This is a genomic window from Flavobacterium xizangense (assembly GCF_054075145.1).
Window position 1 is genome coordinate 1 of sequence record NZ_JBSIPG010000013.1, and the last position, 57671, is coordinate 57671.

Sequence of the window (57671 nt, forward strand, 5' to 3'; positions counted from 1 at the left end):
CGATAGGAGCGGAAATCCTTTTTGTGGCGGGGTTCGCCGCAAAAAGATTGGAGCGGATAGCGGGAAACAGCTACTTAATATTACAATAACTAAATCCCAAATTCAGTTTTTTACTCTTATATATATTATAGTATGAAATAATTTCCTCCTTATATATATGTATAGAAAAAACAAAACCGTTAGATTTTAAAATCTAACGGTTTTAATTACATATATTATAATAGATGATTAGGCTACCTTTCTATTGATTCGCAGGAGCTTTTGCTTTTTCTTCCCACTTATTCATTAAATCATTATAATTAATTGGATTTGCTGCTTTTTGATTTACTAATCTTCCTGATTCAAAAGCACGCTGAAGAATTGTTTCAATTAAATAATCTTCATTGACTTCATAAGGATTGTATTCTGCTTTTAGACTTATATCAAATAAATTAGCTGTGGTATTTGAAACAAATGCTTTGAATCCGCTTTTAAGAGTTTTTATTAAATCATATGTTGTGATTCCAGTTTGGCGGTGAACCAATTTTACTAAAATCTGACCTTGCTTTCGCGAAAGTTTTTTAAGTCGGTCTTCAAATTCATTGTTAAGATAGTCTTCAACGATTTTGAAATATTTCTTTTTTTCACGGTTTGAATTCAAACGCGCCATTCCTTTATTTAATGCCGTCAATCTATCTGCTGCCAATTTTGCATACGGATAGACTTTGTAAACTCTGTTTTGAAGAATCAAAAATTGCTTTTGTGCTTCAGGATCGAGCTTTTCTTTTGTAATGATTATCTCGGGCAGTTCTATAGTATCACCTAAAATAGAATCTTTCTCTGTTAAAGTATAGCCCATTTGCTGATTCTCTTTTGGCGTAACCTGAGCACGGCTTGAAAGTGAAAACAAAATAAAGAATAAAAGAATGCTGGTAAATCTCATTGAGTCATAATTTAAATGTAAAATTATATATTTATACACAACTCTAATACCAAATTTATAATTTAGCAAAAAAATATTTTTATGAGTTCAAATTCTATCTTAAAAGATACTTCAATTGCTTTCCTTGAAAGCTATCTAAATAACGCGTCACCTACTGGATATGAAAGCGAGGGACAAAAACTTTGGATGCAATATTTAAAGCCATATGTTGATACTTTTATTACTGATACTTACGGAACTGCTGTTGGCGTTATCAATCCGGACGCTCCTTTTAAAGTTGTAATTGAAGGCCATGCCGATGAAATTTCCTGGTACGTTAATTATATTACAGATGATGGATTAATATATGTAATAAGAAATGGTGGTTCTGATCATCAAATTGCTCCTTCAAAACGAGTTGACATTCATACTAAAAAAGGAATTGTAAAAGGTGTTTTTGGCTGGCCAGCTATTCATACTCGTTTACGTGATAAAGAAGAGACTCCTAAATTAAGCAATATTTTTATTGATTTAGGTTGCGAAACTAAAGAACAAGTTGAAGCGCTTGGCGTTCATGTAGGATGTGTTATTACTTATCCTGATGAATTTATGATTTTGAATGAGAATAAATTTGTTTGTCGCGCAATAGACAACAGAATGGGCGGTTTTATGATTGCGGAAGTTGCAAGACTTCTCCATGAAAACAAAAAAACACTTCCTTTTGGGTTATATATCGTTAATTCTGTTCAGGAAGAAATTGGTTTGCGTGGTGCCGAAATGATTGCACATACTATAAAACCAAATGTTGCTATTATAACTGATGTTTGCCATGACACAAACACACCAATGATTGACAAAAAAATCGAAGGTGATCTTAAAATGGGGAACGGACCTGTAATTGCTTACTCGCCTGCTGTTCAAAACAAGCTTCGTGATTTGATTGTTGATACGGCTGAAGAAAATAAAATTCCGTTTCAGCGCAACGCTACTTCAAGCGCGACAGGAACAGATACTGATGCTTTTGCTTATAGCAATGGTGGTGTGCCATCGGCATTGATTTCGTTACCTTTACGATATATGCATACTACAGTTGAAATGGTACATAAAGAGGATGTCGAAAATGTAATTCAGCTGATTTATGAAACATTATTGAAAATTGAAAACAACGAAACATTTTCTTATTTTAAATAAAAACGAGATATAAAACATAAATTAGGCTGTTTTAAAACGGCCTAATTTATAAATAGGTTATATATGAAAATTTTATTACTCGAAGACGACTTTACTTTATCGAAAGAAATCTCTGCATTTTTTTCTTCGAAAGGCTTTGAGTGCATTTCATATTATGATGGCGCGTTATTGTTGAAAAAATACGTTCCTTATGAATATGATTTAATCATTCTTGATATTAATGTTCCAGGCACAAATGGCATCGATGTTTGTAAAGGTATTCGTGAAAATGACAAAAAAACACCAATAATTATGCTGACAGCCTTCAGTGAAATTGATGACAAACTTGCTTCTTTTGACAACGGCGCCGATGACTACTTGGTGAAACCTTTCCATTTTGAAGAATTGTTTGCCCGAATTTCTTCTTTATTAAGACGAAAAGAAATTCCACAGCAAATCGAGAAAAAGATAATTATAGAAGATTTGGAAATTTTGGAAGAAGAAATGAAAGTATTCCGCTCGGGTGAAGAAATTAAACTTACTCCAAAAGAGTTCAAATTAATTATGATTTTGGCTCATGCCAAAGGAAAAGTCCTTTCAAAACAATTTATTGCCGAAAAACTCTGGGATTATCATATTGAAACCAATCAAAATACGATTGAAGTCTATATTAATTTTCTTCGAAAAAAAATCGATAAAGACCACGAAACAAAACTTATTCGAACCAAAGTCGGCTATGGCTATTATTTAAGCAATCAGGAATGACATTAAAAAACAGAATATCACTTTTGGTAAGTTTGCTGTTTACAATACTTTTTGGACTGGCTTCAACAGTGATATTTGTTTTGTATTCTAATTTTAGAAAAGAAGAATTCCGTGATCGTTTAGAAATTAAAGCGCTTTCGAACATAAAACTTCTCGTAAATGTAAAAGAAGTTGATGATCAGCTTTTGAAAATTATCGATCAAAATTCAATCAACAAATTGTATGATGAAAAGACTTTGGTTTTTGATTCTCATTTCAAACTAATTTATAGCAGTATTGATGACGCAAAAATAAATTGGTCAATTGAAGATCTAAAATATCTGAAAAAACATAAAACCTTTTTTAAACAACAAGGCGATTATGAAGTTTATGGCGTTTTTTATGATACTAAAGACAAAGATTTTTATGCTTTAATTTCGGCTACAGATGATTATGGAAAACGAAAGCTTATTTTTCTTCGCTATACTTTAGTCGTATCTTATATCTTTTTTACTTGTATTTGTTGGGTTTTGACATCCTTCATGGTAAAAAAAGCCATGAATCCGTTGCATGTATTTCATCAAAAAATAAAAAACATAAACGAGAATAATCTTGATACGCGCGTAGAATCAAAAAGCAACAAAAATGAAATTGATTTGATTGCAAACGAATTCAATTTCATGATGGATAGAATTGAGATTTCATATCAAAAACAAAAAGAATTTACTGCTCACGCATCGCACGAATTGCGAACGCCTTTATCCAGAATCACTTCGCAGATTGAAAATGTTGTTACAGATCCTGCCACCTCTGAGAAAGGAAAGTCATTTTTAAAAACCATTTTAACAGACGTAAACCAATTAACAGAATTAATTAATTCTTTATTAATTCTGTCAAAAATTGACAATAAAAACCACGAAAACACAGAAGGGCAACGCATGGACGAAATCTTATTTTCGGCCATAGAAAATTTAAATAAAAGCTTTCCTGATTTCGTAATTCTTTTTGAAATGGAAGAAAGCGATGATCTGGATTCTGTTTTAGAAGTAAAAGGAAATAAAAATCTTTTAGAAATTGCGCTGGGTAATATTCTCAAAAACGCTTGTGTGTACTCTGATGACAAGCAAGCCAAAGTAAAAATCAGCGTACAGAATAATCATCTTGTAATTTCAATTTCGAATAATGGAAAGACTTTAGGCGAAGATGAGCAAAAAAATCTTTTCCAGCCTTTTATGCGAGGTAAAAATGCAAAAGGAACTTCAGGTTTTGGGCTTGGTCTGCGTATTGTTCAGCGAATACTTTCTTTACACAACACAAGCATAACTTACAGTGTTCCAAACGATAATGTAAATTTATTTCAACTTTTCTTTCATTAATATTCTTTTTTAAGGTATTTTTAAGGTAGATTTTAAGGCTTCTTAAAGTCTGCCGATAGCATATTTGTACAACTTAAAATTGATACAATGAAAAAAGCATATGCATTTTTTCTGCTTGTTCTTTTAAATCAAGCAGTAATGGCTCAAAAAACAATCACTCTTCAAGATTGTGAAAGTCAATTTCTTAAAAATAATCTTTTTTTGCTGGCCTCTCAATATAATATTGATGCTTCGAAAGCGCTGACGATTCAGGCGAAAATTTGGGATAATCCAGCTTTAACTGCAGAATTAAATGCTTACAATCCAGATGCAAACAAATATTTTGACATTGGTAAGGAAGGTCAAAAATCCTTTGGTATTGAGCAACTGATTTATTTAGGCGGAAAAAAACGCAATGAAGTCAAATTGGCACAAACCAACGAGCAACTAGCTGAATTACAATTTAATGATCTTTTGAGGACTTTAAAACTTCAATTGCGCAAAAGCTTTTACACAGTTTACTACAACACAAAAAGTCTTGAAACGACAGACCAGCAACTTGCCCATATTGAAGATTTGATTAACTCCTACTCTATTCAGGCACAAAAAGGAAATGTTCCTTTAAAAGATGTTGTTCGTTTGCAATCGTTGTATCTCAATTTTAAAAATGAACGAATGGAAGTCGTAAATGACAATATTGAAGAACAAGGAAATTTGAGATTACTACTGAATTCAACCGAAAATATAGTTCCAGAAGTTTCAAAAGACGAATTCAGCAAATATTTGAAAACAATACCTTTCGATTTAAAATCTTTAGAAGATCTAGCCATTGCCAACAGACCTGATTATTTGGCCAAGCAAAAAGAAATTGATGCAAATGAACTGAATGTAAAATGGCAAAAATCACTTTCGATTCCAGATCTAACTTTAGGTGCAAATTATGATCAGCGAGGAGGAGCTTTTAATAAGGAAGCAAATGTTACACTTGGTATTCCGCTTCCGCTTTGGAACAAAAACAAAGGAAATATCAAATATGCTCAAACCATTTTAGAACAGTCTAAAGTTGAAAAACAAAACTTTGATCTGAAATTGCAAACAGAAATTACTTCGGCCTGGAATAAATGGGATGAATCACGTAAAAATTATTCGGTAATAAAACCAACCGTGAATGCCGACTTTGAAGCAGTTTATAACGGAATGCTGACCAACTTCCAAAAACGAAATGTGAGTTTGTTAGAATTTACAGATTTTATGGAAAGTTACAATCAGGCTACAATTCTAGTAAATGAATTAAAGAAAAAGCTGGCACTTTCTGGCGAAGAACTAAATAGTACGATCAACAAAGACTTATTTTAAAAAAATACACAGATGAAACATAAACTAATTATAGGAATTGCAATCTTGAGCTTATCTCTTGCAAGCTGCAAAAAAGAGGTAGAAAATCCACAGACTAATTCGTCTTTTGCATTAAGTGATTCAATGCTAAAAACAACTACAACCGCTGTCGCGCAAACACAACCCGTAACAAACGAATTGAATTTTTACGGAAAAATTACCGCTGACAATAACAAAATGATTGATGTCTATCCTTTAGTGGGCGGAAACGTGATCAAAGTAAATGTTGAACTTGGAGACTATGTACGTAAAGGACAAGTTTTAGCAACCATAAGAAGTACAGATATAGCTGATTTTGAAAAACAATCATTAGATGCAAAAAGCGATTTACTAGTAGCAAAAAACAATTTAAAAGTTGCCCAGGAATTATTTGACGGAAAATTAAATTCGGAAAGCGACGTGCTTCAGGCCAAATCTGAAGTGACTAAAGCACAGTCTCAATTAAGCAAAATTCAGGAAACCTATAAAATCTACAATATAAAAGCGGGTTCCATATACGAAGTGACAGCGCCAATAAGCGGCTTTATCATTCAAAAAAGTATTAATCAAGATATGCTTTTGAGAAACGACCGTTCTGAAAACATTTTTGATATTGCAGAAATAAGCGAAGTTTGGGCAATGGCTAACATCAATGAAGTGGATATCAATAAAGTAAAATTAGGAATTGATGCTGATGTAACGACTTTAAGTTATCCTGATAAAGTTTTTAAAGGAAAAGTCGATAAAATTTTCAACGTAATTGATCCTGAAACTAAAGCAATGCAAGCCCGAATTAAACTTCAAAATTCAAATTATTTATTAAAACCTGATATGAATGCCAACATAAAATTATGTTTCAAAGAAAATAATTCGATGATTGCGATTCCGAGTGATGCCATTGTTTTTGATAAAAGCAAAAACTTCGTAATGATTTTTAAAGATCGTCATAATATAGAAACTAGACAAGTTGACGTTTACAGAGTCGTTGGAAAAACAACTTACATTTCAAGTGGTTTGAAAGAAAATGAAAAAGTTATAACCAACAATCAGTTATTTATTTACCGAGCTTTAAACGAATAAAAAAATGAACAAATTCATTAGAAATATAATTGCTTTCTCACTTAAGAATAAAGCATTCACCTTTTTTTGGGTAGGATTATTGGCAGTTGCAGGATTCATTTCTTTCAAAAATATGCCTATCGACGCCTTTCCGGATGTTACGAATACTCAGATTATCATCATTACACAATGGAACGGAAAAAGTGCCGAAGAAGTAGAGCGATTTGTAACTTCTCCGATCGAGATTTCGATGAACTCGGTTCAGAAAAAGACGAGCGTTCGCAGTATCACAATGTTTGGATTATCTGTAATTAAAATCATTTTTGATGATGGTGTCGACGATACTTTTGCACGTTTACAGGTAAATAATTTATTAAAAAATGTTTCGCTTCCTGATGATGTGGAGCCGGATGTTCAACCTCCTTATGGTCCAACTGGAGAAATATTCAGATATATTGTAAAAAGCGACAGCAGAGACAGCCGCGAATTATTGACTTACCAAAACTGGGTTATTGACAAACAGCTTCGTGCAGTTCCAGGTGTAGCAGATTTGAACGTTTTTGGAGGTCAGACAAAAACATATGAAGTTGGAGTTGATCCAATTAAATTGGCTAAATACAACATTACACCCTTACAGGTTTATAATGCTGTAAATGGCGGAAACTTAAATGTTGGTGGAGATATTATTGAAAAAAATGGACAAGCATTTGTTGTTCGTGGTGTCGGGCTTTTAAAATCTATTTCGGATATTGAAAACATTATTGTTGATGATGCCGGAGGAAATCCGATTTTGGTAAAAAATGTAGCGAATGTTTATGAAAGCGCAATGCCAAGGGTTGGTCAAACCGGAATTGGAAAAAACGATGATGCAGTTGAAGGAATTGTCGTAATGCGAAAAGGTGAAAACGCGCAGGAAACACTGGCTTTAATCAAAGATAAAATAAGGGACTTAAATGATAATATCCTTCCGGAAGACATTAAAATTGAAACGTTTTATGATCGTGATAATTTAATGAATTTCACTACCGAAACAGTAATGCATAATTTATTCGAAGGAATTATTCTGGTTACCTGCGTCGTATTCTTATTCATGGCCGATTGGCGAACAACTTTTACCGTTTCAATAGTAATTCCGCTATCCTTATTATTTGCATTTTTATGTTTGAAAATGATGGGAATGAGCGCCAATTTATTGAGTTTGGGTGCAGTCGATTTCGGAATTATTATTGATGGTGCGGTAGTTATGGTCGAAGGATTGTTTGTTGTGCTTGATCATAGAGCGCATCAACTAGGAATGACAGCATACAATAAAATAGCAAAAGGAAGCTTGATTAAAAAGACCGGAACTGAAATGGGAAAAGCCATTTTCTTTTCGAAATTAATCATCATTACAGCGCTATTACCAATATTTTCATTCCAGAAAGTAGAAGGAAAAATGTTCTCTCCTCTAGCCTACACTTTAGGTTTTGCCTTAATGGGAGCACTACTTTTTACTTTGACGCTGGTACCGGTTTTATCACACATTTTATTGAATAAAAATGTAAAAGAAAAACACAATCCTTTTGTGAATTTCTGGGACAGAATTGTTGGAAAAGGTTTTGCATGGACATTTAAGCATAAAGTACAAACGCTGATTGCTTCTGTGGCTATATTAGTTACTGTTTTCTTTTCTGCAACTTTTTTAGGAACAGAATTCCTTCCTCAATTGAATGAAGGCGCCTTATGGGTAACAGCAGAATTGCCAATGAGTTCGTCACTTCCCGAAAGTGTCCAAACTGCGGCAATGATTCGAAAAGACCTGGAAAGTTTTCCTGAAGTGAAAAAAGTGTTATCGCAAACCGGACGAAGTAATGATGGAACAGATCCAAACGGATTTGGTTTTATTCAGTTGCAAGTTGATTTGAAACCAAAATCAGAATGGACGCGCAAGATTTCTATGGACGATTTAATCAATGAAATGGATCAAAAACTGAAAGTTCATCAAGGAATTACTTATAATTATTCTCAGCCAGTTATTGATAATGTAGCCGAATCGGTGGCAGGTTTTAAAGCTTCAAATGCTGTAAAAATTTATGGTGATGATCTTGATAAATTGGATGAATTGTCAAACGAAGTTTTAGATAAAATCAAAAATATCCCAGGAATAAAAGATGTCGGAATTCTTCGAAATGTTGGACAGCCAGAAATCAGTGTAATTTTAGATCGAGAAAAAATGGCTGCTTATGGCGTAACATTAAGCGATGCACAAGCGGTTTTAGAATTGGCGTTTGGAGGAAAAACAGCTACAGAAAAATATGAAGATGAAAAGAAATTTGATGTCAGAGTTCGTTTTTCAAAAGAATATCGAAAAGATGAAGAAGATTTAGCTGAATTAAAAGTTCCAACGATAAGTGGTGTTAAAATTCCGCTGAAAGAAATCTGCGATATTAAAACCATAACCGGTCCGGCTTTTATTTACAGAGACAATACAAAACGTTTTATTGGCGTAAAATTCTCTGTCCGTGATCGAGATTTAGGAAGTACAATTGCTGAAGCACAGAAAAAAGTAGCCGAATTAAAAATGCCTACTGGATATACAACTGGCTGGACAGGCGAATTTGAAAACCAAGTGCGTGCGAGCGCCCGTTTGACTCAAGTAGTGCCAATCAGTTTAATTGGAATATTTGTTTTGCTCTTTATTTTATTTGGAAATATCAAAGATTCACTACTTGTTTTAGCGAATGTTCCGTTTGCGGTTATTGGAGGAATTATTGCACTCCATGTTACAGGAATGAATTTTGGTATCTCGGCAGGTGTCGGTTTTATTGCTTTACTCGGAATCTGTATTCAAAATGGTGTAATTTTGATATCCGAATTTCATCATAATCTCAAGGCAAAATTTACACTCGAAGAATCTATTTTTATGGGAGTAAAAGCCAGAACAAGAGCGGTAGTTATGACTGCACTAATGGCTTCAATAGGTTTAATGCCCGCTGCAATTTCAACAGGAATTGGTTCTGAATCACAAAAACCTCTTGCCATAGTAATTATCGGTGGTTTAGTTACTGCAACTATTCTGACGCTATTAGTTTTCCCAATTATTTTCTGGGTTTTCAATCGCAAAAAGAATGTTCCAATTGAATAAAAAATAAAAAAACTTAATCAAACAAAAGCATCATTAATTTTAATGGTGCTTTTTTTATTTCCTTCAAATTAGTTTAATATCTTGCATTACAACTATAAAACTGATTTATGAAATACATCTATTTTCTGATAACCATTTTTTCAATTTCTTTATTGGCTTCGGTAATAAATCCAAAAGAAGGATTTACTTGTTTTCTTGAAATCATTCCGGCTATAATAGGATTTCTGATTTTAGCTTTCACTTTCAAAAAATTCCGATTCACCAATTTTACTTATACTTTGATTTTAATTCATTGTATTATTTTATTTATTGGAGGTCATTATACATATGCCGAAGTTCCACTTTTTGATTACATAAAAGAGATATTTCATCAAAGCCGAAATAATTATGATAAAGTCGGACATTTTGCGCAAGGTTTTGTTCCAGCAATGATTATTAGGGAATTATTTATACGCAAAGAAGTCATCAACAATAAGAGTTTTTTCAACTTTATTATTGTCAGTATCTGTCTGGCTATAAGTGCCACATATGAATTTATAGAATGGTTTGTTTCTCTGGCAACCGGAGACGGCGGAGATGCATTTTTAGGAACTCAGGGTTATGTTTGGGATACACAATCTGATATGTTGTTTGCCACAATTGGTGCAATTACAGCCTTAATTCTTTTCTCTAGATTTCAGGACAAGAAAATCCAAGAAATTAATTTTTAAAATTTCTTGATAGTATAAAAATAAAAAACGGCCCTCTGCTCAAGGAAGGCCGTTAAGTATACTAACTCTAACTCAAACTAGATTTAAACTGTTATTTTAAATCTTTTAAAATTGCAATTGCTTCAGTTGCATTTGATAATTGTGCATATTTTAATGCTGTAAAACCTTGTTCGTTTTTGTCTTCTGGACGTGCACCATTTTCTAATAAAACTTTAAGGATCTCAACTTTATTATAACGTGCTGCGATCATCAAAGGTGTCATATCCTCAGATTGTTCGTTTACATTTGCTCCATAAGCAATAAATTTTTTCACTACTTCTAAATCTCCTTTGCTTACTGCTACATGCAATGGCGCTGAGAAGTTTCTAGAAACTTCAATTTTTGGATTTCCAACTAGTGATGTGTGATTTGCTGCCATTGAAACATTGGCAAAAGCTACTAAAGCTACTCCTAAAATAATTACTGACTTTTTCATGTTGATTGATTGTTAAATTGATTGTTAAATTGATTGATTATTGATGATTTTTAATTTCGATGTAAAGGTAATATATTTTTATGTATTATGCATAACAAAGTACCTTGTTTTAACTAATTCTTAACATTCAATTAATATAAGCGCTATATATCAAACTGAACGTTAATAATTTGCTTTCTTAATAGACGCACAAAAAGTCAATATGTTACAGTTTAAATTAAAAAAATATAAAAAATCTTATAAATATTTTTTTCAAGTCAATGAAACCCTTGATTCCACATTTTTTTTAGTATACTCAAAATCAATACATAAGAATTCATATTCAAAGATTTTAGGTATATTTAGTAGACCAAAAAACATATAACAAACTTAAAACGGAAAAAACCATGAAAATCATCAAAAAAATTCTGATTGTGCTTATTTTAATTCTTGCTGTTATACTTATTGCAGCTTTTTTTATGCCTAAAAATTACGCTGTAGAAAGAGAAATAACCATTAATAAACCGGTTGATTCGGTTTTTAATTATGTGAGATCCTTAAAAAATCAAAATGAATTTAGTGTTTGGGCAAATATGGACCCAAAAATGAAATCCACTTTTTCTGGCACAGATGGACAAGTTGGATCAATTTCGGCTTGGAAAAGTGAAGTCGAAAATGTTGGATCTGGAGAACAAGAAATTACAAAAATTACCGAAGGAAAACGTATTGACTTTGCGCTACGCTTTAAAGAGCCTATGAATGATACCGCAGAAGGTTTTATGTCAACGGAAACTGTTTCTGGAAATCAGACAAAAGTAAAATGGGGAATTAATGGAGTCATTCCATATCCTATGAACATTATGCTACCCTTCATGAAAATGGATGAAATGATTGGGAATGATTTACAAAAAGGATTGGAAAATCTAAAAAAGAAATTAGAATAATATTTACTAAGCTGTAAATCAAAAGTGCAATTCAAAATAAATCTGAATTGCACTTTATTTATAGCTTAGTGATTATATTATTTCAAGTTTTTCAGAATAGCAATTGACTCAGTTGCTTTTGCATATTCTGCATAATTTAAAGCCGTAAAACCTTTTTCGTTTTTATCAAAAGGCGTTGCTCCATTTTTAAGCAGCATTTTTATGATTTCAAATTCATTAAATCGTGCCGCAATCATTAATGGTGTCATATCATTAACCATTTTATTAATATCTGCACCGTATTGAATAAACCTTTTAACACTTTCAATATCACCTTTGCTTATTGCAAGATGCAGCGGTGATTTTGTATTATTAGAAAACTCGATTTCATTTTTAATACTAACATTTAAATTTGATGCATTTAATACATTTCCGAATACTAAAATTGCTCCTAAAATAATTACTGTTTTTTTCATGATTATTGTTTATTAATTGATTGATGATGATTTTCTATTTAGACGACTAAACAATCAATTAGGTTGCATCATTTAAAAAAAAATGCAATCCTGTTTTGGCAGAATTGCGCTATGTAAAATTTTTGGTAGAGAACTAAATTTTAAATTGACTAGTGTAAATATTTTTTAAATCCTTTTCAAATAAAGTATAAGGATCTTCATAAAATTGAATAAAGTCCAGCGCGCTGATTTGTCCTGGAAATGGAGCATAATAATGGGTTGGATTTGTGCTGTCATTTCTCCATACTAAAACATAAGCCAATTCTATATTTTGAGATTTCAGCGCTTTTAGCAATATATCTGTCCACCATTTTTCATTTGGAATTGATTCTAAGCCTGTTTCTGTAAAGGCTGCCAGTTTTTCTTTTTTAATTGCCAAATCTGAAATTATTTTAAGCTTCTTTACTCCTGCTTCAAGATTATATTTTCCGTCACGGCCAAAATCAGCATAATCATCCATTCCAAACATATCTACAAAATTATCACCTGGATAACGTTCCAAATATTCTGTTTCCGAATTAAATCTGACATCAGGAGAAAAAGCATAAATAAAATTGTGGACGCCTAAAATATCTCTCAAATAAGAAACCGTAAATTGCCAAACTGCAATAAAATCTTCGCGGGAAGTATATTTTTTTCCCCACCAAAACCAATCGCCGTCAAATTCATGATAAGGCCTGAAAATCATTGGTGCCATAGTGCCATCTTTAGCTCTGACTGAATGCGCAAAATCAGCAATTGTTTTTAAAATTTCTTTATATTTTTTATGATGTGAACCACCTGGCTTGATCAAAGCCATTGCAGGCGAAGAAACAGAATCTTTCCAATAAAACCCATTTTCAGAAACCGGATTATTAAAATGCCAGGAAACAGTAGTAATGCCACCACGTTCATAAGTATCAATTACATTTTTTCTGAGCGTTTCTTTCGTTTTTTTAATTACATCTTTTGAGCGCCCAGAGAAATCGCTCAAATCAATTCCGACCACAGCTGGATGTGATCCCGTAACCGATTTCACATCAGAACGATTGGGTTCATTTTTCCAACCGCGTCCATATTCCAGTGCATGTTGATGTCCAAAAAGAATATGATTTTTAGAAATTAATTTTAAATTCTGATATAATATTTTGGTTTCATTTGTGGCTTTTTTATCAATTTGCGCAAAAAGAAAATGCCCAACTGTCATAAATAGAAACAGTAGGGCATTTTTTATTATTGTTGATTTCATGGTTTAAATAATTAGTTTAAACCCGAAAATTACTATTTAGATTTTAAGTAATCTAATACATTTTTTTCAATACGTTGGTCAATATTGTCAATATCAGCTTTTACGAATTTTTCTCCTAGGATATTCTCGTACAATTCAATATATCTTTCAGAAACAGACTCGATGTATTCATCAGACATATCCGGAATTTGCTGTCCTTCCTGACCTTGAAAACCATTTTCAATCAACCAACGACGAACGAATTCTTTTGACAATTGTTTTTGCTCCTCGCCTTTTGCTTGTCTTTCTGCATATCCATCAGCGTAAAAATAACGTGAAGAATCCGGTGTATGAATTTCATCAATTAGAACGATAACACCGTCTTTCGTTTTTCCAAATTCATATTTTGTATCCACTAAAATTAATCCACGAGACGCAGCAATTTCAGTTCCTCTTTGAAACAAAGCACGAGTATATTTTTCTAAAATCAAATAATCTTCTTCAGAAACAATTCCTTTTGAAAGAATATCTTCACGAGAAATATCTTCATCATGAGAACCATTATCTGCTTTTGTAGTTGGCGTAATAATTGGTTCAGGAAATTTGTCGTTTTCTTTTAATCCTTCAGCCATTGTTACACCGCAAATTTGTCTTCTTCCTGCTGCGTATTCACGAGCCGCGTGACCTGAAACATAACCGCGAATAACCATTTCAACTTTAAAAGGTTCGCATAAATGTCCAACTGCAACGTTTGGATCTGGAGTAGCGATTAACCAATTTGGAACAATATCCTGAGTCAACTCCATAAATTTTGTTGCAATCTGATTCAAAATTTGCCCTTTGTATGGAATTCCTTTTGGCAAAACTACATCAAAAGCCGAAAGTCTGTCAGTAGCTACCATTACTAAAAGCTCGTCGTTAATATTGTAAACTTCTCTAACTTTTCCGCGGTAAACTGATTTTTGATTCGGAAAATTAAAATTTGTAGTTGTGATTGTATTGCTCATTATTTGTTGTGTTGTTTTTTATGAATGCAAATTTAAAACTAATTAAAAGAAAAAAAGAATCTATTCAGATTCTTTTTTTTAGTCTCAGTATGCAGTCACAGTTTCTAGTCTTGAAAACTGCGACTGAAAACTATTTCTTAAGAAGTGTCGAATTAAATAAATTCAAGATTCGGCTGTATTCATCAATCCATGAATACGTTTCCTTAAATCCGTGAGATTCAACTGGGAAAGAAGCCAAACTCCAATTCTTTTTCTCTAATTCAATAAAACGCTGTGACAAACGTACAATATCTTTATATTCAACATTATCATCAACCATTCCGTGCAGCATCACTAAATTTCCTTTTAAATTATCTGCAAAATAAATTGGAGAACTTTTTTTGTATGCTTGTGGATCTGTTTCAGGAAAATTCAAAATATTTCCTGTGTAACCGTGGTTATAGTGTGCCCAGTCTGTAACCGAACGCAACGCAGCGCCCGAAGTAAACTCACCCGGAGTTGTCAGCATTCCCATTAAAGTAATGAAACCTCCGTAAGAACCTCCGTAAATACCAACTCTATCAGCATCAATTCCGTATTTTTCAACTAATAATTTTTTACCATCTAAATGATCAGATAAATCTTTTCCGCCCATAAAACGATAAATTCCTGTTCTAAAATCACGACCGTAACCATCACTTCCTCTATAATCGATGTCTAAAACAGTGTAACCTAAATCAGTCAACATATTATGGAACATGTATTCTCTGTAATAATTACTCCAAAAATTATGTGCATTTTGAAGATAACCCGCCCCGTGAACAAAAATAACAGCTGCCTTATTTTTAGTTTCTGCAGTTGGTGTATATAATCTCGCATTTACTGAAGTTCCGTCTTGTGCTTTAAACGTAATTACGTCTGGTGTTCTCCATTGGTATTTTTTGAAATCTTCAGTAACCGAAGACGAAATTTGTTGCAAAGAAGTATTCTTTTTATTTTCAGCAACATAAAAATCCCATGGAATATTTTTATACGAATAACGAACTAAAAGCGATTTTTCGTCTGGCGAAAGCACTACTTCATGTGCGCCATCTTTCGTTAAAATTGGCTGTAAAACTCCGTCAGCCGGAACTAATTTATAAAATTCTCTATTTCCGGGATGTGTTGAATTTGTGCTTAAATAAAACACTTTTTTATCCTTAGATAAAGTCACGTCGCGAACTTCCCAATTTCCTTTTGTTAATTGAGTTTTCTTTTTTGTCTTTACATTATAAGTATATAAATGAGAATATCCTGTAGCTTCAGACTGGAAATAAATAGTTTCATTATCGGCCAAAAATTCTAAATTTCCTGATGCAAATGAATACGACGGAATTCCAGGACCGCCAATCCAGGCTTCATCATGCTGGTATTCAATCTCTTCAAAAGTTCCTTTGTCCAAATTTAAATTTACAAGCCATCTGTCTTTATTATCCTGGCTTCTGATTTCAACAATTGCTAAAGATCCGTTTTCATTATAAACAGGCGCTTGAGCAACAATCAGTTTATCTTCTTTTGGTTTGTTTTTTAGATTTTCATATTCTTGGAAATATTTTGGTGTATCTTGAATATGGCTTAAAGTCGAAAAATTCACATAATAAACAGAATCTTTTGCAACAGAATAAATTCCGAATTTCGTTTTTACAAAATTATTTGTCGAAACTTTCTCTTTCGTTTCAGGATTTTGGTTATAACCGTCAGAAGTAATAAAAACCTCCATTTTTTCTTGCTTCACTTCATTTTCTTCAACTAATCTGAAAGTGGCAAAATTTCCATTCGGATTTACTTTTAAACTTGTAAATCTGTCTTTTCCATAAAAATATTCTTTGGCAAAATCAGATTTTACCGCTTTTGACTTGGCAAGATTCCATTGTTTTTTAGCTTCTTTATCTCTAATAAACTGAAACAGCTCTTTTTGTTGTGTGTTTAAAAAAGTTTCCTTTTCTGGTTTTGTTTCTTTTTTAGTTCCTTTACTAAAATTGGTAATCTGCAAAACAGTTCCCTCTTTTGTATTGTATTTAAAAATATTATCGTTTTGAGAAAAGAACAATATTCCAGCTTCAGATCCTAATTGCAGATTCGATATTGCTGCTGATTGTTGAATCAATTTTTTACTTGTTTGTAACTTAATTGAATAAGAATACAAACTTCCTTTATCGACATAATAAACAATATCAGAACCTGGTTTGCTTTTGAAATCCATTTGAGAAAAAACAGCTTCTTTCGGCTGAACTACTTCTGGCTTTGTCATTCCTTTTTGCCAATAATAAGTACTTGTTCCTAGTTCATCCTTCGGATTCCATTCAAAATAAACCTTTTTTCCGTCTAAAGACCAGCGTCCGTTAGTGGGTTGATTTCCAATGAAAGATTCTCCTTTCATTATTTCTTCTAATTTTAATTTCTGAGAATTTCCGGTTATGGAAATCAATAGAAAGGCAAGAATAAAACTGTTTTTTATCATGGTAGTAGTATTTGAGAAAACAAAAATACACTTTGAAAACTATTAAAAAAATTGTTTTTACATGATTGAATATATCGTATTAATTTTCAGAACATTATAAAAAAAATCCTCAAACTAAACATTTGAGGATTATACATATAATTAAATTAAAATTTGCTTTTAAACTTTTGCTGGCGCATTTGGAACAAAAATAACTCATTTTCATTTTTGATTCTCCTTGCAAGAAAACCAATATTTTAATATTAACCTATTGCAAACTCTTTGTCAAGAATTTTGGAAGCAATATATCTAGCAACGCCATCTTCGGCATTCGTTTTAATAACTTCAAGTTCTGGCAAAGTCTCTTTTAATAAAGCAGGAGCATTTCCCATAATTAATCCTTTTCCTGCTGCTGCTAACATTTGCACATCATTAAAACCATCTCCAAACGAAACGGCTTCAGATAACGTATAACCTTCTTTTTCAAGAACTTTTTCAATTGAAACTGCTTTATCCACAGATTTATCCATAAATTCCAAGCAAGTTGGCAAACTAAAAGCATGATGTAAATGTTCTGAAGAATTGGCTAAAATAGCATCTTTCAATTTTACTAATTTTTCGTGATCATCACATGAAAAGAAAATTTTGATGGCGCCAAAATCTTCTAAGTTTTTATAATCAACTAATTCTGGACGGTATTTTAATTCTGTTTGAAAAGAATTCAATCTTTCGTTCCATTTATTGGTCTGCCAGACATTTTCTCTAAATAGAACCACAGTAATGGCAGGATCAATTTCAACATTCAAGGCGGCTTTAACCACATCGCTGTCTAAATTGAACGAAAATAATTCTTCTTTATTAGGTGAATGAATCCTCGCTCCGTTTGAACTCACTAAATAAACGGGAATTTCTAATGTTTCAATAATAGCAAAAGCATCAAAATGATGACGGCCTGTAGCTACAACAATAAGATAACCTTGGTTATGTAATTCCTGAAAAATGGATTTTGTATATTCTGAAATTTTATGCTGAGGGTTGAGTAAAGTTCCGTCAAGGTCACTTACTACAACTTTTATATTTTTAAGTTTTGTCATATTAATTATCAAATATTTTGATGTGCAAATTTAAGGTTTTAAGATAAGAAGACCAAAGTCAAAAAGCTTTTGCAAGCTGAAATACGGCAAGTTTATTATTTATTTAACTATTTCGTTAAATAATTTCAAATCTTAACAATTCCTGACTTATATAAATTTAATGCTTTTACTAAAACCGATTTAATTTGCTTCAAAGGCAAATCCTCATCAGCATTAAACAACATTATTTTCATTCTAGAACGTGTTTCCTGAAGCAAAAATGGTTCATCAAAATACTTTCCTTCTACTATACTTAAATAAGGTTTTTTGAACTTTTTATGAATCCATAAATAGCAAAACATTTTTCCTTTATAACAGAAAAAAGGCATTCCGTATTTTAGAACATGCGTAATATCTTTGTCTTGTTTTATGATAATATCTCGCAAAGCAAGAAATGTTCCTTTTATAGGTTCTTCTTGGTTTTGGTAGAAATCATCTAATTGTTTCATTTTCTAATTTTTTTAGTTTTGGAAAACATAATTTTCAAAGTGTCAGAGCATTTTGATTGAGGCTTTATTTTATAAAACAATGAGTCATTTTTGATGTAAAAAATTTCTTTTGTAAAAAGACAAAAACTTTTCCCTTGATCTGGTTCACAATTTGGCATTGTTAATAATGGTAAAGGCGCTTTACCTTTCCTGTCAAAGAAAGTACAATCCACAAAAGGAGTAATTACATAACATGTATCTATTTTTATACTGCTTAATTCGATAGAATCTTCTATCATCTGCCATTTACCATTCGAAAACACTGTCCAATCACAACCCGCACCCCTATAATTAAAAGTACTGTCAGCATTTATTTTAATACTTGATTTTCCTGGAACTATATACTCCGTATCGTACCAAGTCCCAAGGAATTTATTTGGCGGATTTTCTGTTTTTTTGCATGAAATCAAACACATAAATAATAAAAAACAAAATTCTTTATACTTCATTCAATAACATTTTATGATTCAAAAAAAAATATTCGTTTTGCACCTTTCAAAAAAGAAATAAGCACAAAACGAATATTAATAAATGTTAAAACACATTTTACGATTTACATTTAACATTTCACTAAAATTAAACTTTAGTCGTGATTTTCTATTTGCTTGTAAGCGTCGATTACCTTTTTCACTAATCTATGACGAACGATATCTTTATCATCCAGATAAATAATTCCGATTCCTTCAATATCTTTCAGAACCAAAATTGCTTCTTTAAGACCAGAAATAGTTCTTCGTGGCAAATCGACCTGACCAGGATCACCCGTAATCATAAACTTGGCATTTTTTCCCATACGGGTCAAAAACATTTTCATTTGTGAGTGGGTTGTATTCTGTGCTTCATCTAGAATTACAAAAGCATTATCAAGTGTGCGTCCGCGCATAAATGCTAGAGGCGCAATCTGAATAATTCCTTTCAAGATGTAATCTTCGAGTTTTTCATTTGGAAGCATATCGCGCAAAGCGTCATAAAGCGGTTGCATATAAGGATCCAGTTTTTCTTTCATATCTCCGGGTAAAAATCCAAGGTTCTCCCCTGCTTCTACTGCCGGACGCGTTAATATGATCCTTTTTACTTCTTTGTCTTTTAGTGCTTTTACAGCCATTGCAACACCTGTATAGGTTTTTCCAGTTCCAGCTGGGCCAATTGCAAATACCATGTCATTTTTTTTGATGGTATCTACCAGTAATTGCTGGTTTGGCGTCATGGCTTTGATAATTTTACCGCCAACTCCGTGAACTAGTATTTTATCGTGATCATAAGCTTTTTTTTCTTCCTGACCATCGCTCATAATTACACGTTCAATTACATTATCATCAATGTTGTTGTATCTGGTAAAATGAAGCATCAGCCTCTGAAATCTCTTTTCGAATTCATCTAAAACTTCTTTTTCGCCAAAGGCTTTCAAAGTCGTCCCTCGCGCTACTATTTTAAGCTTTGGGTAGTACTTTTTGATTATTTCAAGATGAGAATCCTGCGCGCCCCAAAAGTCTTTTGGAGCGATGTCTATAAGCTCTATAATTCTTTCGTTCAAATGAGATAAATTTAAATTAAAAATAAATTTGTTTTGTAAATCTATGGCTGTCGGGTATGTTCATATCTTTAAACGCAAATTGTCTTTTCTTTCTTTCAATTTGTATTTAGTATTATTAGATTTGCATTTCTCAAATTTAATGAAAATTAGATTTAAATACTATCAATAGTTATAAACAAAATGATGTCAATAATTACCCTTACTACTGATTACGGCTTAAAAGACCACTTTGTTGGTTCGCTGAAGGGTAAAATAATTTCTGAACTTCCAGATGCAAAAATTATTGATATTTCGCATGACATTGATCCATTTAACACTGCCGAAGCAAGTTACGTTGTTGGAGCATCTTATTTGAGTTTCCCAAAAGGAACTGTTCACTTAATTGGAGTCGACATTGAACGCAATAAAGAGAATCAGCATATTGCTATGCAGTGGAACGATCATTTCTTTATTTGTGCCGATAACGGAATTTTAAGTATGCTTACGCAAAAGATCGTTCCGCAGAAAATTGTCGAAATTAATATTCATGATCGTTTTCCGAGTGAATTCAGCGATTTGGATATTTTCATACAAGTTGCCTGCCACATTGCAAAGGGCGGCTTACTGAATGTTATTGGCAAAGAAATCCCAGCTGTTAAAGAAGTTACAGAACTTCAAGCGGTTGTTGCTGCAGATGGAAATTCTCTAAAAGGATACGTTATATATATTGACCATTTTGGAAACGTAGTGACGAATATCTCTAAAAAACAGTTTCTGGAAGTTTCCCGGGGACGTCCGTATGAAATTGTAATGAAGCCAAAAAGCATCAAAACCATTCTTCCAAATTATTCGGCTATCGCGACTTCGGAAAAATATCCGATTAAAACGTACGAAGGAGAAAAACTGGCAATTTTTAATGAAGCGGGTTTTCTTGAGATTGCGATTTTTAGAAGTAATCCTTCAAAAGTAGGTTCTGCAAATAGTTTGTTGGGATTGAATTATCGTGATGTTATTACGGTTAAGTTTTCTTAAAAACAATATGTTCTTTTAGGACATTTTATTACTGAATAAAGTAAATATGAAAAAAACTGTTTTAATTACAGGAGCAAGCAGAGGGATTGGTTTTGCATTAGCAAAATGTTTCTTAAACAACAATTACAATGTAATTGGAACAAGTACGACCGGAAAAATTGAAAATTTTAAACATACTGATTTTAAAATTTTAAAACTTGAATTATCCGACGAAAAAAGCATAAACGATGTTGCCCTTTTTTTAAAAGAAAATAACATTAAAATAAACATTTTAATAAACAATACAGGAATAGGTCCTGATCTAGATACTTTAAAGCCAGATATTGAAAGTTTTAAAAAGACTTTTGACGTCAATGTAACAGGTACAGTATTTTTTACCGAATTATTACAGCCTTACATTCATTTAGATGGAAAAATTATAAATATGTCTTCTAAAATGGGATCGATTGAGTCTTGTACATTAACCGATTCAGTTGCGTACAGAATGTCTAAAACAGCGTTGAATATGTATACCAAAATACTTAGTAACAGACTTATTAATAAACAAAGTGTGGCAGCTGTACATCCAGGATGGGTACAAACAAATATATCTCCTAATAGTAGTATAAATGGCAGACTTTTAGCCGATGATTCCGGATCAAGGATTTTTAATTTTATATTAAGTGATTTTGAAACTGGTATATTTTGGAATATTGAAACAGAATCTGAAATAGATTGGTAAAAAAACTTCCAAAAGAACAATCAATTTTGGTATTTTTGCGCACCTGTATAATTTTTAGATCTCAACAAATCTAAAATCTAAAAGCAGAAATCTAAAATTAAAAAACATGTTGGTCAGAATTGTAAAAATGAGTTTTCACGAAGAAAAAATTCCTGATTTTCTTGAGAATTTTGAATCGGTGAAAGATAAAATAAGAAATGCAGGCGGAAATCGTTTTTTAGAATTGTATCAGGACAAAAATGACAAATGTATTTTCTTTACCTATAGTTATTGGGAAACCGAAGAAGATTTAGAAAATTACAGAAAATCTGAATTATTTAATTCTGTTTGGGATTTTACAAAGAAATTATTCAATGCTAAGCCGGAAGCTTGGAGTGTGGATAAACTAGTAAGTTTAAATTAATACAAAAAAATTGGAACGATTTAACCGCAAGTAGAGAAACTTGAAACCTGAAACAATAAAAAACTTGAAACAAATATATGAAGTCTATAATTTTACGAGAAATAAAATCCTTTTTTGGTTCTCCAATTGGCTATTTGGTCATTGCTATATTCTTAATTAGCAACGGACTATTTTTATGGGTTTTTGAAGGAGATTACAATATCCTAAATTCCGGTTATGCCGATTTGACTCCATTTTTCACTTTAGCTCCTTGGATTTTAATTTTCCTGATTCCGGCTGTAACTATGAGAAGTTTCTCCGATGAAAGAAAACAAGGAACACTTGAATTGCTTTTAACCAAACCACTTTCTGTTTGGGAAATTGTAAACGGAAAATTTTTCGGGTCACTTTTGCTGATTATTTTAGCAATTATTCCAACATTCATTTATGTATTCGTAATTTCTAATTTAGGAAATCCGGAAGGAAATATCGATATGGGAAGCACGATTGGTTCTTATTTTGGATTATTATTTTTGATTGCTTCATATTCTGCAATCGGGATTTTCACTTCTACTCTATCCGAAAATCAGATTGTTGCTTTTATTATTGCAGTTTTTCTTTGCTTTATATTCTATTTTGGTTTTGAAGGTATTGCATCTTTAATTCCGGGAGAATCGACTCTGATTTCGGCTTTCGGAATGCAGGATCATTTTAAAAGTATGAGTCGAGGTGTTATAGATACTCGTGATGTAATTTACTTTTTAAGTATCAGCGTATTATTTTTATCTTTTACCGTTTATCAATTAAAATCTTTTAAAGCGTAATGAAAGTATCTAATAAATTAAATTTAAAGACATTAGGCATTACAATTTTTATTTTAATTGTTTTAAATGTTCTCGGAACTTTATTCTTCCATCGTTTTGATTTAACCAAAGACAAACGATATACTTTATCTGAAACTTCTTTAAATATTGTAAAACAGGTTAAAAACCCGCTTTCAATCAAAATTTACATGCAAGGCGAACTTCCTGCAGACTTTAGACGTTTACAACAGGAAACCAAACAATTGCTAGAAGAATTTCAGGCCTATAACAGCAATATTGTTTTTGAATTCGTAAACCCAATGGAAAACGAAGACGAAAGCATGGAAATCGTAAAATCGCTTTACCAAAAAGGACTTACGCCAGTAAACATTACAGTTGACGATAAAGGAAAGCAATCTCAGGCTATGGTTTTTCCTTGGGCAATTGCCGTTTACGACAATAAAGAAGTTAATATTCCATTGTTGAAAAACATCATGGGAGCTAATACTGAGCAAAAAGTAAAAGGATCGATTCAGCATTTAGAATACTCAATTGCTGATGCTATTAATAAAATTACAAAAGCCAAACAAAAGAAAGTTGCTTACATAAAAGGAAACGGAGAATTAAATGAAGTTCATGTTGCTAACTTACTACGTCAAATAAAAGAAAGCTATTATATAGGACCTTTCACATTAGATTCTGTTGCAAAAGATCCTAATGGAACTTTAAATGCTCTTAAAAAATATGACTTGGCTATTATCGCTAAACCGACACAAACTTTTTCTGATGAAGAAAAAGAGGTTTTGGATCAGTTTGTTATAAATGGCGGAAAAACAATTTGGTTAATTGACCAAGTTGCTGCTGATATGGACAGTTTATATAACCAATCTGGTGCGACTTTGGCTTACCCAAGAGATCTGAATCTGAATGACATGTTCTTTAAATACGGATTTAGAATTAATCCTGATTTAGTAAAAGACGAACAAGGAAGTCCGTTAAAATTGGCAACTGGAGAACAAGGAAGTGCAACACAGTATCAGAATTTTATCTGGAAATTTGCTCCAATCGTTATCCCAACAAGTCAACACCCAATCGTAAAAAATTTAGGAGGAGTCAAATTCGATTTTGCTAACCAAATCGACACTTTAAAAAACGGAATCAAAAAAACAGTTTTGCTTCAATCTTCTCAATATTCTAAAAAAATTGGAACACCAACAGAAATCAATTTGAATATTGTTACAGAAAAAACTTCTCCGCAAGATTATTTAAACAAAGGAAATCTTCCGCTTGCTGTTTTATTAGAAGGTTCTTTCCATTCAGCATTTCAAAATCGCGTTTTGCCGTTTAAAGAAAGTTCATTTCAGACACAAGGAAAACCAAATAAGATGATTGTGATTGCCGACGGAGATTTGACAAGAAATCAATTAGATAAAAACATGATGCCTGTAGAATTAGGCTACGACCAGCGCACTGGGAATTTATATGACAATAAAGATTTCATGATGAACTGCATCAATTATTTGCTGGACGATACCGGACTTATTAACATTAGGAGCAAAGATGTAGAACTGCCTTTATTGGACAAAGATAAAGTTTATGAAAATTATACGACAACACAATTCATAACTATCGGACTTCCAATTCTAATTTTATTGGTTTTCGGACTTGCTTTTACGTTCATTAGAAAAAGAAAATACAGCAAATAGATGTTAATAAAAAAATTGCGAAACTAAGATAGTTTACGATATATTTGTAATCCTTATCTTTAGTGTCCCAAATCCTAAAGAATACATCAAAAAAATAAAATATAACAGATGAAATTTATAGTATCGAGTTCGTACTTATTAAAACAATTACAAGTTTTAGGTAGTGTAATCAATAGTAACAACACGTTGCCTATTTTAGACAACTTTTTATTTGAACTAGACAATGATGCGTTGACAGTTTCGGCTTCAGATCTTGAAACTACTATGTCGGCTACATTATCAATCGATTCTAAAAGTAAAGGAAGTGTAGCTGTACCTGCAAAGCTTTTACTTGAAATTTTAAAAACGTTTCCAGAACAGCCTTTGACTTTTACAGTTGAAGACAACAATACCGTTGAAATTAGTTCTAACTCAGGAAAATATGCATTAGCATATGCTGCTGGAGAAGAATTCCCGAAATCTGTTAGTTTAGAAGATCCGTCTGTAACATTAGTTCCTGCTGATGTTTTGGCAACTGCTGTAAGCAAAACTATTTTTGCTGCCGGAAATGATGATTTACGTCCGGTAATGTCCGGAGTATTTTTCCAGTTTTCTCCGGAAGGATTAACTTTTGTTGCTACAGATGCTCACAAATTAGTAAAATATGCACGTACAGATGTAAAAGCATCCCAAGTTGCAGATTTTATTATGCCAAAGAAACCTTTAAATATCTTAAAAAGTATTTTAGGAAGTTCTGATGCTGAAGTAAAAATTGAATACAACGATTCAAATGCGACTTTCTCATTTGACAATTATATCTTAATGTGTCGTTTGATCGACGGAAAATACCCAAATTACGAAGCGGTAATTCCAAAAGAAAATCCAAACAAATTAATGATTGACCGTTCTTTATTTTTAAGTTCTGTTCGTCGTGTGGCAATTTTCTCAAACAAAACAACACACCAAATTCGTTTAAAAATCGCTGGAGCGGAATTAAATGTTTCTGCTGAAGATATTGATTACTCAAACAAAGCTGAAGAAAGATTGACTTGCGATTATCAAGGAGATGATCTTCAAATTGGTTTCAATTCAAGATTTTTAACAGAGATGCTTACTAACTTACAATCTGACATGATTATGTTAGAAATGTCATTGCCAAACAGGGCTGGAATCCTTACTCCTGTTGATGGTCTTGAAGAAGGCGAAACAGTAACAATGCTGGTAATGCCTGTAATGTTAAATAGTTAACATCAAAACTTCTTTTTGTTACAGGGATTTTTTTTAGTTTCGAATTAAAGACATATCATTGTAAAAAAAAATATCGCTATTAACCAACCATTTTTTATACCTAGAAACCGCAATTCTTTTTTTAAGATTTGCGGTTTTTTATTTGGGGTAGATTTTGTTTCAGGTTTCAGGTTTCAAGTTTAACCGCAAAGCACGCTAAGGTTTACGCAAAGTTCGCAAAGTTTTAGATAAAGCTTTGCGAACTTTGCATTTGTGAACACAATATTGAACAAAGAAAACTTTGCGTACTTTGCGGTTAAACTACACACAAGCCATTCAACTTGAAACCTGAAACTTCAAACCCGAAACAAATTTTTCTGTAACTTTGTAACATGAAAATAGAAATTTGGTCGGACATCATGTGTCCGTTTTGTTATATCGGGAAAAGACAATTGGAATCAGCTTTGGCAAAATTTCCAGAAAATGAATTTGAAATTGAATGGAAAAGCTTTCAGCTCGACCCAACTATTACGCCACAGTCCGGAAAAGACGTTTTCACGTTTTTAGCCGAGCGAAAAGGCATGTCGGTTGAACAATCTATCGAAATGCATCAAAGCGTCACAGAACGCGCAAAAAGCGTTGGTTTAGACTATCATTTTGAAAAAGCCATCGTTTCAAATTCCCTTGAAGCACATCGTATTATACATTTGGCTAAAACCAAAAATCTTGGCAATGAAATGGAAGAAATCTTTTTCAGAGCTTATTTCACCGAAGGCCGCGACTTAAATGATGGTCCAACTTTATTAGAACTTGGCGAAAAAGCTGGCTTGAATAAAGAGGAAATTCTGGAAGTTTTACAAAACGAACATTTATATCTACAAGATGTTCATCATGACATAAAAGAAGCGCAAGAAATTGGCGTACAGGGTGTTCCGTTTTTCGTTTTTGATAGAAAATATGCTATTTCTGGTGCTCAGCCTGTTGAAGCTTTTGTTAACACGATTAATGAAGTTCTGAAGTAATTTTAAAACTGTTTTGTTTCTTGTCAATGCCAATCAAAAAAGACCAAAATATTCCGCTTATTGGACTTCAGGAATTCAAAAAAGACCAAAGCAGATATAACGATCATCTCTTGTTTAATGAATTGCATGGAGAACGCCATATCCATAAACCACATCAGCATGATTTTTTTATTATTGTGCTTTTTGATCAGGCAAAAGGCGTTCATAATATTGACTTTATAAATTATAAAATCAGTAATCATCAAATTCATTTACTTTTTCCTGGACAAGTACACAAATGGAATATCGAACCAGAAACTACGGGTTACCAGCTAATGATTGGCAGGGATTTTTTTGAAAGCTTTTCTAGCAGTTTTAGATTTTCGTTTGCCCAATATCACAATCATCCCGTGATTGAACTTAGTCAGGAATCTTATAATCTTTTGCATTATGAATTTGATGCAATAAAGAATGAACTTGAAAATGAAGATTGCCTTCAGGAATTGATTAGTTCACGTACCGCCGTTATTGCTTCTATCATAAGTAAAGAAGCCGCAAAAGTATTTACAGATCATGATATTTATCAAACAGAACCTAGAATCGTAAAGTTCCAGGAGTTAATCGATAATTATTTCAAAAAAGAGAAATTGGTTTCCTTTTACGCTGCAAAACTTCATATTTCAGCCAATTATCTAAATATTCTCTGCAAGAAACATTTAAAAATTTCAGCGACGCAATTAATTCAGCAGCGAATTGTTCTTGAATCTAAGCGACATTTGAAAGCGACAACTCTTTCAATTAAAGAAATTGCCTTTGAATTAGGTTTTATAGATCATGCCTACTTTTCAAATTTCTTTAAAACTCAAACCGGAATCACACCCACTCTTTTCCGTGAGCAGTTATAAATCTTTCAAGCCTTGAGATAAATTTTCTATTCTTGATGTTTCTGTGAAGTTTATTTTTGTAAAACAAATTACTTCGTATGAAAAACTCCGATATTACCCGCAAAGATTTTTTAAGAAACTCCGTTTTGGGCGTTGCCGGACTTGCAGTTGGCTCAGGATTTATAAATTCTGCAAAAGCTTCTACAATATCTGAAACAGATTCAAATATAAATATTGCTTCAGATAAAAATTTTACTTTAAAAAATGTTAGATTAGAAACTGGTTTCGAATTCGAAGAAGGCGAAGTTGTCCGTACCAAAACAGAATTATTCTGCGTTGAAATCAGTGACGGAAAAATTAAATCGATTTCAGCAAATAAAACTAGTGCACAAGCTATTGATGCAAAAGGTTTTTTAATGCTTCCTGCTTTTCGCGATATGCATATTCATTTGGATAAAACATTTTATGATGACTGGCAGGCCGTAAAAAAGAGAACTGGCGGCGTAAAAGCAATGATTGCGCTAGAACAGCAAATTTTGCCAGAAATGCTAAAAAACTCCACTCAAAAAGCAGAGAAATTAATTGAGCTATTGCAATCTCACGGAACTTCATTTGCACGAAGCCATGTAAATATTGAACCAACTTCAAAATTACAGTCTTTAAAAAATCTGCAAAAAGCTTTAGAAAACAAAAAGAATACTTTTGGCGCTCAATTAGTTGCTTTTCCGCAACATGGCGTCTTTTATACCGATTCCGTTCCTTATTTGAAAGAAGCTGCGAAAATGGATATTGATTTCATTGGCGGACTTGATCCTTTTTCGATTGACGGAGCCATTGAAAAAACAATTGATTTTACAGTACAATTGGCTTTAGATCATAACAAAGGAATTGATATTCATTTGCATGAATCTGGAGAATCTGGAGTAAAAACAATCGAATATCTAATTGCGAAAGTAAACGAAAATACAAACTTACAAGGAAAGACTTTTTTAAGCCATTGTTTTGCTCTCGGAAAATTGGAAAAAGCCAAACAAGAAGAAATGGCAGAAAAATTAAGCGCAGCTCAAATTGGCATTGTTTCAACGATTCCTTTTGGAAGTTTAGTAATGCCAATTCCAACTTTAATGAAAGCCGGCGTAAATGTAATGACCGGAAACGACAGTATTATTGATCATTGGAATACATTTGGAACAGGAAGTGTTTTGCAAAAAGCCAATCTTGCCGCACAATTATACGGTCAAGCAACCGAATTTGGTTTATCACGAATGCTGAAACTAGCGACTTCTGGCCCAATTCCTTTAGATGACAAAGGAAATCAGCAATGGCCAAAAACTGGAGACAAAGCAGATTTGGTATTCTTAAAAGCCAGTTGTTCAGCGGAAGCTGTTTCGAGAATGTCACCTGCAAAAATGCTTATTCACAACGGAAATATTGTTTATTAAATTGTTTATTTCAAATTATAAAATAAAGCCACAACTAGTTAATTATTTAAAATCCTGATTCATTAATAATCGGGATTTTTTTTTGCAAAAAAGTCTTAATTGGCAACGAACATTTTTTTACATATTCAACTGATTTACAATTATTTAAAAACAGGTAATTATACTCTATTGTAAGATTATACATTATATTAGCTTTACAAGATCAATATAAACAACCACAAAACAATGGAAAAAAATCAAGATTCATGCATCCCAAACGGATGGATTGGCGGGTTCCCTCCTGCAAATTCTCCTATGAGATACCCTACCCGCGATTTATCCTCTTTGCCAATGTTAGGCAATATGGACAATATTAATTTTCTTCAGCGACAGCTTGGGGTAAAATGGCCAGAATTTAGCTGGGAAACTTTAAAAGGCTTTCCAGATCCTAAAAGATGTTATCAGCAGTTTGCACCATACATTTCCCGAGTGGGATATACTGATGAAGGAAGAGTTTATTCTGTTATTTGTCCGCAACAAGGAATTTGGTTAAAAGATGAAATTTGCCTGAATGTCGAAGTAACGGTTACCGGACAAAGAGGTTGGGTAGATGAAAATACCAAAGAACTAGCCTTAGATATGACCGTTGAAGGTAAAATTTGGTTTACACCAAGTGAACATCAAGGTGACAAAATAAAAGAAATTTGGCCTTTATTACGATACAGTCTTCCAAAATTCCCGTTAGATAAAGAAAACGCTATTCGTGTAACCACTTACGATCCAGGAAATCCTAACCAACCTATTTTTCCAGTAAACAAAGGGATTTCGCCTAAGTTCAAAAATCCAGCATTTGCACTTCACGAAGCAAAATCTTATACAACAGGATATATAGCGGTAGAAATTGGAGACATTAAAAAAACAAAAGATTCAATTGTTGATGGCTTCAATGAATTAATCATGAAAGCTTTTAACCTCGCTTCTGGTAATATGCTTCAGCCTGGAAATGTATTATCCTGGAATTTATGGTTTGTTGAACCAGCCTTGGTAAATACCGAAGAATGGAAAAATCATGCCGAATACTGGCGAAAATCAATTGATGCACATCATGGATCTCCAACTGGCGAAGGAACTCACGCCCGATACTTTGACGGAACATTGTTTAATGCCGAAGAAAGCGAAATAGACAAAATAATACAAGAGATTATTGACTATATAAAATCTCATTTGTAAAATCAGAAAATGGCTGAAGAATTATTTCTTCAGCCATTTTTTTTATAATTAAACTTCAGTATCTAAAAAATAGCCTGGCTTTAAATAACTCCCATTTTCTGCATTAGGAAAGTCGCACTTTTATTTTTGCAAATTCCGTTTCTCAATTTGTAATCAAAATGCAATTCATTGTTTTGGATTTCGACTTCAAAGCATTGGTTTTTTAAAATATTTGGAAATTCGTTAGTCGTCAAACAAACTTCAATATCATGCGTTGCAATTGCACCTATTGCATTTTTCTCAATGATTTTTTTAACCACTTCAATCGTTCCGTTTCGTTTGTCATCAGAATTGGTTCCTCTTAAAATTTCATCCAATAAAACAAAAGCCGGACGTTCTTCCAGCGCTTCCATAATTTGCTTTAAACGTTTAATTTCTGCAAAAAAGTACGATTCACTATCTGCCAAAGAATCTGATAATCGCATTGAAACTAAAACTGGAAGTGGATGAATATTAGCTTCTGAAGCACAAACAACTGAACCAATTCCGCTTAAAACCATATTGACACCCAAACTTCTCAAAAAAGTACTTTTTCCAGACATATTAGATCCTGTTAAAATCACAAACGATTCTGGATAGAAACAAGTATCATTCCCTACTCTGCTATTTGGATTTAATAATGGATGGCTTAAGTTTTTAAATTCAATTTTATATTCCGAGTTAATTTCTGGAAATACAAAATCAGGGTTATTATAAGCTAGATTTGCTAAACTATTCAAAGCTTCAAATTCGCCAATAATAGCAATCCAATTTTCAAGTTCATGCGAATAATCTTCTTTCCATTTTAAAAGTGCTTTCAAAACATGAAGATTAAACAAAAAAGTTCCATTAAAAACAGTCGCTGTAACAAAATTATTAATGGTGTCCATTCTTGAAAACAATTCAGACAATTGTTTTAAATGTACACTAGACGGAATATTTTTAGAAATCAGTTGTTGCTGTAATTCGGTTAATTTCTTAGACTCAAATTTTTCCGATTCAATTTTTTCAACCAATAAGCCATATTGCTTAATTATTTTATCAACATTATCCGCTTGTGCAATTTCTGATTTGATTCGCTTTATTGACTGCCCTAAAACAATCATATTAGCAATAAAAACATAGGTCAAATATGATAATAAAATTGTTTTTGAAGTAACAAAATAGGCAAGTAGTACTCCAAAAAATATAGCAGGCATTGCATAAGACATTAAAACTAAAGCTTTAGGCAATGAATTATTTTTAAATGAACTCCAATAGATTATAGAGTCGTACGAATATTTACTGTCAGAACTGACAGTTGCCAATGCTAGAAAATCCTGGCGCCAGTCGATCTTAGTTTTAAGTTCATAAACAGCTTTTTGATTTTCTAAAATAATCTCATTTGGAAGAAGATGTAGCAATTGATTTGCCAATGTCTTTTTTCCGATAAATGTCGCAGTTCTATTTAAATTTTGAAATAAAGAATGATCGCCAAAAATATCAAGATCGTAAGCATATGGATGATGAAAATCATTGAATTCTATTCCGTTTTCAAAAGGTGTTTTTTCTCTTTTTAAATACGAAATCTCATTTTCGTTGATTTTCAAAAGTGCCGTTGTGAGTTGTTTTTGAAAAGATAATTTAGTGTGGATTTTCATTAAAAAAATAAAACCAACAAAAGATAAAAAAGCTACTACGACATACAGCAAACCATTGGTTTTGATGTAATAAAACAACATAAACAAACAAAGAAAAACTGTTAACAGACGTAAAATACTGATGCTGTTGTATCTTTTATTGATTTTATTATAAATATTGGAAAAGTGTGTGACTTTATTATGATATACTTCCATTTTTAAATTTTATTGAAGTACAAATATAGATTTTACACTTACAAAACTGCTATTAAAATTATTTATCTTTTTATTCCTTTTCATGCATAACCAAAACTGGTACAGAAACTTCTTTGGTAATTTTTTTAGAAAAGCTTGATTCAAAAATGCTTTCAAAAAAAGATCTTTTATGAGTTATAGTAGTCAGAATATCAATGTCTTTGTATAAAATAAAATCAAGAATAGTTTCTTTGACTTCATCGCTTGGTAAAACCAAAAACTCAACATTATCGTTTGCAAACTCTTGTTCCCATTCTTTAATTGTCATATCGGAAACATCAGAATTTGAAGTTTTTACATATAAGCTTTTTACTTTTGCATCTGTTTTCTTTGCAATTTTTAGTATTCGACGAAGGACAGCCTTATCTTTTTCACGATATCGCGTTGTAAAGCCAATAATTTTCACTTTTTTATATCTCGCATCAATAGGAACGCATAAAACGGGTACTTTGACCTCGGATATAACTGAATTTGTATTGGATCCTGTGAAAAATTTTGTCCAGTCAGAAGCTCCAGTAGTTCCCATTATCACAAAATCAATATCGTCTTCTTCGACAGCGTTTTTTAAATTGAAAATCAAATCACCATCCATTAAACGATGTTTAATTACAATATCCTCTAATTTCCTTTCTGCGGCAATCGCTCTAAGTTTTGGAATTTCATCTTTAAACATCTCAAATTTAGCTAATTCTATTGAGCTGTAAATCGAGGCATAATTCTCAGGAAAAAACTGACTGTCATACACCGGAATCTCAAAAGTATGAAGTAAAACAAGCTCGGCGTTGACAATTTTTGCAAATTCTAACGCATGAACAAACGCATTTGTCGCTGCTTCAGAAAAATCTGTGGGAAATAATATCTTTTTCATTTTGTTTAGAATTAGTGTATTGTTTTCTCAAATTTAATCATTCTAAAAACAAAACAACCTGATAATTATCAGTATTTTAACACTTAATAATTTCTTAAAAATCAAATTTTTAGAAGTTTAAAATTGTATATTCTACCAGTAAAGCAACATTTAAAATTTGGAGCATTTTTTATACCTTTGCATCATGATAAATCAAGATTCTATAGTTGCATTAGCTACTCCGTCTGGAGCTGGAGCTATTGCTATCATTCGTATTTCAGGTGCTGAAGCGATCACAATCGGAAATTCTGTTTTTAAATCGATAAAAAATAAAGATTTAACCAAACAGAAAACACATACCCTGCACTTAGGCCATATTGTTGATAATGAAAAAACGCTTGATGAAGTCTTGGTTTCAATTTTTAAAGGGCCAAATTCATACACAGGAGAAAATACTATTGAGATTTCGTGCCACGGATCAACTTATATTCAGCAGCAAATTATTCAGTTATTATTGAGAAAAGGATGCCGAATGGCTGATGCCGGCGAATTTACATTACGTGCTTTTTTAAACGGAAAACTTGATTTATCTCAGGCAGAAGCGGTTGCTGATTTGATTTCATCTGACAACGAAGCTTCACATCAAATTGCAATGCAACAAATGCGAGGCGGTTTCAGTAATGAAATTGCCAAACTTCGCGAAGAACTTTTAAATTTTGCTTCTTTAATCGAATTAGAATTAGATTTTGCTGAAGAAGATGTTGAATTTGCCGACAGAACTCAATTTCACGAATTATTAAACCGAATTGAATTTGTTTTAAAACGTTTAATTGACTCATTTGCTGTTGGAAATGTAATAAAAAATGGAATTCCGGTAGCCATTGTTGGCGAACCAAATGTTGGAAAATCGACTTTATTGAATGCTTTATTGAATGAAGAACGCGCCATCGTTTCGGACATTGCCGGAACTACACGCGACACAATTGAAGATGAATTGGTAATTGGTGGCGTTGGTTTCAGATTTATTGATACTGCTGGAATTCGCGAAACTAAAGATATTGTAGAAAGTATTGGAATCAAAAAAACTTTCGAAAAAATAGATCAGGCACAAGTTGTGATTTATTTGTTTGATGGTTTGAAATTTAAAACTTCAAGTTCTGAGTTTGTTTCGGAGATTGAACAAATCAAAAATAAATATCCGTTAAAACCACTTTTGATTGTTGTTAATAAAAAAGATATATTATCTACTGATGAAGTTTCAAATATTACATCTAAGCTTGAAAATTTGAATGCAAAACTTTTATTGATTTCTGCCAAAGAAAAAATTGGTGTTGATGAATTGAAGAATGAATTACTTTCATTTGTTAATACTGGAGCTCTTCGGAATAATGAAACAATTGTAACGAATACAAGGCATTATGATTCTTTATTGAAAGCTTTAGATGAAATACAAAAAGTGAAGTTTGGTCTTGAAACAAATCTTTCAAGTGACTTAATGGCACTGGATATCCGTGAAGCTTTATATCAATTCGGGCTTATCACTGGTCAGGTTACGAATGATGAATTACTGGGTAATATTTTTGCTAATTTCTGTATCGGCAAATAGAGAAACAAAATAACACAAAATAAAAACAAACAAACGAGTTAAAGTATTTATAAACAATATTTTAACTCGTTTTTTAATTGCTTTTATTTTTGGATATTAAGCGATGTTTTGATTAAATTTGTACCTTCTTTGTACCTCGAAAAACTGAGATGCAAGAAATATTTTTTTTTGGCCAAATTATGGCACATAGAGACACACATAGTCACAGTGGGACACTTAAAGTCACATATCTATGAGTTCAAAAATTGAGATTACCAGAATCTGTGAATTCTGTAAAAATGAGTTTACAGCCCGCACAACAAAGACACTTTACTGTTCGCTTAAATGCAGCTCCAGAGCCTATAAAGCAAGGACTCGGCAGTCTAAAATTGACCAAAGCAATAAACAGACGCAAACGGCCAAAAAACCAAATCTGGAAGTAATTAAGACAAGAGATTTCATCGATGTTAATATGGCCAGTAATTTGCTCGGTATCAGCAAAAGGACAATTTACAGGCTGATCCAGCGGGGTGAACTTGATATTGCAAAATTCGGATCCCGGACCGTTATCCGAAGATGTGATCTGGACAGCTTTTTTTCTATTCCTTTACAGGAAGCCATGCTCCGCCCTGTTCAGGAATTTCCGGGGCTGGACAAATGTTATACCATAACGCAGATTCAGCAGAAATTCGGAATCTCGCCAGTAGGATTATATAAGCTGATACAGCGTCATGGAATAACTAAGTATTCCGTTGGAAAATTCAATTACGTAGCAAAAAAAGATATTGATATTATATTTAATGTGAGAGATAATGAAAAAGACTAATGTAACACTCAGAAAGAAAGTATTGTCTGATGGCAGAATTTCGCTTTATCTGGATTTCTATCCGCCAATACTAGATACTGAAACAAATAAGCAAACAAGACGTGAATTTTTAAAGCTGTATCTTTTTCAAAAGCCTAAAACCCAGATTCAAAAAATTTCAAATATAGAAAGCCTGCATACAGCAGAACTTATTCAAATTCGAAGACAGAATGAAATGCGCAAATATGATGTGTATAGTGAGTTTGAAAAAGAACAACTGGAAATTCAGAGGATTGGACGTGGCTCATTTTTAGAGTATTTTAAAAATTTGGCAGATAAAAAAGAGGGAAATAATTATCAGATTTGGTACACAGCAATTATTCATTTTGAAAATTTTCTTTCAGGGCGCGACGTTACTTTTAAAGATATAACAGTGACACTAATTGAAGATTACAAAGAATATTTATTAAAGGCCAAAAATAGAAGAGATACCGGAAATAGCTTAGCAAGAAACACAGCTCTCTCCTATTACAATAAACTAAAAACTACGCTCAAAAGAGCTTATAAAGAAGGTAAGCTTCGGACTGATATAAACGCTGGGATAGATTCCATCAAAGAGCAGGAGTCACAGCGAAATTTTCTTACTTTAAATGAAGCTAAGAAATTATTTGCAACTCCGTGTTCTAAGGATATCGTTTTCAGAATTTCAATGTTTTCGACCCTTACAGGAATTAGATATTCAGATATAGCTAAATTAACGTGGTCAGAAGTTCAATATAGAGAAGATGATGGACATTATATCAGGTTTAAACAAAAGAAAACTGAAGGCTTGCAGACTATGCCGATATCAGATGAGGCCTATGAAATCCTCGGTGAGAGAAAAAATGATAACGACAAAGTCTTTACTGATCTAAAAAAGTGGGATGTGGATAGAGTTTTACCCGTTTGGGTTGGTAAGGCCGGAATTACAAAACACATAACTTTTCATTGTTTTCGTCATACCTATGCTACATTGCAAATTTTCTCCGGAACAGATATTTTTACCGTTTCAAAAATGCTTGGTCATAAAAGTGTGAAAACTACGCAGATTTATACCAAAATAATCGATGATAAGAAAAGAGAAGCATCACTTAGAATAAGCTTAAAATAAAATTGCTTTAATCAAAAAAGACATCACTATTTGTGATGTCTTTTTTATCTATTTGAAATATTTTTTCGAACTAAATTTTAGCTCCGCTTCATGCTCAATTTCAGAAATAATCTTAATACGCCCAGATTTTATCCAATTTAATAACTCTGAGCGATAAAAATAAAGACGTTTTCCCTGTTTATTAGCTGGAATCTCATTTTTACAAACTTTAGTGTAAATGGTAGCCACAGACAATTTTAACAATATTGCTGCTTCTGAAATAGTAAGTAATTCATCATTAGCTGCTACCGTATTTAATTTATTTTCTTGTAAAAGTTTTTCAATGCTGTCAATTCTAGTGAGTAACTCACCAATAATATCTGGTAAATCTTCAAATTTATATGGTTTCATAGCGTGCATTAATTATATTTCATGATAGTTCAATATTACGCAGTTCAAAGTCAAAAAAATAGATCCTGCTGCCTCTGTTTTTTTTAAAAGAAGGCTCATAGCGCAGGTAGCCGTATTCATGCAGTTCATGCATGCATTTATGATAGGTGTATTTAGAAGATATCTTGGCAATAGGTGCCAGCTCATGCCTGAAGATTTCAATAGGATTGATAAAACCCTTAAGGGAACGGCAGCGTAGCAGTGCCACATAAATGGCAATATGGGTGCTGCTGATCCGATAATCCTTTTCAATCACCGAAAAGAAATCTGATAAGGGTTTTACACTTTCCATCAGTTCTAAATAGACTGCGATTTTACCTTTCTTTTTTTAACTTCTTTCTGTCCCCCGCCTTCGGGCTCGCCATCAAGATCTTTCTGCTGTTCTTTAGACTCTTTTTTATCCAGGGCATTCTCCTTTTTCTGTTCCTTGCTTTCGCGGTGATTAATTCGCTGGAGATTAACATCATAAACATTTAATGTTTTGAATTGAGGATTGGCCTCTACATATTGTTTGCTTTCTACTCCTGCAACAACAAAAGTCACCGACTGCAGATTTCCTTTTTTCAGCGAATTCAAAAGATCCTCTTTATATTTCGGCGTATCCAGCTCTTTAATAGCGTGTTTTGAAAGACTGGCTTCCAGATCATAGCCATAATTCTGATGATAATGATTTAATTTGAAATTTCCATTTTCATCGGCCTGTTTGAAGTCGAATTTTAACCAGCAATTATAGACTTCACCCTCTTTATTTTTGAGGTCTTTGTTGATACTTCGGCCTTCCATTAAATTATAAGCCTCCTTAAGGGTAATGTTGCTGTCCTTGTTAATGTAAAAGGTTTGTTCCAATCCTTCTTTTGAATCTTCTTTTTTCAGATTTGCATGATAGGAATTAAAAAAGTACATATCACTCTGGTCCGACTTCTTAAAATTCAATTCGACAGACATTGCATCCTTTCCGTATATAACACTGTGGAGAATTTTAAATTCTTTTTCTCCCTTAAGCATCATTTCCTTTAAATCCTGATCAAAAGTTTCACCAAATCCTTTATATTTCAACTGGTCTTTTAAGTATTCTAAATTTTTCTGATTCATAATATTTATATTTAAGTTATTTTCTAAAATTTCTTTCCTTTCCCTTTCCAATCTGGCAAAAGAAGTAAGATCAAATGCCTCGTTGCATAAAGTATCAATTCCGCTTTGAATAAGTAGGTTCAAGTTACTTATCAGCGAATCTGTTGAAATACTCTTAAAATAATCCACGTCTGTAGTCATCTCAAAACAGTATTCCATAGCTTCCATTGGGGTTCTAAAAAACTCAATTGTAGTTTTATCAGATATTTGATCTACAGGAAAAGCTGCGTAGTTGTATCCACTATTTGTCATTTCTTCAGCAAGTACCAACAGAATTTCAACATCACTGATATTTATTATCATACTATATTTTTTAAACTTTAAAAAGTATTACTGCTAAATCAAGGAATTGGAAATACTTGGTCGATCATATTTTTTTTTATGTTAATTTCTAAATGTCGTCCACCGTTTTTTTCAATCAGTTGAACAGTCAAATACTTATTATCAGAAATAGTAAATTTAGGAAAGGCATATACGGCACTTATTTCAGATTCATCGGAAACTGAATTGATATTTGGTGTTGACAACAATGGTATAATTTCAATTTCCTGAGATGCGGTACGTTTTGATTTCTTCTGGTCACGTATAAAGAATCGCAACTGACTTATATCATAATTGATTTTTGAATTATTTTCCAATATTACCCTGAAGTACATTACATCCTGATGAATGAATATTCCGCTGACCTGAAGTTTTATATCGAACCTTTCCGATCTCAGTCCGCTTAACTTATTTTTTTTTGTTAATGCCAGCTCAGAAAACTCCTTGATTCTTTTCTGGTTTTCACTGTCTTCTGAAAACAGAATTTCTCTGTTAATGGCAATTGAATTATCTGCCGTTAGGTTTAAATCAGGACACTGGTCGTTATAATTCAGAATAAAAACATAAAGTTTTCCATCGGATGTAACTATAGTGAGATTGGTCTGGACAAAATTCTTCTGCCGAGCTTTTATGAGCAGGATATTCTCTGCTCCTTTTGCTTTTTGTGTCAAAATATCCTGACTGCCTCTGTCGATGCTTTTGATTGAATATGGGAAAACGATACTTGTCGTTTTAGAATAACCAATCTGCAGATTTTTAAACTGGTTTTCATTTAAACCAATTTCAATATTTAGCTGGGCATAACCTGAGAATGCAGTCAGGATAAAACAAACCAATAACAACCAATTATTATTTTTCATTATTTCTGTTTTTTAATTAATTTGAATTTTTCTGTTTTTCATCATAAAGCAATACCTGATATCCGGCCTTCACAACAACTTTGATGAGTTTTACTTTCTTGCTCATAAGGCTTTTTGCTGCCTCAATTCCCATACCGGCAGCCTGTGCTCCCCATGAATCTTCAAGTCCTGATAATCCCAAAGTCTGAATGGACCGATCTGCTGAAGCTTTTGCAACGTCCCTGTTTATAGCCCCTGGAATATAGATTCCGTCAATTCCATCGAGATCATATACAGCCAGTTCTACAGGATAAATTGAATTCCTAAACTGAATATTGCTGATCTTCACTTCTAATCTTTCTCCTTTCAGCGATGCTGTGCCAAACAAAAAACTGTTTTTCGGTATCACTGCTCCCTGAATCATAATATCATTGCTGAGACGAAGCTTTATAATAGATCCGTTTACAATGGTCTGGGTTTCGTGTACAACAGCCCCAATCGCATTTTGCTGTTCATTTGGAAACTCATTACTATCATCAGAATAAAATGAATTACCTTGTCTGACAGCTGAATTTTGATCAAGCGCGTTAACATATTCATCTTCTTTCTTTCGCTCAACTTCATATATTTTTCCTTTCCTATTCTCTGTTGACTGTTTTAATCTTTCCTGTACCCTTGATGGATGCTGGATATCAAGTATATTCTCCAACATACCTCCGAGTTGTTTCAGCTCGGGATCAGGCTCGTCAGACTGCCCCATTGAGGACATCATCTTTTCTAATTTTTCTATATCTTTTGAGTTATCATTATACGAACCATAATTTTCAAACTCACTCATATCCTGACCGTCATTGTTAGCAGCAGGAGGCTGACTAATAGCTCTTTGAAGTAATTTTAGTTTTTCATAAACTTTTTGCTCATTAGGATTTTTAAACGGATCCGAATTAAGCGCAGTTTTGCCTTTTCTGTTATTTTGCGGTATAAAATCTTCATTACCAAAATCCTCCAAAGAATCTCCTGTATCTACCAAAGTGGGGTAATTTGGATCTTTTTTGATCTGTTCCTGAAGCTTTATAGAATCTATAGCGGCCTGATCATAATAACTCATTTTGTCTAGAGCCGAATCTTCCTTGAATTTGGGAATAGGAAGATCAAAATTAAATCCTTTCCTTGCTTCATTTTCAGCGGTCATTGCTTCCATTCTGCCGCCTCCTAAGGTGTAAAACAAAAACGTTAAAAATGGAAGTGTTATAATTGGGAGAACCAAAAGCAGTTTACGTCTCTTTTGTTCTTTAAGGGATAGTGTTTTTTGTTCCATGGTCTTCTACTTTTAAGTTGATAGTATTAATTTTTGAAAAATGATTTTTTGATGATTTGATTGTCTTTATTTCGGAGTTCAAATCAATCTTTGAGAATGTCTTATAAATATTGAATACGAAAAAACCTGTAGTCAACACAACAAATAAAATCAGCAGATAAATAAGTGTTCTTTTAGAAAGTCCTGTAGTGACGCTCTTCATTTTCTTTGCCCATTTATCCTGAGCTGACAGATAATATTTATTGTAAACAAATGGAGTTTCTCGTTTTGTGAATAGCGATCTCATGTACTGTCATTTTCTATCCTCAACAGCCAAATCTTTGTTCTCAACTGTAATCCAGCGTTCAATTAAAAAACCGTGAGGATTATTGTCACTTCTGGAAACATTTCTCAGACTTCCTTCTGTTATAAGGCTTCGCTTTAAAATGCTTGTGGTACGGATAATGTTTTGCTTGGCATAACATTTAAAATGATAGGGGTACTCCTTAATATCAATGCTGATACTGTCAATGAAAATCGTCTGGCTGATATTTCCTGAAATTATGCCTGAGTAATACCCCTTTTCCTTTAAATCATCATAAACCCTTTTTGCTGTGTCATCTGCCAGATAAAGGGCTTTGGTAACATTAATTTTTATGACCTTATCATCAGGATCGAGTGTAAAGAAAAATTTATGAAAGGTCTTGACATGATCCCTGGCTTCAACTGGGATATTATCTTTTCTTTCGGAAGAATAAGCTTCTATAGCTTTTCCATTTGCCAGTATGTAAACCTTATCCTGCATCAGCGTTACAGATTCAAAGCTTTTATAAAGTGTATAACAACAGATCAAAATGCATCCAACTATAACCAGCATTGTAAATCCTCTTACATACCTGAATGCCGTGTCTATATTTTTCATTTTGGTAAACATGTTCAGAGTTTTTAAAAATTATTTTGAATTTCCTTTAAGTTTGTCGCTCATGTAATTTCCCTTATCTGAAAAATATGGACTGCTTCCAGCGGTAGCTGCCATGCTATTTGTCATTTTTGTATCGGCATTTCCCATAGCATCCAAAACCATATTGGATCCTTGGGAAACTTTGCTTATTACTGAACTTGTAGATCCGCCAAGCAAACTGGTAACTTTCTGGCTAAGTGCTCCACCTCCTCCGGCATGAACTATATAATTCGCAACAGAAGGAACAGTGAAATAGCCTATAATTCCTATAATCATAAAAATTAAATATGCCATATCAGTCCTGCTGAAAAAGGTATCCCCTGTACTTTGCACCTGAGACAAATCAAGTTTTAGCATCAGTTCCTGAATTTTTCCGATTATGCTCCCAAAAATATTAGCGACAGGAAGCCATAAATAGATATTTATATACCTTGCCAACCAGACAGTAAGTGTATGCTGAAAGCCGTCAAACACAGCTATTCCAAAAACAAGAGGTCCTAGAATCGAAAGCACTACAAGCTGAAATGTTCTTAACGTGTCAATACAAAGTGAAGCCGCTTCAAATAAAACCCTCAGTATTTCACTCATCCATTCCTTTACCGAATTCCTGAAATTATATGAGGCTTTTTCCATTGCAAATTTTATATCATTGCCTATCCCATCAATAATTCCTTCTGCAGATGGATCTGCATTGTCATGGGTATATTTGTACCACCTTTCCTGATCTCCAGTACCTGTAGCCCCAACGTACATCTTCCATGGATTGGTCTCTTTTATCGCTTTTTCTTTTTCTTTTAAGAGAACTTCAATTGCGTTGTTTGATCCTTTGACCATGGGGGCAGTAGCCGCAACAGTTGGTTTCATTACTCCATTTATAAGATCAAGTACTGATGGAAAAATCATGATGCAGAAACCAATGACAAAAGGACGGAAAAGAGGATAAAAATCAATCGGCTCAGCGTTGGCTATATGCCTCCAAACACGCGAAGCGATATACCATATTGTTCCAAATCCGGCTATACTCTGCCCTACTGCCATAAGATTGCTGCACATAGGCATCATCTCATCGTAAAGCTGATCAAGTATTCCATGCAGAGTATCCATATCTTCACCTAAACCCTGAGCCTGAATGACAAAAGGCAGTAAAAAAGCTGCGATTATATAAATAACCGCCCGGTTGAAATTAAAAATTTTCATCGCCTTAGTTTTTTAATTCGTAAAGTTTTTCTGCACTTTCAACATCCTTTTCTTCTTTTATTCTTTGAAGGGCCATAATATTTGATGATGAATTAAAATTTCTTAAGAACTGAAGTTTATCCTGCATCTCCAGATAAATTTCATCAATTGCCTCCAACCTTTCATCATCTGACATTCTGAGTTTATTCGCAGTTACGACCATAATAAGCTCCTCAAGATTTCTTAAGCTCTGATTAAGCAGATTGCTGTAGATCTTTTCAAAATAACTGATTTCCTGAGCTGAAAAACTTTTGCTTTTAATAAAACTTTGCATTCCTTTTTTGCTCTCCTTGACTAAAAGAATTTGATAATTGATAATATCACCAACTCTTTTATAATTCTTTACTGCGGGACTGACCTGCATAAGTGCATCAAGAAAAGTTTTATGAAGACTAAAATTCCCTTCAGTCATATCTTTGACAGCCTTATAGCCTCCCGTAAGAATCTCATAGCCTTTCTTCATATCGCTGAGAATCTTCTTGAATTGTGAAAGCTTCTCAATATTCAAAATCAATTGCTGGATTTCCTGGGCCTGTGCTGCAGCTTTATTTGGAAGTACTAAAACACAAACAAGAAGCATTAAAATCGATATCTTTTTCATACCTGTTTATTTAAAGTCCGTAAATTGAATTTATTGATTTGATATCTCTGTTTTCAACGGCTTTTGACAAAGCCAGCATTTTTGCTTCTTTGGAGAAAGTCATACAAAAATTATAATCATCAAGCATTGCTTTGTACAACTCGTCAATCCTTTCCATTCTTTGGTCATCCTTCATTTCCAATTTCAGATCAGTGGTAATAAGCAGAAGAGTATCCAAAGTCTCATTGCAGCTGTCTAATAGACTTTCGAATGAGCGTTCTATATAATCAAGTTCGTTTCCATGAAAAAGATCATTTTGTTGCAATTCCTGGAATGTTTTTTTATAAGTTTTTACAATTTTAAACTGCATTGAAATAATTTCGGCAATCTTATAATACTTCTTGATTTTTGGATTGATTTTCAGCAGAGAAGCAAAATAATGACCATGCAGGCTGACCTCTCCTTTTTTGACATCTCCTATAAAACTGAGTCCTTTTCTAACAGTTGAATATCCTTGCTGGGCATAATCAATATAGACCTGAAGTGCTGCTATCTGAAGAAGCAGCTCTTTTCTCTGCTTTGCCTGAGCAAAGATTCCCTGATTTAAAATCAACCCAGCAAAAATTAATAGAATTAAATTTTTCATAATTTTTTAATTAATTAAGGAATTCCATAAAATTCTTTCACACTCTTTACATCTGCTTCTGTTTTGGCTCTCTGCAGGCTCAGAAGTACATTCTGCTGATTAAATAAAGTCAGGTCATCATAATTGGCATCAATCTGATCTGCCGCTTTATTTATAATTTCCAGTCTCTTCAAATCACTCATCTGGGTTGCGAAAGAATCCAGGATCAAAAAAATCTGATCTATGTTCTTTACACTTTCTTCCAATATTCCGGAATACACACGCTGCATATAATCCAGCTCATTCATATTAAAATGTTTGTCCTGTTTGAAAAGGCTCCAAGCTCTTTCATATTCTTCAACAAGTCTGGTCTGCTTCTTTGTAATATCCTTTATTCGTTGATAATAAGTGATAATTGATTTTACTTTGGACAGCTCTTCATAGTAGTTTTTATAAAGGTCACGCTGTTTCTGAGTCCACTGCGATATCTCATCCAGTTTCAGTTTGGAAAGCAAATTTTCAATTTTCTTTTGCGTATTTTGAAGCCAGATCGTTTTATTCTGCAGTTTTTGAATCCGAAGATCAATCGCTTTGATCACTTTCTTGGTAACCGCCTTTACTATTTCCAAAATAGGGAGAACTGCAACACTAGTTGCTGGTCTTGCAGGTGTGCTGATCAGCAAAAGACAGATCAGACAGCTAATTATCCTTGTTTTCATTATTCCTTTTCATTTAGTTTCCATTCCTCATATCGTATGCGAGTGCTGCAATGCCTTTTTTGATATCACCTCCAAACTTTGCAGCGTAGGCATTTACTTTTACTTTCTCACTTTCCTCCGTTGTATAGGCCAAATATTCCTCCAACGAAACTTCTGTCCTGTACACCTTTGAAAGCCTCCCTCCCAGGGAAATAAATACTTCCTTGTATTTCTTGTCTGGATCATTGGCTTTATTGACTGAGAGTACCAAAGCTTTTTCTTTCTCGGTAAGACCAAGCAGTTCCTGAATCTGATCAAACTTATTTTGATACTTGCTTTGATCAAGCATTATTTTGCAGTCACTGTTGTTTATAATAGCCTGTTTGACCACCGGTGAAGAAATGATATCCTCCACTTCCTGCGTTACCACGATTGCCTCTCCAAAGAACTTCCTCACGGTCTTGAATAAGTATTTGATGTATTCAGACATGCCTTCTTTCGCAATAGCTTTCCAGGCTTCCTCAATCAAAATCATTTTTCGGATGCCTTTTAGTTTTCGCATCTTGCTGATGAAAACCTCCATTATGATAATAGTTACTACCGGAAAAAGAATCGGATGATCCTTGATATTGTCGAGTTCGAATACTATAAATCTTTCTTTTAAAAGTTCAAGGTTCTCCGTAGCATTTAAAAGGTAATCAAACTCACCATCTTTGTAATAAGGGCGAAGCACGTATAGAAAGTTATTGACATCAAAATCCTTTTCTTTTACTTTATCACTCTCCAGAATCGACACAAACTCATTTTTCAAAAACTCGTAAAAACTATTGAAACATGGAAAAATTTCCTTTTTAAGCTCCAGCATTTCATAATACAACTGAAGAGCATTGGACAAGGCTACGTACTCGCTTCGGTTGAACGTTTCATCATCTTTTTTCCAAAGAGCCAGCAGCAGAGTTTTTATGCTTTCCTTTTTCTCAGTATCCAGATTGTCTCCCTCTGAAATATAAAAAGGATTAAAGCGGGTGGGATTTTTTTCATCGTAAGTAAAATAATAGCCATTAACCATATCACATAAGCCCTTGTAGCTGTGCCCAACATCCACAAGTACTATATGGGTCCCTTGCTCATAATAACTTCTGACCATATGATTGGTAAAAAAGGATTTACCGCTACCCGATGGACCAAGTATAAATTTATTTCTATTGGTGCAGATACCATTTTTCACTGGTTCGTCGCTGATATCAACATGGACGGGTTTTCCTGTCAGCCTATCCCCTAGCCTTATTCCTATTGGACTTAGTGAAGATCTATAGCCCGTCTCCAAATTCAGAAAACAAACAGCCTGCTCGGTGAAAGTATCAAATGTGTCATTCATTGGAAAATCCGCTTCGTTTCCAGGCATACCTGCCCAATATATTTGAGGCGCTCCGGCCGTTTCCTGCTTGGCGGCGCAATCCATCTGCGCCAAAGCTGAAGACACTTTATTTTTAATATCCTTCAGTTCTTCTTTATCCGCTGTCCAGGCCAACACATTAAAATGTGCTTTGACAGGAAGCCGCTGCTGGGAAATAGCTTCATTCAAAAAATCATTCGTAGCATCTCTTGCTATCAGGTTTTCTCTGCTGTATGCGGACAGCGACTGAAGCCTTAGTCTTTTGCTTTCCAGTTTTTGGATAGTTTTCTGGGCGTCTTCAATAAACAGATATTGGTTATAAATATGATTGCATGACAATAGCTGGCCGAGTGTGGATGCAAACCCAATACTGAATTTTGTCTTATCGGTGGAATAACGGTCATAGTTGATTCTTGACCCACACAACGCCGGCAGATCTGCAGCATCGCCTAATGTAAAAAGCTGACAGTGCTTATCACCAACCTCCAACCCATCATCAAACTTTAGATCGTTATAAACAAAAGAAGATTCCCTCTCTGATAAAAAACAATACTGTTCAATCAGCCCGATTTTTCGGCTTTGGCTTCTAAGTGCGTTGTTTCCCAAACGCGTCAGCTTCACAAATCCGCTGTCTTCCATGATTCTTTTAAACTGGCCACTACAATCAATAAACTCCTGTAGAAGATGTGCATTCAGCGTTTCTTCAGGTACAATTGAGCTTCTCAGCAGATTTGAAAAAAGCGAACTTGAATTCCTTCTCCCACGTGGCTTTTTAGTCAGCATAATATAACAGGAATGATCCAAAAACGGTCTCTCATTAAAAAACCGCTCACTGCTCCTGGTTAAAAAACTGCTGTCATCATTTGTAAAATCAGCTCTGTAGCTCTTTTCTAAAAACCAGTCCTGCTTATGAAAAACACAGAATTTAGGAAGCACTTTTATGGCTTTTATCCAGGACTGGTGAAAAGCTTCATATTCCTGATCGGACAAGGTAAAAATCTCAGGCAGCTCAGCATTGAACACTACGGTAACATCTCCCTGCTTTGATAAAATACAGTCATGCTCCACTGCCATAATCGGCAGTAAGTCTTCCATCCTCTTCTCCATCTTCTCATCATTTTCATTGCTAACTTTCTACAGCTATATCTTTTTAAAAATAGCCCTACTGTAAACTTTTATACATTTTGGAACCTGCTTTTTGGCGATCGCCTTCATCAGACCGTATTCTCCGTACCGGTTACTCATCCTGTATATTTTAAAAACAAGAAAACTGCCGGCTGCACCGATAAATCCAACACATACAAGTGACGGCAGTCCAATGATATATAGTACGGCGAAAAGAATCAAAAGAACAACCAAACCACCGCCTAAATACCAGATATACTGAGCTTTTAACCCTTTGAATTCAATGCTTTGATTAATACCCTTATTAATCTGGTAGACACTGTTTCCCATCATACTCCGAAGAATGATTTGATCACTGTGGCTACCACTACCAGAAATACACAGCTGCCAAACCAGGCTGCTGCCACCTTCCCGGTATCGGGATCCCCTGCATTCCATTTCTGATACACTTTGACTGCTCCAATCAGTCCTAATATAGCACCTACTGCATACATCAGTTCGGTACCTGCATCAAAATAACTTCGAACTTTCTGGTTGGCTTCATTAATTCCTGCCACGCCGTCCTGACTGTAAACAGCAGTACTGAAAAACAGCACGAGCATCAGCGAGGAACCCAGTCTTTTTACTCTTCTCCAGAAACTTTTTAATTTCCAACTCCATCTTTTCATCCTCATTTTTTATTAAATTGTTACTTTAAATAATAAAGCGGAGAATACCGCTGTTTCACTATCTATCTCCTTGTCACTTCCGCCATACCGCACTAGACTGAACAGGGATATTCCTCCGCTTGGTTTTTTAATTCTCTTCTTCCCACAAACTCTCCATCTCCGCAAGGGTCAGCAGCAGTTCAGGATATTTGGCGCTCTCCAAAACAGCAAGTGAATTGATTTTCCCGCGTAGCGCCGACTGCTTTACAAACGGATATTCCAAGAGAATAAATCGGATGTAATTTTTAAATGCCGCTTTGGATAATCCTCCAGCATCACTTTCAGTAAACATAGTTAAGATCTTATTATACAATTCCTCTGCATCTTCCAGTGTACTGAAAGATTCCTTGAATTCGGAGAACGGTCCCGAGGACAACTCCTCTTTCCTATACGAAGATTCAATCATGTTTTTAAAAAGATCCCGGATATTTTTCCAGTAGTATCTAAAAATAAGATAACCGTACCATGCCAAAACGAAAAGTGCCACTGCAGTCAGGTAACTGCTCCATGAAATATTTGAAAGCATAACTATTTCTTTAAAGATTAAACATTACAGCCTAAAATCATAAATGTTAATGATTTTATTACACCGCAAAGAAACAGCAGATACAGCCGTGCTACAAGTACAACTTTACCTGTACCCTTTTGTACCCTAACAAGTTAAGGTATTTGAAAAGCTTTTTTAACTGCCAGAAGAATGTGAAGAAGGCAGCCTATAAAAAAAGCCCCCGAAAGCAAAAGTGTTTTCGGGGGCCAGATTGGTTAATGAGCTTGTTTTATTTTGATCTCACTGCCTTGATAAGTTTTGCGTTTCTTCTGTCCGCTCTGGAATTCTGAAGCGATATCACAGCCCAGATTGCTGCCGGAATCCAGCCGATCAGCGTAATCTGCAATATGAGACACAGCAGCGCTGTCAAAAGTTTTCCACGCAGAAAAAAGGACAGCGAAGGCAGGAATATAGCAATTAAGGTCATCATAGTTTTTATTTTAAGTTAAATAATTAAACGTGCATAATTTAAAATCATCGGTGTATTATTAGTCTGCAGCTGTCTTATTTTGTTTCAATACCTGCAGCAATAATTCAAAAGTTCAATATGACCTGATTTTCTTAATCATTTTCTCGAGGGTCATAATGGCTATGTTCTTATCATTCTCTTCAGCATTATAGGACTTGCTCCTGACTGAATGATAGGACAAATCTCTTTTAAACGCCGTTGACAGATGAGGCACAATCCTTTGAAAAACAAGGCTCATGGATCTGGATTTCACTACCCGAGCTTCATCGGCTGCCCGCAGAATAATGCCGATCTGATCCGCAGAAAGATCACATTCGAGCTTGTTTTCCGTTTTATCCTGAGGCGCCGCCTCTTTGGACGAAACAGCCATAAGTTCCAGCTGCCTTTCCAGATATTTTGTCTCATGGACCAACCAGTTTTCCAGTACCGTCTTAAGATGTTGCGTCCCTGCTTTAAAAAAAAGCTTCCCATCAGAATAAATCTGATTGAACTCCTTGCCGTAATATGATAGCAGACCCAGTTTCTCCGGCAATTCCTGCTCTGTCTCAAGTTTTGAAACCATACGCTGGGTTAGTAGGTCTATATAAGCAGTACTGTTGAAATTCAGTTCTATGAGCACATGATCGAGTATAGAGAAAAGTCCATGCGATTCTAAAATACCTGCCTGATCCAATTCATTTAAAAGTGTTCGTTCATAGAGCAGCTGGCGGAAAGTTATCCTGTTTCTGTCCTGCATTGAAAGGGAAAATTCGAGCTCCTTAATCACCACATCTAAAACCTGCCGCGCTTCCTCATTTTCGGCTTTCCTCCTCCCAAGACTTTTTAATTTCAGCTGCAGTTCATTCCTGGACACCATCAGATAGGTTATCGGCACCCTCTCATCTAAACTCAGATAATCGGAAAACCGTTTCTCTAAAAAGGACAACAGATCGTCCAAGCATTTAACTATGGCCACTGAAGCGGCGGCTAACAGAGGCTTCTGAAATGCACTGCATTTATGGCTATCCACTATCGTATCCAATAGAAAGATCAGCGTGGAATGATACTTCCGCACCAGAAGTCGGATCTGTCTTTTTCTTCTGAGATCGAAAATTTCATTTTTAATCCTGATCTGGATTCGGCTGGACTCTTTTATAGCATGTTCTGAAATAACAGCGAGTTCCTCTTCTGAGAATCGGCTTACATCTGTCTTATCGGGATTAAGATGCACCAGTATCAGCGTATCAAGCCATTCTAAAGGATAGTTATTGTTCATCATTTTCATGTTTAATTGCAGTTAACGGTTAAGACTAACGACTCTTAAATTTATCGGCATCATTCGAACGAAATTCTGACGGTGTGCAGGACATCCATTTTTTAAAAAAAATGCCGAATGAGGTGGAAGAACTAAACTCCAGCTCCTCAGCAATTTCGGAAATGCTGTAATTAGAATCTTCCAGCATTTGCAACGCTTCAGCAAGTACTGCTTCGGTTATCATCTTTTTGGCAGTTTTTCCCACCGCCTCCTTCACCGCCCTGTTCAGATATTCGGGAGCCACATAAAGTGCCCCGGCATAAAATTTGACGTTATGATGCTTTCGGCAGTGAATGGATAAAACGGTTAAGAACCGGGCTGCCAGCGCCTCGGCTTTTGATACATGGAGTCCCGATGAAGCAACATAGCTGGAATAAATGTACTTGAGTTCAAAAAACAGCAGATCAGAACTTAATCGCTGCAGTTCCAGTTCAAAATCACCTACCCGCCGGTTCCGCCCTTCAGCATAAATCAGCCTGCAGATTAAGGACAGTACCATATAATCAACGGAATCAAGACTTACTTTTACAGGCTGATTTCCATGGAGATAAAACAAGGTACTCCCTTTATTGTTTTTAGGTCCGTGCACTTGTTTGGCGGAAGAAAATATAATTAAAAAAAACTGGAGCTTATCTCCTGCCTCGATCTGCGTGCAGACCAAATTTTCGGACAGGATTATTAAATCATGTGGCTCCAGATCAAAAACGATTTCTCCAGCCCGTATTTTAAATGTCCCGGACTTCATCAGCAGCGCTGCAGGATAATGAAGTTGTAATTTTTCATCTGCAGGAGTTATAGCAACATACTTTTTGACCCTGTATACTGCAATTCCTAGAAAAGGGATCCTATTCACCTCGTTGTTAATCAAATCTTTCAGCATAGATTCTTCTAATTGAAAGACAGCAAAATAAATCTGCCTCTGTTAATCATTAAACCTGTTCCTTACGGCAATGTAGAACAGTCCATAGAGATTAAGAAGTACTGTAATATACAGCAGGTAGAAGGTAAATCTGGCATGCACGATTATCATAGCGTCATAGATTCCATCAAAGATAAAAAGCGCCGTAATGAAGCCGAGACTTAACAGATTAAAAAATACCAGCAGCACATATAAAACAGTCGGCAGTTTCATTTAAGCTATCGGTGTTTTAATTTAAATAACCTCGGAAAGTAAAGCGATTATCGAAATAATCGGCATTTCATTAGCTTCAAAAAAAGGTCTGACGGATTTACCTCCTACGTTTGTCTCCCAGTCCCTGTCTTTGCGCTCCTCAGCTGAATAGAGCGAATATCTTGAAATAGAAGCTACTGTGAGGATCGTTTCGATTTCTTCAGCTGAAAAAACAGCATCATTGAGTACTTCTTGCTCATAATCCGTAATGTAATGATACGTTACGCTGAATTCCTCCTGTCTCTTAACAATAAGATGCTGCAGAAAGTTGATCAAATTGTTCTTTGCATAAACCTGCAGCGCACTATTTTCAACAATCAGGAGCATGCTGCCATCAGGATCCTCCATTATGGATTCTACCATTTCGTCGGTAAAGGGTATTAACCTGCCGGTGTGACTTCCATTTCCCAATACCTTTGATGAAACATGCCTGATCTGACTGGAAAGCGCTGAGACGGAATTTGGCATCTGATGATCTTGATAATAAAATTGCAGCGCATCATAAATTGCCTTGCCTCTGGCATCAAAGGGATTGGAGGCATTGGCCGGATACTGTTCTGGCATAATATCTCTCGGAGCAGACAAATTTGCAGCAGTGCTAAAATCTTCCTCGGCAGAACAGGAAACAAAAAAAACAGAAGTGATAATGCATAATAAAATGGTTTTCATGATTTGAGTGGTTTGAAGGTGAGTGGGAATATCTTCCCAGTTCCTTTCATCCGGATAAGCAGAACTTTTATCCGGCACCCTGCCGGACATTTTGCTTTTGAATTCATGACAAAACTATTCCGCTTAAAAATCTCCCGCAACCTTATATCTGTGGATTTTCGTCAATTACACTATGGATTTTCGAGAAATCCATAGTACATTTTTCATCAATAATCCTTTATTATTCAATCGTTTATGTTATTTTTATATTAATTTAAAGTAAAACAATTCATACAGATTTAAATTAGAATTTCAGCGTTATCACAGTTTAAACTTCCATTAATGCCATCCCAATGAATCAAAAGAACCTACTTTTATTATTGCTGCTGTCTTTTCATTTGGTATCTGCTCAGAAAAACAATTTTAAGATACCGGATTCACTCAAGAAAAAGAATTACGAATACCTGGATGACAAAATTTATGATTTCAGAAAGGACAGTGCGCGGGCTTCAGTATATGCCTATGCCCTTCTTTACAAAGCCAAATCAGAACAGAACTGGAAGGAAATTATAAATGCCTACCAAAACCTGCTGCATATGTCTCCTCTGAAACTGCGCATTGTTTATGCTGACAGCATGATTTATGCGGCAAAAAAATCAAATAACAATGAACTGATCGGCAGTTCCTATCTTAGTAAAGGAATTGTGTACTACAGCCAAAGGATCCAGGATCAGGCAATGGATAATTATCTTACCGCAAACAGCTATATCTCAAAAACCAGCAACCAATACTTACTTCATAAGGTGAAATACAGCATTGCCCAGACTAAATTTTATATCGGATTCTACGATGAAGCCGTCTCACTTCTACAGGAGTGCATCACATATTACAAGGACGAGCACCCAAGGCCTTATCTGAATTCGCTGCACTCCCTTGGACTGTGTTATAACAAACTTGGTAACTTTGGCCGGTGCTCTGAAATAAACGCTCTTGGAATCTCGGAAAGCAAAAGGCTGAAAATTGAAGAAATGACACCTTACTTTATTCACTCAGAAGGCATCAATGAATATTTTAAGAAGAATTACGGGGTATCCATCCAAAATATTGAATCCTCCATTGAAGCCATTAAAGAAAATAATGACGCTGCCAATGAGGAAGTCGGATACTTTTACATAGGCAAAAGCTACTGGTCCCTGCATCAGAAAGAAAAAGCGATACCCTATTTCCAGCTGGTAGATAAAATTTTCAATGACAAAAAAATATTGAGACCGGATTTAAGACAGGCTTTTGAGTTGATGATCAATTATTATAAAAGCAAAAAAGATCTTAATAAACAGCTGTATTACGTCGACCAGCTTCTTAAAGCGGATACCCTGCTGACAGAAACCAATAAATACATAGTCGGAAAAATCCATAAGCAGTACGATACCAAAGAACTTCTTCTGGAAAAGCAAAGAATTACAATAGACAATGAGAAAATGGCGGCAGAACTGCATTGGGAGAAGTATTACCGCTGGATATTCGCAGGAGTTATTTTACTGCTGTTCATTGTGCTTCTTGCCGTTACGTACCATTATCAAAAAATCAGAAAAAAATATAAAAAGAATTATCAGCTGCATATCCAATCACAGCAGACCGATAAAGATAGGCCAAAAGCAGCTGCGGAAAAAGTGCCCATCAAAAATATAAATTCAGAAACCGTCGCTTTGCTTTTGAAACATTTTGAAAATTTCGAAAAGGATAAAAAGTTCCTTGAAAAAGACTGGAATCTCAGCAGTCTGTCTTCAGCCTTTAATACCAATCCGAAGTATGTCTCAAATATCCTGGAGCATTTCAGGACTAAAGGCATTAATGAATACATAAACGGGCTTCGAATTGATTATATCATCAATCTGCTTGAGACAGAATCCAAATTCAAGCATTACACTTATGAAGCGTTGGCAAAAGAGGCAGGTTTCAGCACTACGGAACGCTTTAAAAAAGCATTTTTAGCCAAAATGGGATTCTCCCCGTCATTCTTTATCAATAAGCTGAAAAAAGAAAAAACTTAATTGTTTTATAGAAATAATATTAGGATATGATTTTTAACTTTTTACTTTTGCCCTGTAATTTTAAAAAACAGTAAACCATGAAAGATCTAGTTGCAAAAATCAACGCAGAAATCGAAACATTTAAAACAGAATCTGACTCTCTAATTGAAAAAGGAGTTAAAGCTGCAGGAGCAAGAGCTCGTAAATCAACTTTAGAAATTGAAAAACTTTTAAAAGAGTTTAGAAAAGTTTCAATTGAAGAATCTAAAAAATAATTCATTCTTACTTTTACTTATCGAGCCTTTCAGTTTTCTGGAGGGCTTTTTTATTTACTTTCTTCATTGCTTTTAATAACTGAAATAAAATAGTTTTAATACAGTTCATCTAATAACCCATTGTCCCTTATTTCTATAAAAGTGCTTTTAAGTTCTGCGTTAAGTTGATTTATGTATTCTTTACAAATATGAAAATATAAGTCTTCCTTCTCATCTGCCAAATTGAAATCAATTTCACCGTATTTTAAATGTATTAATAGTTTATTAAAAACGGTTTTAACTTCATTAGGATTATCGTCCGTTAGAACAATATCCAATTCTTCATTACCAATTGCAAGTTTTAATTTTGCACTAGTTTCTTTTCTTTCAATTGTTGCTCTATGTGTTGCCATATATTTTTCCTCTTTCTCCGAAAGCTGATTTTCCGCCTTCTAGTGTTTTCATACTAATTAATTTCCAATCTAAATTTGCTTTTATACTTGAATTACATATCAAACTGTTTGAGAATGGATTACCAGAATAAGTGTAATATCCGTTAATGTCGTGCTGACGATAAATAGAATTGTAAGGTAAGGTTCTAACAGCAATATTTGCGTCGTGTGTAGCTATAATAACTTTTTTACCACTTTTTGCTATTTCTTTAATCAATGGTACAATTACTTCACTGATATAATCGTTTCCTAAACTTTTTTCGGGTTCATCGATCAAATAAATTTCCTTATCTTTCATTAATTCATTATGTAACAAAACCATTGAAGATTCACCATTAGATGGTGTATAAACCTTGCCTCCTAAAATAAAATGCTTATGAAAAAGTAATAAATCATTTATTGAAGTAACCGTTTCAGCTCCCTCAATTTTCTTTAATTCATCAATTTTCTCAAATAAAGTATTTGCATAAATGTGCTTTGAAATAGTTTCTATTTGAGAAGCAACAGATTTCTGTGGAGTTTTGGTTTTGTTTTGAATATGTTTGTAGTCAGAATCAGAAATTGTTCCGTTTTGTATTACTAAATTAGTTTGACAAAACAATTTACCTTTTTCTCCTAAATCTCCAACTTCTTCAACTATAGGAGTGATTGCTTTTTTAATATTTTCACGTATTTTTTTTACATTTTTTTCAATAGAAATTCTATTACTAGCATATTCAAAAAAACCAGTTTTTGTTGGTTTTTCTGGTTGTCCAGTCTTTTTAGAAATCTCTGAAACAAATACTTGAATTAGTTTATTAAAAAAATTAATGCTTTTAAAATCAACAAAACGTTTGTCCGATTCTGATTTTACTTTCTCTAAAATTTTTATAAATACATCATCTAATTCCTTTAAAAGTTCATCTCCAACAATTTCATTTAATTTTGAATCTGTATTAAAATAGGCTTTAAAATCATTAAACTTTTTACAATCATTTTTTACTTCTTCAAAACTCCTTTTAGATGAACTTTCATCAAGCAAATTAAATAGATTTACTTTTATACTTTTAGTTATTTTGTTAGTTGCTTCTGCTGAATAATACCTTAAGTAATTTGAAAGACTTGTAACTTCCCTTTCTGATGCGCTTCTCAAAAAAGCTATTTCGCTAGAACAGTTATCTATTTGTAAATTTTCAATATCAATAACTAACTGATTTCCTTTTAGGTCAAAAACATCATCAAGTCTTTTGGAATTTGATTCATAAACTTCAGTATTAAAGCCTTTTCCATTGTAATAAGTTGATAGAGCTTTTAAAATATCCGTTTTACCAGTCCCTTTGGAACCAAAAAAAATATTTATATCATTGTAAATGTCAAGATTAATAAGCTCTGCAATTCCAAAGGGATTTATTTGAATGGATTCTTTTGTCTTTTTATCAAGAATTGTTTTGATTGTTGCATCGTCTTTATCCAAAAGCAAACAAAATTGTTCAAAGCTTTCGACAGGCAATCTCAATTCTGGTAGGTTATTTGAGTCCTTTACATAATTATCCCAATTATGAACATCTGAACCGTGAATCGAATTATGACCGTGATTTATATAAATTCCAGCAGAAATTGAATTTGATGCTTCTTTCAATACTCTTTTTTGATTAGCCACTAATGATAAAAGTTTGTCTATATCTTTATCTAATAAATCTGGTTTTTTGGAATGATAATGAGCAATAAATATTGCATCTAAATCATCAAAATTTGCTACAACTTCACTTATGCTAATTGTAAAATTGTCAGCAGTTGTTGTTCCAATAATTTCATTGACTCTTTGACTAAATGTTTCAGAATTTTTAGGATTAACAATAACTATTAGATGTGCTCTATTCTCTTCTTCAACTACATCAAATTCAACACCTGGCCAAATTTGACAAATTCCATCAACATTTGATTGAAATTGTAAAAATTGTTCATGGTCAAAATGATTATGATTTGTAATCGCTAATATTTTAACGTCAGTTTCTTTTATAATTTCAGAAAATTTATTGACATCAACATTCCTATTTTCAGAATCTCCTTGCTTTATTTTTTTTGTATGAGTATGTATATCTATTTTCATATTCCTTTTTTTATTACAGTCACTCTGGTATATTAAATTAAAGCTCCCTTGCTAGAATTGGTTGGTCAAAGATTCCATTTGTGAAAATGTTTCATATATTATAGCCATCAAATTTATTATACAATGAATTAAACTTGCCGAATTTCAAAAGACTGTCGGACCATAACTTTCAAATCCAAACCTACAAAACATTGTAATTTTCATTTTACGGTTTTCCATAATTGGTCAATACTAAGTGTTAAATTAGATTTTTTATTGATAAATAGACCCAGTACAATTACCTGTTTTTAATACGTAAAAAAAAAAAGATACCATAAGTATCTTTTTTTTATCTCTATTTATCTATCATTTTAAAAAATTCTGAAAGTTTAATATTCCTTGCTTCACAAATTTTTTGAAGTGTATTAACCGGAATATTATAATTTGAATCTTTAATTTTAAGTGCAGTACTTTTTATTTTTCTTACTATTGTTTCCTCTATATTATGATCCAACGCAAATGACCTCTGGGATTTATAGTTTTCAATCCAGTTCTTATAGATGTATTTACAAATAATGTTACTTGCTCCAGTC

57 protein-coding genes (1 of these 57 running past the window's edge) are annotated in these 57671 nt (G+C 33.7%); 23 read left to right on the plus strand and 34 right to left on the minus strand.

The features are described 5' to 3' along the window. Positions 1-241: 241 nt before the first annotated feature. Positions 242-922: a DUF4294 domain-containing protein gene (locus ACWA1B_RS19975; RefSeq protein WP_426485005.1), complete on the minus strand. Its 681-nt coding sequence runs from the start codon at positions 920-922 to the stop codon at positions 242-244. A gap of 81 nt (positions 923-1003) precedes the next feature. Between ACWA1B_RS19975 and ACWA1B_RS19980 the strand changes: the two genes are divergently transcribed. The 7 genes from ACWA1B_RS19980 (at position 1004) to ACWA1B_RS20010 (ending at position 10437) form a co-directional block, all read left to right on the plus strand. Beyond that, complete coding sequence (locus ACWA1B_RS19980; protein ID WP_456909991.1) at positions 1004-2092, plus strand: M42 family metallopeptidase; 1089 nt, start codon at positions 1004-1006, stop codon at positions 2090-2092. A 63-nt stretch (positions 2093-2155) separates the two neighbouring features. Beyond that, positions 2156-2836, plus strand: a complete 681-nt coding sequence (locus ACWA1B_RS19985; protein ID WP_456909993.1) for a response regulator transcription factor — start codon at positions 2156-2158, stop codon at positions 2834-2836. After that, entirely contained in the window at positions 2833-4191 is a 1359-nt protein-coding gene (locus ACWA1B_RS19990) for a HAMP domain-containing sensor histidine kinase (protein ID WP_456909995.1), read from the plus strand. Before ACWA1B_RS19985 ends, ACWA1B_RS19990 begins: the two co-directional genes overlap by 4 nt. An 87-nt stretch (positions 4192-4278) precedes the next feature. Continuing rightward, positions 4279-5526: a TolC family protein gene (locus tag ACWA1B_RS19995; protein WP_456909997.1), complete on the plus strand. Its 1248-nt coding sequence runs from the start codon at positions 4279-4281 to the stop codon at positions 5524-5526. Between the two features lie 12 nt (positions 5527-5538). Further along, positions 5539-6624: an efflux RND transporter periplasmic adaptor subunit gene (locus tag ACWA1B_RS20000; RefSeq protein WP_456909999.1), complete on the plus strand. Its 1086-nt coding sequence runs from the start codon at positions 5539-5541 to the stop codon at positions 6622-6624. Positions 6625-6628: 4 nt separating this feature from the next. Continuing rightward, a complete protein-coding gene (locus tag ACWA1B_RS20005; RefSeq protein ID WP_456910001.1) occupies positions 6629-9727 on the plus strand; it encodes an efflux RND transporter permease subunit in 3099 nt (1032 codons plus the stop codon). 107 nt (positions 9728-9834) lie between these two features. Continuing rightward, complete coding sequence (locus ACWA1B_RS20010; RefSeq protein WP_456910003.1) at positions 9835-10437, plus strand: DUF2238 domain-containing protein; 603 nt, start codon at positions 9835-9837, stop codon at positions 10435-10437. A 91-nt stretch (positions 10438-10528) separates the two neighbouring features. Here the strand turns inward: ACWA1B_RS20010 and ACWA1B_RS20015 are convergent, their stop codons facing one another. Further along, the gene (locus ACWA1B_RS20015) at positions 10529-10912 is read right to left on the minus strand and encodes an ankyrin repeat domain-containing protein (RefSeq protein WP_035652445.1); all 384 of its coding nucleotides are present in this window, start codon (positions 10910-10912) and stop codon (positions 10529-10531) included. 386 nt (positions 10913-11298) lie between these two features. On the opposite strand from ACWA1B_RS20015, the gene ACWA1B_RS20020 reads away from it, so the two are divergent. After that, a complete protein-coding gene (locus ACWA1B_RS20020; protein WP_456910005.1) occupies positions 11299-11835 on the plus strand; it encodes an SRPBCC family protein in 537 nt (178 codons plus the stop codon). Between the two features lie 77 nt (positions 11836-11912). Here the strand turns inward: ACWA1B_RS20020 and ACWA1B_RS20025 are convergent, their stop codons facing one another. The 8 genes from ACWA1B_RS20025 to ACWA1B_RS20060 form a co-directional block, all read right to left on the minus strand. Beyond that, complete coding sequence (locus ACWA1B_RS20025) at positions 11913-12290, minus strand: ankyrin repeat domain-containing protein (protein WP_456910007.1); 378 nt, start codon at positions 12288-12290, stop codon at positions 11913-11915. A 133-nt stretch (positions 12291-12423) separates the two neighbouring features. Then, complete coding sequence (locus ACWA1B_RS20030) at positions 12424-13557, minus strand: glycoside hydrolase family 26 protein (protein ID WP_456910009.1); 1134 nt, start codon at positions 13555-13557, stop codon at positions 12424-12426. 32 nt (positions 13558-13589) lie between these two features. Further along, positions 13590-14543: a phosphoribosylaminoimidazolesuccinocarboxamide synthase gene (locus ACWA1B_RS20035; RefSeq protein WP_456910011.1), complete on the minus strand. Its 954-nt coding sequence runs from the start codon at positions 14541-14543 to the stop codon at positions 13590-13592. A 130-nt stretch (positions 14544-14673) separates the two neighbouring features. Further along, the gene (locus ACWA1B_RS20040) at positions 14674-17022 is read right to left on the minus strand and encodes a S9 family peptidase (RefSeq protein ID WP_456910013.1); all 2349 of its coding nucleotides are present in this window, start codon (positions 17020-17022) and stop codon (positions 14674-14676) included. A gap of 242 nt (positions 17023-17264) precedes the next feature. Continuing rightward, complete coding sequence (locus ACWA1B_RS20045; RefSeq protein ID WP_456910015.1) at positions 17265-18095, minus strand: Cof-type HAD-IIB family hydrolase; 831 nt, start codon at positions 18093-18095, stop codon at positions 17265-17267. A gap of 125 nt (positions 18096-18220) precedes the next feature. Continuing rightward, positions 18221-18583 carry a DUF1801 domain-containing protein gene (locus ACWA1B_RS20050; protein WP_456910017.1) on the minus strand — a complete coding sequence of 121 codons (363 nt, stop codon included), beginning with the start codon at positions 18581-18583 and terminating at the stop codon, positions 18221-18223. Beyond that, complete coding sequence (locus tag ACWA1B_RS20055) at positions 18580-19071, minus strand: hypothetical protein (RefSeq protein ID WP_456910019.1); 492 nt, start codon at positions 19069-19071, stop codon at positions 18580-18582. The genes ACWA1B_RS20050 and ACWA1B_RS20055 overlap by 4 nt, the downstream gene beginning before the upstream one ends. A gap of 134 nt (positions 19072-19205) precedes the next feature. After that, on the minus strand, positions 19206-20156 hold the full coding sequence (locus ACWA1B_RS20060; RefSeq protein ID WP_035652417.1) for a PhoH family protein: 951 nt from the start codon (positions 20154-20156) through the stop codon (positions 19206-19208). 183 nt (positions 20157-20339) lie between these two features. On the opposite strand from ACWA1B_RS20060, the gene ACWA1B_RS20065 reads away from it, so the two are divergent. The 10 genes from ACWA1B_RS20065 to ACWA1B_RS20110 all read left to right on the plus strand — a co-directional run bounded on the left by ACWA1B_RS20065 (position 20340) and on the right by ACWA1B_RS20110 (position 30521). Beyond that, the gene (locus ACWA1B_RS20065; RefSeq protein ID WP_456910186.1) at positions 20340-21167 is read left to right on the plus strand and encodes an SAM hydrolase/SAM-dependent halogenase family protein; all 828 of its coding nucleotides are present in this window, start codon (positions 20340-20342) and stop codon (positions 21165-21167) included. 46 nt (positions 21168-21213) lie between these two features. Then, the gene (locus ACWA1B_RS20070; RefSeq protein ID WP_456910021.1) at positions 21214-21888 is read left to right on the plus strand and encodes an SDR family NAD(P)-dependent oxidoreductase; all 675 of its coding nucleotides are present in this window, start codon (positions 21214-21216) and stop codon (positions 21886-21888) included. Positions 21889-21994: 106 nt separating this feature from the next. Beyond that, positions 21995-22291: a putative quinol monooxygenase gene (locus tag ACWA1B_RS20075; RefSeq protein WP_456910023.1), complete on the plus strand. Its 297-nt coding sequence runs from the start codon at positions 21995-21997 to the stop codon at positions 22289-22291. Between the two features lie 77 nt (positions 22292-22368). Continuing rightward, complete coding sequence (gldF, locus tag ACWA1B_RS20080) at positions 22369-23094, plus strand: gliding motility-associated ABC transporter permease subunit GldF (RefSeq protein WP_142452349.1); 726 nt, start codon at positions 22369-22371, stop codon at positions 23092-23094. After that, positions 23094-24779, plus strand: coding sequence for a gliding motility-associated ABC transporter substrate-binding protein GldG (gldG, locus tag ACWA1B_RS20085; RefSeq protein WP_456910026.1), 1686 nt, complete (start codon positions 23094-23096; stop codon positions 24777-24779). The genes gldF and gldG overlap by 1 nt, the downstream gene beginning before the upstream one ends. Before the next feature lie 108 nt (positions 24780-24887). Next, positions 24888-26006 carry a DNA polymerase III subunit beta gene (gene dnaN, locus ACWA1B_RS20090; protein ID WP_026730732.1) on the plus strand — a complete coding sequence of 373 codons (1119 nt, stop codon included), beginning with the start codon at positions 24888-24890 and terminating at the stop codon, positions 26004-26006. Positions 26007-26377: 371 nt separating this feature from the next. Beyond that, positions 26378-27007 carry a DsbA family oxidoreductase gene (locus tag ACWA1B_RS20095; protein ID WP_456910028.1) on the plus strand — a complete coding sequence of 210 codons (630 nt, stop codon included), beginning with the start codon at positions 26378-26380 and terminating at the stop codon, positions 27005-27007. 26 nt (positions 27008-27033) lie between these two features. After that, entirely contained in the window at positions 27034-27891 is an 858-nt protein-coding gene (locus ACWA1B_RS20100; RefSeq protein WP_456910188.1) for an AraC family transcriptional regulator, read from the plus strand. Positions 27892-27968: 77 nt separating this feature from the next. Next, positions 27969-29312 carry an amidohydrolase gene (locus ACWA1B_RS20105; protein ID WP_456910030.1) on the plus strand — a complete coding sequence of 448 codons (1344 nt, stop codon included), beginning with the start codon at positions 27969-27971 and terminating at the stop codon, positions 29310-29312. A 225-nt stretch (positions 29313-29537) separates the two neighbouring features. Beyond that, positions 29538-30521: a hypothetical protein gene (locus tag ACWA1B_RS20110; protein WP_456910032.1), complete on the plus strand. Its 984-nt coding sequence runs from the start codon at positions 29538-29540 to the stop codon at positions 30519-30521. A gap of 80 nt (positions 30522-30601) precedes the next feature. Here the strand turns inward: ACWA1B_RS20110 and ACWA1B_RS20115 are convergent, their stop codons facing one another. Further along, positions 30602-32374, minus strand: a complete 1773-nt coding sequence (locus tag ACWA1B_RS20115) for a MutS-related protein (RefSeq protein ID WP_456910034.1) — start codon at positions 32372-32374, stop codon at positions 30602-30604. A 70-nt stretch (positions 32375-32444) separates the two neighbouring features. Then, a complete protein-coding gene (locus tag ACWA1B_RS20120) occupies positions 32445-33281 on the minus strand; it encodes a universal stress protein (RefSeq protein ID WP_456910036.1) in 837 nt (278 codons plus the stop codon). Between the two features lie 184 nt (positions 33282-33465). On the opposite strand from ACWA1B_RS20120, the gene mnmE reads away from it, so the two are divergent. From mnmE to ACWA1B_RS20135, 3 genes are all read left to right on the plus strand, one after another. Then, the gene (gene mnmE / locus ACWA1B_RS20125; RefSeq protein WP_456910038.1) at positions 33466-34866 is read left to right on the plus strand and encodes a tRNA uridine-5-carboxymethylaminomethyl(34) synthesis GTPase MnmE; all 1401 of its coding nucleotides are present in this window, start codon (positions 33466-33468) and stop codon (positions 34864-34866) included. 232 nt (positions 34867-35098) lie between these two features. Next, the gene (locus ACWA1B_RS20130) at positions 35099-35671 is read left to right on the plus strand and encodes a helix-turn-helix domain-containing protein (protein WP_456910040.1); all 573 of its coding nucleotides are present in this window, start codon (positions 35099-35101) and stop codon (positions 35669-35671) included. Then, positions 35658-36800, plus strand: a complete 1143-nt coding sequence (locus ACWA1B_RS20135; RefSeq protein WP_456910042.1) for a tyrosine-type recombinase/integrase — start codon at positions 35658-35660, stop codon at positions 36798-36800. The genes ACWA1B_RS20130 and ACWA1B_RS20135 overlap by 14 nt, the downstream gene beginning before the upstream one ends. A 48-nt stretch (positions 36801-36848) precedes the next feature. Here ACWA1B_RS20135 and ACWA1B_RS20140 read toward each other — a convergent pair whose 3' ends face one another. The 19 genes from ACWA1B_RS20140 to ACWA1B_RS20230 all read right to left on the minus strand — a co-directional run bounded on the left by ACWA1B_RS20140 (position 36849) and on the right by ACWA1B_RS20230 (position 52295). Next, a complete protein-coding gene (locus ACWA1B_RS20140) occupies positions 36849-37190 on the minus strand; it encodes a helix-turn-helix domain-containing protein (RefSeq protein ID WP_456910044.1) in 342 nt (113 codons plus the stop codon). 19 nt (positions 37191-37209) lie between these two features. Next, a complete protein-coding gene (locus tag ACWA1B_RS20145) occupies positions 37210-37521 on the minus strand; it encodes a hypothetical protein (RefSeq protein ID WP_456910046.1) in 312 nt (103 codons plus the stop codon). Positions 37522-37526: 5 nt separating this feature from the next. Next, positions 37527-38663: a hypothetical protein gene (locus tag ACWA1B_RS20150; RefSeq protein WP_456910048.1), complete on the minus strand. Its 1137-nt coding sequence runs from the start codon at positions 38661-38663 to the stop codon at positions 37527-37529. 38 nt (positions 38664-38701) lie between these two features. Next, positions 38702-39541, minus strand: coding sequence for a conjugative transposon protein TraN (gene traN, locus ACWA1B_RS20155; RefSeq protein WP_456910050.1), 840 nt, complete (start codon positions 39539-39541; stop codon positions 38702-38704). A gap of 16 nt (positions 39542-39557) precedes the next feature. Beyond that, positions 39558-40838: a conjugative transposon protein TraM gene (gene traM, locus ACWA1B_RS20160; RefSeq protein ID WP_456910052.1), complete on the minus strand. Its 1281-nt coding sequence runs from the start codon at positions 40836-40838 to the stop codon at positions 39558-39560. Beyond that, a complete protein-coding gene (locus ACWA1B_RS20165; RefSeq protein ID WP_456910054.1) occupies positions 40813-41124 on the minus strand; it encodes a hypothetical protein in 312 nt (103 codons plus the stop codon). The genes traM and ACWA1B_RS20165 overlap by 26 nt, the downstream gene beginning before the upstream one ends. Positions 41125-41130: 6 nt before the next feature. Continuing rightward, positions 41131-41739 (minus strand): conjugative transposon protein TraK, encoded by a 609-nt coding sequence (gene traK / locus ACWA1B_RS20170; RefSeq protein WP_456910056.1) that lies wholly within the window; start codon positions 41737-41739, stop codon positions 41131-41133. A 30-nt stretch (positions 41740-41769) separates the two neighbouring features. Then, the gene (traJ, locus tag ACWA1B_RS20175) at positions 41770-42975 is read right to left on the minus strand and encodes a conjugative transposon protein TraJ (RefSeq protein ID WP_456910058.1); all 1206 of its coding nucleotides are present in this window, start codon (positions 42973-42975) and stop codon (positions 41770-41772) included. A gap of 4 nt (positions 42976-42979) precedes the next feature. After that, a complete protein-coding gene (locus ACWA1B_RS20180) occupies positions 42980-43615 on the minus strand; it encodes a TerB family tellurite resistance protein (RefSeq protein ID WP_456910060.1) in 636 nt (211 codons plus the stop codon). 10 nt (positions 43616-43625) lie between these two features. After that, positions 43626-44240, minus strand: a complete 615-nt coding sequence (locus tag ACWA1B_RS20185; protein ID WP_456910062.1) for a hypothetical protein — start codon at positions 44238-44240, stop codon at positions 43626-43628. Positions 44241-44254: 14 nt separating this feature from the next. After that, a complete protein-coding gene (locus ACWA1B_RS20190; RefSeq protein ID WP_456910064.1) occupies positions 44255-44938 on the minus strand; it encodes a conjugal transfer protein TraI in 684 nt (227 codons plus the stop codon). 13 nt (positions 44939-44951) lie between these two features. After that, positions 44952-47420, minus strand: coding sequence for a TraG family conjugative transposon ATPase (locus ACWA1B_RS20195; protein WP_456910066.1), 2469 nt, complete (start codon positions 47418-47420; stop codon positions 44952-44954). A 33-nt stretch (positions 47421-47453) separates the two neighbouring features. Continuing rightward, a complete protein-coding gene (locus tag ACWA1B_RS20200; RefSeq protein ID WP_456910068.1) occupies positions 47454-47771 on the minus strand; it encodes a DUF4133 domain-containing protein in 318 nt (105 codons plus the stop codon). Then, positions 47768-48040, minus strand: coding sequence for a DUF4134 domain-containing protein (locus ACWA1B_RS20205; protein WP_456910190.1), 273 nt, complete (start codon positions 48038-48040; stop codon positions 47768-47770). The genes ACWA1B_RS20200 and ACWA1B_RS20205 overlap by 4 nt, the downstream gene beginning before the upstream one ends. A gap of 193 nt (positions 48041-48233) precedes the next feature. Next, the gene (locus ACWA1B_RS20210) at positions 48234-48671 is read right to left on the minus strand and encodes a hypothetical protein (protein ID WP_456910070.1); all 438 of its coding nucleotides are present in this window, start codon (positions 48669-48671) and stop codon (positions 48234-48236) included. Positions 48672-48921: 250 nt separating this feature from the next. Further along, a complete protein-coding gene (locus ACWA1B_RS20215) occupies positions 48922-49122 on the minus strand; it encodes a YqaE/Pmp3 family membrane protein (RefSeq protein WP_207797827.1) in 201 nt (66 codons plus the stop codon). Between the two features lie 112 nt (positions 49123-49234). Next, the gene (locus ACWA1B_RS20220) at positions 49235-50425 is read right to left on the minus strand and encodes a hypothetical protein (RefSeq protein WP_456910072.1); all 1191 of its coding nucleotides are present in this window, start codon (positions 50423-50425) and stop codon (positions 49235-49237) included. A gap of 25 nt (positions 50426-50450) precedes the next feature. Next, the gene (locus tag ACWA1B_RS20225) at positions 50451-51335 is read right to left on the minus strand and encodes an AraC family transcriptional regulator (protein ID WP_456910074.1); all 885 of its coding nucleotides are present in this window, start codon (positions 51333-51335) and stop codon (positions 50451-50453) included. Between the two features lie 273 nt (positions 51336-51608). Further along, positions 51609-52295, minus strand: coding sequence for a hypothetical protein (locus tag ACWA1B_RS20230; protein WP_456910076.1), 687 nt, complete (start codon positions 52293-52295; stop codon positions 51609-51611). A gap of 332 nt (positions 52296-52627) precedes the next feature. Here ACWA1B_RS20230 and ACWA1B_RS20235 point away from each other — a divergent pair, with 332 nt between their 5' ends. Then, positions 52628-54325 (plus strand): helix-turn-helix domain-containing protein, encoded by a 1698-nt coding sequence (locus ACWA1B_RS20235; RefSeq protein WP_456910078.1) that lies wholly within the window; start codon positions 52628-52630, stop codon positions 54323-54325. 77 nt (positions 54326-54402) lie between these two features. Then, positions 54403-54579 (plus strand): histone H1, encoded by a 177-nt coding sequence (locus ACWA1B_RS20240; protein ID WP_072974225.1) that lies wholly within the window; start codon positions 54403-54405, stop codon positions 54577-54579. 95 nt (positions 54580-54674) lie between these two features. Here ACWA1B_RS20240 and ACWA1B_RS20245 read toward each other — a convergent pair whose 3' ends face one another. The 3 genes from ACWA1B_RS20245 to ACWA1B_RS20255 form a co-directional block, all read right to left on the minus strand. Continuing rightward, positions 54675-54971 carry a hypothetical protein gene (locus tag ACWA1B_RS20245; RefSeq protein WP_456910081.1) on the minus strand — a complete coding sequence of 99 codons (297 nt, stop codon included), beginning with the start codon at positions 54969-54971 and terminating at the stop codon, positions 54675-54677. Beyond that, on the minus strand, positions 54958-57099 hold the full coding sequence (locus tag ACWA1B_RS20250; RefSeq protein ID WP_456910083.1) for a hypothetical protein: 2142 nt from the start codon (positions 57097-57099) through the stop codon (positions 54958-54960). The genes ACWA1B_RS20245 and ACWA1B_RS20250 overlap by 14 nt, the downstream gene beginning before the upstream one ends. Positions 57100-57433: 334 nt before the next feature. Continuing rightward, on the minus strand, positions 57434-57671 hold the 3' portion of the coding sequence (locus ACWA1B_RS20255) for a transcriptional regulator (RefSeq protein ID WP_456910085.1). It continues 2 nt past the right edge of the window; only the last 238 of its 240 coding nucleotides appear in the window; the start codon is cut by the window's right edge — 1 of its three bases falls inside, at position 57671; the stop codon is at positions 57434-57436.

Excerpts from the sequence above, each read along its gene's own strand:
- ACWA1B_RS19975 (WP_426485005.1), bottom strand. The coding sequence starts at position 922 with ATGAGATTTACCAGCATTCTTTTATTCTTTATTTTGTTTTCACTTTCA.
- ACWA1B_RS19980 (WP_456909991.1), top strand. The coding sequence starts at position 1,004 with ATGAGTTCAAATTCTATCTTAAAAGATACTTCAATTGCTTTCCTTGAA.
- ACWA1B_RS19985 (WP_456909993.1), top strand. The coding sequence starts at position 2,156 with ATGAAAATTTTATTACTCGAAGACGACTTTACTTTATCGAAAGAAATC.
- ACWA1B_RS19990 (WP_456909995.1), top strand. The coding sequence starts at position 2,833 with ATGACATTAAAAAACAGAATATCACTTTTGGTAAGTTTGCTGTTTACA.
- ACWA1B_RS19995 (WP_456909997.1), top strand. The coding sequence starts at position 4,279 with ATGAAAAAAGCATATGCATTTTTTCTGCTTGTTCTTTTAAATCAAGCA.
- ACWA1B_RS20000 (WP_456909999.1), top strand. The coding sequence starts at position 5,539 with ATGAAACATAAACTAATTATAGGAATTGCAATCTTGAGCTTATCTCTT.
- ACWA1B_RS20005 (WP_456910001.1), top strand. The coding sequence starts at position 6,629 with ATGAACAAATTCATTAGAAATATAATTGCTTTCTCACTTAAGAATAAA.
- ACWA1B_RS20010 (WP_456910003.1), top strand. The coding sequence starts at position 9,835 with ATGAAATACATCTATTTTCTGATAACCATTTTTTCAATTTCTTTATTG.
- ACWA1B_RS20015 (WP_035652445.1), bottom strand. The coding sequence starts at position 10,912 with ATGAAAAAGTCAGTAATTATTTTAGGAGTAGCTTTAGTAGCTTTTGCC.
- ACWA1B_RS20020 (WP_456910005.1), top strand. The coding sequence starts at position 11,299 with ATGAAAATCATCAAAAAAATTCTGATTGTGCTTATTTTAATTCTTGCT.
- ACWA1B_RS20025 (WP_456910007.1), bottom strand. The coding sequence starts at position 12,290 with ATGAAAAAAACAGTAATTATTTTAGGAGCAATTTTAGTATTCGGAAAT.
- ACWA1B_RS20030 (WP_456910009.1), bottom strand. The coding sequence starts at position 13,557 with ATGAAATCAACAATAATAAAAAATGCCCTACTGTTTCTATTTATGACA.
- ACWA1B_RS20035 (WP_456910011.1), bottom strand. The coding sequence starts at position 14,543 with ATGAGCAATACAATCACAACTACAAATTTTAATTTTCCGAATCAAAAA.
- ACWA1B_RS20040 (WP_456910013.1), bottom strand. The coding sequence starts at position 17,022 with ATGATAAAAAACAGTTTTATTCTTGCCTTTCTATTGATTTCCATAACC.
- ACWA1B_RS20045 (WP_456910015.1), bottom strand. The coding sequence starts at position 18,095 with ATGACAAAACTTAAAAATATAAAAGTTGTAGTAAGTGACCTTGACGGA.
- ACWA1B_RS20050 (WP_456910017.1), bottom strand. The coding sequence starts at position 18,583 with ATGAAACAATTAGATGATTTCTACCAAAACCAAGAAGAACCTATAAAA.
- ACWA1B_RS20055 (WP_456910019.1), bottom strand. The coding sequence starts at position 19,071 with ATGAAGTATAAAGAATTTTGTTTTTTATTATTTATGTGTTTGATTTCA.
- ACWA1B_RS20065 (WP_456910186.1), top strand. The coding sequence starts at position 20,340 with ATGTCAATAATTACCCTTACTACTGATTACGGCTTAAAAGACCACTTT.
- ACWA1B_RS20070 (WP_456910021.1), top strand. The coding sequence starts at position 21,214 with ATGAAAAAAACTGTTTTAATTACAGGAGCAAGCAGAGGGATTGGTTTT.
- ACWA1B_RS20075 (WP_456910023.1), top strand. The coding sequence starts at position 21,995 with ATGTTGGTCAGAATTGTAAAAATGAGTTTTCACGAAGAAAAAATTCCT.
- gldF (WP_142452349.1), top strand. The coding sequence starts at position 22,369 with ATGAAGTCTATAATTTTACGAGAAATAAAATCCTTTTTTGGTTCTCCA.
- gldG (WP_456910026.1), top strand. The coding sequence starts at position 23,094 with ATGAAAGTATCTAATAAATTAAATTTAAAGACATTAGGCATTACAATT.
- dnaN (WP_026730732.1), top strand. The coding sequence starts at position 24,888 with ATGAAATTTATAGTATCGAGTTCGTACTTATTAAAACAATTACAAGTT.
- ACWA1B_RS20095 (WP_456910028.1), top strand. The coding sequence starts at position 26,378 with ATGAAAATAGAAATTTGGTCGGACATCATGTGTCCGTTTTGTTATATC.
- ACWA1B_RS20100 (WP_456910188.1), top strand. The coding sequence starts at position 27,034 with ATGCCAATCAAAAAAGACCAAAATATTCCGCTTATTGGACTTCAGGAA.
- ACWA1B_RS20105 (WP_456910030.1), top strand. The coding sequence starts at position 27,969 with ATGAAAAACTCCGATATTACCCGCAAAGATTTTTTAAGAAACTCCGTT.
- ACWA1B_RS20110 (WP_456910032.1), top strand. The coding sequence starts at position 29,538 with ATGGAAAAAAATCAAGATTCATGCATCCCAAACGGATGGATTGGCGGG.
- ACWA1B_RS20115 (WP_456910034.1), bottom strand. The coding sequence starts at position 32,374 with ATGGAAGTATATCATAATAAAGTCACACACTTTTCCAATATTTATAAT.
- ACWA1B_RS20120 (WP_456910036.1), bottom strand. The coding sequence starts at position 33,281 with ATGAAAAAGATATTATTTCCCACAGATTTTTCTGAAGCAGCGACAAAT.
- mnmE (WP_456910038.1), top strand. The coding sequence starts at position 33,466 with ATGATAAATCAAGATTCTATAGTTGCATTAGCTACTCCGTCTGGAGCT.
- ACWA1B_RS20130 (WP_456910040.1), top strand. The coding sequence starts at position 35,099 with ATGAGTTCAAAAATTGAGATTACCAGAATCTGTGAATTCTGTAAAAAT.
- ACWA1B_RS20135 (WP_456910042.1), top strand. The coding sequence starts at position 35,658 with ATGAAAAAGACTAATGTAACACTCAGAAAGAAAGTATTGTCTGATGGC.
- ACWA1B_RS20140 (WP_456910044.1), bottom strand. The coding sequence starts at position 37,190 with ATGAAACCATATAAATTTGAAGATTTACCAGATATTATTGGTGAGTTA.
- ACWA1B_RS20145 (WP_456910046.1), bottom strand. The coding sequence starts at position 37,521 with ATGGAAAGTGTAAAACCCTTATCAGATTTCTTTTCGGTGATTGAAAAG.
- ACWA1B_RS20150 (WP_456910048.1), bottom strand. The coding sequence starts at position 38,663 with ATGATAATAAATATCAGTGATGTTGAAATTCTGTTGGTACTTGCTGAA.
- traN (WP_456910050.1), bottom strand. The coding sequence starts at position 39,541 with ATGAAAAATAATAATTGGTTGTTATTGGTTTGTTTTATCCTGACTGCA.
- traM (WP_456910052.1), bottom strand. The coding sequence starts at position 40,838 with ATGGAACAAAAAACACTATCCCTTAAAGAACAAAAGAGACGTAAACTG.
- ACWA1B_RS20165 (WP_456910054.1), bottom strand. The coding sequence starts at position 41,124 with ATGAGATCGCTATTCACAAAACGAGAAACTCCATTTGTTTACAATAAA.
- traK (WP_456910056.1), bottom strand. The coding sequence starts at position 41,739 with ATGAAAAATATAGACACGGCATTCAGGTATGTAAGAGGATTTACAATG.
- traJ (WP_456910058.1), bottom strand. The coding sequence starts at position 42,975 with ATGAAAATTTTTAATTTCAACCGGGCGGTTATTTATATAATCGCAGCT.
- ACWA1B_RS20180 (WP_456910060.1), bottom strand. The coding sequence starts at position 43,615 with ATGAAAAAGATATCGATTTTAATGCTTCTTGTTTGTGTTTTAGTACTT.
- ACWA1B_RS20185 (WP_456910062.1), bottom strand. The coding sequence starts at position 44,240 with ATGAAAAATTTAATTCTATTAATTTTTGCTGGGTTGATTTTAAATCAG.
- ACWA1B_RS20190 (WP_456910064.1), bottom strand. The coding sequence starts at position 44,938 with ATGAAAACAAGGATAATTAGCTGTCTGATCTGTCTTTTGCTGATCAGC.
- ACWA1B_RS20195 (WP_456910066.1), bottom strand. The coding sequence starts at position 47,420 with ATGGAGAAGAGGATGGAAGACTTACTGCCGATTATGGCAGTGGAGCAT.
- ACWA1B_RS20200 (WP_456910068.1), bottom strand. The coding sequence starts at position 47,771 with ATGATGGGAAACAGTGTCTACCAGATTAATAAGGGTATTAATCAAAGC.
- ACWA1B_RS20205 (WP_456910190.1), bottom strand. The coding sequence starts at position 48,040 with ATGCTCGTGCTGTTTTTCAGTACTGCTGTTTACAGTCAGGACGGCGTG.
- ACWA1B_RS20210 (WP_456910070.1), bottom strand. The coding sequence starts at position 48,671 with ATGCTTTCAAATATTTCATGGAGCAGTTACCTGACTGCAGTGGCACTT.
- ACWA1B_RS20215 (WP_207797827.1), bottom strand. The coding sequence starts at position 49,122 with ATGATGACCTTAATTGCTATATTCCTGCCTTCGCTGTCCTTTTTTCTG.
- ACWA1B_RS20220 (WP_456910072.1), bottom strand. The coding sequence starts at position 50,425 with ATGAAAATGATGAACAATAACTATCCTTTAGAATGGCTTGATACGCTG.
- ACWA1B_RS20225 (WP_456910074.1), bottom strand. The coding sequence starts at position 51,335 with ATGCTGAAAGATTTGATTAACAACGAGGTGAATAGGATCCCTTTTCTA.
- ACWA1B_RS20230 (WP_456910076.1), bottom strand. The coding sequence starts at position 52,295 with ATGAAAACCATTTTATTATGCATTATCACTTCTGTTTTTTTTGTTTCC.
- ACWA1B_RS20235 (WP_456910078.1), top strand. The coding sequence starts at position 52,628 with ATGAATCAAAAGAACCTACTTTTATTATTGCTGCTGTCTTTTCATTTG.
- ACWA1B_RS20240 (WP_072974225.1), top strand. The coding sequence starts at position 54,403 with ATGAAAGATCTAGTTGCAAAAATCAACGCAGAAATCGAAACATTTAAA.
- ACWA1B_RS20245 (WP_456910081.1), bottom strand. The coding sequence starts at position 54,971 with ATGGCAACACATAGAGCAACAATTGAAAGAAAAGAAACTAGTGCAAAA.
- ACWA1B_RS20250 (WP_456910083.1), bottom strand. The coding sequence starts at position 57,099 with ATGAAAATAGATATACATACTCATACAAAAAAAATAAAGCAAGGAGAT.